This window comes from Streptomyces sp. NPDC048473, assembly GCF_043200155.1.
Classification (GTDB): Bacteria; Actinomycetota; Actinomycetes; order Streptomycetales; family Streptomycetaceae; genus Streptomyces.
Window position 1 is genome coordinate 55154 of the sequence record NZ_JBICXE010000004.1, and the last position, 54804, is coordinate 109957.

Consider the following 54804-nt stretch of genomic DNA (forward strand, 5'->3'; position numbering starts at 1 on the left):
GCTCGCTCCTCCCGGATCAGCGTCCGTACGCGTTCCGGGTCGAGGCAGCCCTCCAGATACCGCCCGGCCACCACCCGGGGCGGGCAGAAGGCCGCCTCCGGCACGGCGCCCGCCATCGTGAACAGTCCGGCGTACGGCACTCTCAGAACACCCGAGTCGATGAGGTCGTCGAGATCGGCGGGGGTGAGGATTTCGGTGGGCGGATCGTCCGGCCGCAGCACAACGGGCCCTTGGCGCCACTGCGTACGGAGGAACCGGTCCGCGTCGGAAACACAGCGTTCGAGCCAGTTCACGGCTCACTCTCCTTGCTCACGCTCCGGCTGCGAGGCCCGCCGGCCGGGTGGCCGGCGGGCCCCGCAGGGCGCTGTCGGGGGTCGGATCCGAAGGGGACTCCCGGGGTCGGATGACCACCGGGATCAGTCGGATGACCGCCGGGGTCGGATGACGTCCGGGGATCAGTCGGATGACTGCCGGGATCAGATGACCACCGGGATCAGTCGGATGACTGCCGGGATCAGATGACGTCCGGGTAGCAGTCCCCGCAGCCCGCCTCGACGGAGTGGCTGGGAGCGGAGTCCGTCGCGGCGAAGGCGCTCGGGGCGAACATCGAGCCGCCGATGACCGCCGCCGCGGCGACGCCGAGCGCGGCCTTGCGGGACAGGGCCAGACCGGCCTTGGGCTGGACATCGGTCGTCTGGGCGGTGTTCTGCGAGAGGTTCATGGGATCTCCTGTGTCATCGGGCCGGCCCTGTGAGGACCGGGGCTGTTCGCCCGGGGCGCTTCCCCTTGGCTGGTTTCCATCCTGGATTCCGCCCGCCGTCGCCGACAGTGACGAGAGCCCGCTCCCGTATGCACGTGACCCCGGGGCGGCCGAGGAATCCGGGTGCGCCCAGGAGGTGCGGACCCGGGCCCGATCGACAGTGGTGACACCGCCGTGTTCAGCCGGTGGTGCCCGCGCCCGGGCGGGCGGCGATGCCGGCGACTCCGTCCCGGGATGTGAACATTCCGCGTCAAGAGTGCAACTGGCGTGTCCGTCTTGACATTTACCCGACAGGCCGATGCTAAGATCATCTTACTTCCAGTGGGCTGATGGCATATGGGGGCATTCCGGGAGGGATGAATTCCTCGGTCCCACTTTCGGAGGGGCCTTCCCTGCGTGGCGCACGTCCTGGCTCAACGAGCCCGGCCTGTGCGGCACATGAGGGAGCGTCAAGCCGTTTCCATAGCCATGGCACTTGAAGTGAGTCTCATGACATTTGCACAGGGCCCGCTCTTCTGGGCACTGGTTGTCGTAGCACTGGTCGCTGTGGGTGCCGTCCTGCGGGCTCGCAAGACCAACATCGGACTGCGCAGACAGAACGCCGGACTCCGTGGGGAGCGCGACGCGCTGCAACGGCAGCGGGACGAACTCCACGTCTCCCACAACGGTCTGCTGCACCGTCAGGCCGCCGAAATGGCCGAGGTCCGCAGGGACGCCGAGGAGGAGACCAAGGCCGTCCTCAAGGCGGCCGTGCGTACCCTCCAGGGGCTTGCGGACGAGCAGCAGGTGGTCGTCGAGAACGCCCAGAAGAAGTACGGCGACGACCCCAACATGCTCGCCGACCTGATGGCCATCGACCACGCCAACAGTCAGTTCGGGCGCCGCGCGCAGGGCATCGCGGTGCTGTGCGGCGGCTGGCTCGGGCGCAGGGAGACGGTCGCCTCCGTCTTCGACGTGGCCCGCAGCGCCCAGGGCCGTATCCGGCAGTTCGACCGGGTCCGGGTCAACGGGCAGGTCAACTTCTCCGTCGTCAGCAAGGCCGTGGAGCCGGTGGCGGTGGTCCTCGCCGAGCTGCTGGCCAACGCCACCAACTACTCCGCTCCCGGCGCTCCGGTGGAGATCAACATCCAGGCCGTCCCGAAGGGCGTCTGCCTCATCGTCGACGACGCGGGCCTCGGCATGGGCCAGGAGGAGAAGGACCGCGCGGCGGCTCTCCTCGCGCCTCAGGCCGCGATCAGCGTTTCCAGTCTGGGCATTCCCCCACAGTTCGGATTCGCCGTCTCCGGCATGCTGGCCGCCCGCTACGGGTTCAAGGTCTCGGTGGACTCCGTATCCCCTTATGGAGGCGTACGCGCGGTGGTTCTCCTGCCCGACGAGCTTCTCACCGGCGATGCACCGGCACCCCCGGCGCCTCGCGCGGCCCCCGCGGCCGCCAGTGGCCAGGACGCATACGTCTCGGCGCTCCCCCGCCGCCAGGCGCCCACGCCGCCCCCGACTCCTCTGTTCCCGCCGGCCGCGCAGCCGGCCCCCGCCCCGCAGCCGACGGGGGCTTTCACCACCGCCGGTGGTCTGCCCAAGCGTCGTCGCAAGAGCCCGGTGTCGGTGGTGCCGTCGACCGAGCCCGGGCCGGTGCGCAGCAACGAGGAGACCGCCTCCCGCCTGGGCGCGTTCCAGCGTGGAACACGGTCCGGGCGTGACACGACGACGATGGAAGGACCCGAGATCCAGTGAACCCCGATCTGTCCTGGGTACTCAACGATGTGCTCCAGGTACCCGGCGCACGGCACGCGATCCTCGTCTCCGCCGACGGCCTGCTGCTGGCCAACTCCAGTGAGATCGGCCGGGACGACGCGGAGACCGTGGCAGCGGCGATGAGTTCCATGCAGTCGCTGAGCCGGGCCGTCGCCCCCTTCATCGGCGCCCAGACCTCCGGCCGCTGGCACCAGACGCTCCTTGAGTACGAGCACGGCTGGATCTTCCTGATCGCCGCCGGTACCGGCGCCTATCTGGCGGCGGCCGCCGCGGCCGACGTGGACATGGAGGCCATGTCCTTCCGTATGCAACAACAGGTCGCCGCACTGGGGAAGGCGATGACCACACCTCCCCGCCAGAACGCCGGAAGCGACGCATGACGGCGCCGGGCGAGGAACAGGCGGTCAGCAGCGGGTTCGTCCGGTCCTATGTCATCACCGGCGGGCGTGGCCTGCCCGATGCGGAGAACCTCTCCCTCGTCACTCTGGTCACCATCGCACCCGACCGGCAGCAGCCCCCGAACCCGAGCCCCGAGGTCCGGGCGATCTGGGAGCTGTGCTCCGGCGGTTATCTGTCGGTGGCCGAGGTCGCGGGCCATCTGGCGCTGCCCGTCGGAGTGGCACGGCTGCTGCTGAACGACTTAGCGGATCAGGGTCATCTGATGCGCCGCAAGGCGCCACCACCGGCTCAGCTAGTTGACAGGAAGATCCTCGAAGAGGTGTTGCATGGACTCCACGTCCGGTTCGGCTGAGAACATCTATGTGCCGGACGCGGTACAGCGTGCGGCGAAGATCCTCGTCGTCGGACACTTCGCCGTGGGCAAGACGACGCTCATCGGCACCCTCTCCGAGATCACTCCGCTGCGCACCGAGGAGAGGATGACGCAGGCCAGTGCCCACATCGACGACCTGCGGGGCGCGCCCGACAAGGTGACGACAACGGTCGCGCTGGACTTCGGCCGTCTGACGCTCAGCGACGAACTGGTGCTGTACCTGTTCGGTACGCCGGGCCAGCAGCGCTTCGTCGAGCTGTGGGAGGACATGGCGAGGGGCTCGCTCGGCGCGCTGCTCCTCGTCGACCCGGCGCGTCTGGCCGACACCTTCCCGGTGATCGACCTCGTCGAGACGTACGGGCTGGAGTACGCGGTCGCGGTCAACAGCTTCGACCCGTACTCCCGGCATGCCGAGGAGGAGCTGCGCGAGGCTCTCGATCTGCTGCCGGACACCCCGGTCGTGTACTGCGACGCCCGGGACGAGAAGTCGTCCGCACAGGCCCTGATCACTCTGGTCCGGCACCTTCTCGCACGGGTGGCCTGACCCGCTCCGTCCACCGTCCGCCGGTACGGGTGGCCCCGATACCCGTTCTCCGTCCGCCGTCCGGGCCCTGTGAGGCCCGCGATCACATCGAGGAATCACACATGGACTCTCAACCGGGAGCCACCCCGTACAGCGCCCCCACCGGGTGCCCGATGCACGGTCAGCGCCAGACGTCGCTCTACGGGCCGGAGTTCGCGTCCGATCCCCAGCGTGTGTACGACGAATTCCGGGCGCACGGGCTCGCCGCTCCGATCGAGCTGGCCCCCGGTGTGGAGGCCACCCTGGTCGTGCAGCACGAGGCCGCGCTCCGGGTCCTGCAGAACCCCTCCTTCTTCGCCCGTGACTCGCGGCGGTGGGCGGCGCTGCGGGAGGGTCGCGTACCGCTCGACAGTCCGGTGCTGCCCATGATGGCGTACCGGCCCAACTGCCTGTTCACGGATGGCACGGAGCATCTGCGCCTGCGCAAGGCGGTCACCGAGAGCCTCGGCCGCCTCAACACCACCCGGCTCAGCCGGGATGTCGAGCGCATCGCCGACTACCTCATCGACCAGTTCATCGAACGCGGCACCGCCGACCTGCTGGGCGACTACGCCAAGCTTCTGCCGCTGCTGCTGTTCAACCAGCTCTTCGGCTGCCCCGGAGACATCGGCGACCGGCTGACCCGCTGGATGTCCGCGATCTTCGACGGCGAGGACGTACTGCGGGCCAACGCCGAGCTGACGGAGTGCCTGATGGAGCTCGTCGCGCTCAAGCGGCGGCAGCCCGGCGAGGACATCACCTCCTGGCTCATCCAGCACCCGGCGGGCCTGCGGGACGAGGAGCTCAAGGACCAGCTCGTCATGCTGATGGGCGCGGGCGTCGAGCCGGAACGCAATCTCATCGCCAACGCACTGCTTCTCCTGCTGTCCAACGACACCGGGGGTCCGCAGCGGCGCGGTACGGGGATGCTGGTCGAGGACGCCCTCGACGACGTGCTGTGGAACAACCCGCCGATCGCCAACTACGCGACGCACTACCCGGTCCAGGACGTCGACCTGGGCGGCGTGACGCTGAAGGCGGACACCCCCGTACTGATCAGTTTCGCCGCCGCGAACAGCGATCCCGCGCTCACCGATGCCCGCCAGACCCTGAGCAAGGGCGCCCATCTGGCCTGGGGCGCGGGCCCACACGTCTGCCCGGCGAAGTCCCCGGCCCAGCTCATCGCCCTCACCGCGATCGAGAAGATCCTCAACACCGTGCCGGACCTCGCCCTCGCCGTGCCGGCCTCGGCGGTGGCATGGCGGCCGGGTCCGTTCCACCGGGCGCTGGTGTCCCTGCCGGTCCGGTTCAGCCCGAGTGCCGCGCGCCATGCGGCGACGGCCGCACAGCCGCCCGTTTCGTCCCGGATCGCCGCCTCCGAGGAGGTTCCCGCCGCGCGCTACGACCACGTGGAGCCGCAGAAGAAGGCGAAGGGCTGGTGGAGTTCCTTCCTGGACGTCTTCCGCGTGTGACGGGCGGCCGGTAGGTGAATTCGGGCGACTTGCACGCATAACTGGACGTCATGCGTGCTCCAGCTAGCGGATGTTCGACATATGACAAGGGGTCACCAAGGCATTTTCCTGTGACACGGGCAACAGAGATCGACGCATGGCACATATATGCGGAGGGGTAGGTTCTGGCCGTAACCATGAGCCCAGGGCAAGGAACTCTGCGTGAGCGCTATATGTGGCACAGACAGGCCCACCACCGTCGACCGCCGTGCACTCATTTCCCTCCTACGGCGCCTCAAATCGCCGGAGGGGCAGGCTGATCCCTACGCCCTCCTGGGCGAGCTGAGATCCATGGGTGATGTCGTACGCGCTCCCTGGGACGCGTACTTCGTCACCGGCTTCGACGCGTGCAGCGAGGTGCTGCGCGGCCGCAACTGGCTGGCGCCGGACTTCGCCTGGCAGGAACGCCAGGCGGACACCGAGCGCTGGGACGCGGTCGCCACGCAGGAGATGACCAAGACGCTCTCGCGCCTCAACGCACCCGAGCACACCTGCCAGCGCCGCAGCCTCGGCAACCTCTTCGACCGCTCGACCATCCAGCGGCTGACCCCGCAGGTAGAGGAAGATGTCACCCGCCTCCTCGACGAGCTGGCCGACAAACTGCGCTGGGGCGACGCCGACTTCGTCAGTACGGTCAGCGAGCAGCTCCCGATCAGCACCATCGGCTCCTGGCTGGGGATCCCGCCCGAGGACTACTCCCACATCCTGGAGATCACCCACAACCAGGTGCACGCCCAGGAGCTGCTGCCCACCAAGAGCCAGCTCGCCGTGTCCGCCGAGGCGACCGTGCGTCTACGCGCGTACTTCACCGACCTGGTGAAGCAGCGCCGCGCGAACCCCGGCAACGATGTCCTGACCGGCTGGATACACACCTGGGACGCGACGGAACCCGACCGCGAGGCGGCGGACGAGATCCTCTACCGTCTCACCATGTTCGTCACCATCGCCTCGCTGGAGACCACCGCGACACTGCTGTCGTCCATGGTGGGGCTGCTGCTGAGGGAGCCCGGCCGGTGGGCATGGCTCGCGGAGCATCCCGGATACATCGACGCCGCCGTCGACGAGGCCCTCCGGTACGACCCGCCCATCCACATCAACACCCGGATCGCTGCCGACGACACGGTCCTGGCGGGCGTGCCGATCGCGAAGGACAGCTTGGTCCACGTCATGTACGGGGCCGCCAACCACGACCCGCGGCACAACGAGAACGCGGATGCCTTCGACATCGAGCGCACCGGCACCCACCTCACCTTCGGGGGCGGTGTGCACTACTGCCTGGGCGCGGCCCTCGCCCGCCTGGAGGCACGCACGGTCCTGACCCAGCTCCTGAAACGTTTCCCCACCCTGCGCGCCGTCACCGGGCCCAGTTACGCGTCCCGTCTGGTCTTCAGGCGTGTGACCTCGATGAGTGTGGCGATATGAAGCTCTCGCTCCCCGACCTCCTGCCCCCGTACCGGCGGCCGAGCACGGTACGCACCGTGCGCGAGGGCCCCGTCCTGCGCGTGGAGCTGAACTGCCCCGACACCGGCAACGCGGTCACCGAGGCGATGCTGGACGATCTGCTGACGGTCCTGGCCGTACCGGACCCCGACGTCCGCGTGCTGGTGCTCAGCGGTGCCGGGGCCGACTTCTGCCTGGGCGGGGACCGGAACGAGTTCGCCGACTGGCTGGACGAGGACCCCACCGGGCGGGGCATCCGGATCGCGGGCGACAAGGCCCGCCGCGTCTGCGAGGCGATCTCCACCAGCCAGGCGGTCACCATTGCCAGGATCCAGGGCAAGGCGATCGGCGCGGGACTGGCGCTGGCCCTCGCCTGCGATCTGCGCGTCGGCGCCGACACGGCGGGATTCCGGCTGCCGGAACTGGCGCTCGGGCTGCCCACCGCCTGGGGCGGCGTGCTGCCCCGACTGATCCATGAGGTCGGCGCCGCCCGCGCGCGCGAGCTCATCCTGACCGGACGCGCCTTCGACGCCGCCGAGGCGTACGAGCTGTCGGTCCTCCAGCGCATCGTGCCCGAGGACGCCCTCGACGGGGCGGTCACCGCGTGGACCAAGCCCATCGTGCGCCGGCCCGAGGCGGCCCTGCGCGTCACGAAGGCCCTGCTCAACTCGTACGCCGCCCCGACGCGGCTGGCCGATCCGTCCGTCCTGGACGCGGAGCTGATGGCCACCGTCGCGGCCGCGACCCGCCGGACCCGCGACGCCGGGGGGTCGGGGGCGGGGGCCGTACCAGTGCGTTAGTCCTCGTCGTCAGCCCTCGGCGTCAGCCCTCGTCAAGGCCGTCGAGGCGGTCGAGGACGTGGCGGGTGTCGGGGCCTCGTGCCCGCCGTCACCCTCGCCGTGGCCTGCCTCCGGCTCGGCGAGCAGCCACGGCCCGTGGAACTCCTCGGCGGACTGATCACGCTCGTCGGCGTCGCCGTCCCCGACCGACGGCCACGCACCCGCGAGCCCCGGGCGGACCGCCCCGTACCGCCGGCACCGGCCACGATCGCCCGCCACCACTCATGACCACAGGAGTGGACCGGGACAGATGGTTGCATCGCTCGCCAGTGACATCGGCCACAGAGCTTTTGACACTCAGGGCACTGGTTAGTAGGTACCACCTGGGCGGCATGGCAATATTTGTCCGTCTTGGTGCAGATATGTGCGCGCGAGGTTCGTCAACATCCGCCCCGCTCGGCGCTCCCGCCCGTCCCTCAAGCCAGCAAGGGATTCTGACGGAGCCCCAGTGCATTCCCGGAGCACGACGGTCGCCGCCAGCATGCCTGCGCGCCCGTTTCAAGCGCCGTCCGGCGCTACGGGCCGGGGTAGTACTTCGGCTTGTTGCCCCACCCCGAAGGCCGTTCCAAGAATGACGACCGCAAGGCGCTTCGAAGCCGGCCGTACGGGGCCGCTCCGCGAATATCGAGCGAGGTCACACACATGAGGAAGCACCGCAGGAAGACGTCCTACCGGCGGATCATCATCGCTGTCGTCGCCGTGGGAGCCGTGGGTGTGCCCTCTGCCGCCATGGCCTGCTTCGACCCCCACGAGAAGCCGGCCGCGGAAGCGTGGCGGACCCACACCGCACACCGCACCGCACATTGGGGCGCGCCGAAGCCCGCTGCACCCGTGAGCGCACCGAAGCCCGCCGCGTCCACGAGCACACCGGCGACCGCCGCTCCGGCGTCCGGTGCCGCCGCCCGCGTACTGACGCTCGTCAACAGCGAGCGTTCCAAGGCCGGCTGCTCGCCACTGACCGTGAACGCGAAGCTGACGAAGACCGCCCAGGCCCACAGCGCCGACATGGCATCCCACCGGAACATGTCCCACACGGGCTCCGACGGATCGGCTCCGGGAGACCGGATCACGCGCGCCGGATACAACTGGAGCGCGTACGGCGAGAACGTCGCCTACGGCTACGCCACCCCCGAGAGCGTCATGGCGGGCTGGATGGACAGCCCCGGCCACAAGCGCAACATCCTCGACTGCTCGTTCAAGGAGATCGGCGTGGGCCTCGCCCAGCCCGGCAGCTACTGGACACAGGACTTCGGAGCGGCCCGGTAAACAACCCGCGCAGTCACAGCGCTGGGGTCGGAGCATCGCCGCCGGAGGGCTGCCGGTGAAAGGGGCGCACTCAGGGACGCTTGGTGCGCCACAGCCACCCGCAGCCGATCACCGTCAGGACGAACACCAGGGCGACGGCCGTCCAGCGCCACGCGTCGGTCGCAGCGCTGTCGTCGGGGACGACGAAGACGAAGTACCAGGCGACGTGAAGGACCACAGGCAGGAGGGCGGCCAGCGTGAGGCCGATCCACTTCTGGGCCGCCGTCCAGTGGCGGGAGCGGCACACCATCACGATGGCGGTTATGTTCATGATGACGCTGAGCCAGGCCCAGAGGGCGATGCCTCCCGCATAGGGCAGGACATCACTGACCAGCAGGAGCAGAATCGGTAGCCATGCCGGGGAGCGGCGCCGACGGGGCTTGTGGGCGAGTGTGCCGGGGGTGTGGCCGAGCTCCTGGAGTGCTGTGGTGGCGATCGTTCGTGGGTCGCCCACCTCGTGGAGGATCTCGCGGATGCTGCCGGGCCGTTCGGCGAGCGCGACCTGAATGTGCTCGCCCAGGTCGGCTATGAGTTCCTGGCGGGCGGCCGGGGGCAGCGCCGCGCTCTCGCGTCCGACGGCAGCGAGGTAGTCCCGGACGAGGGTGTCGTCGGTCTTCATGGGTGTGCCTTTCCAGGATCGTGCCGATGCCCGGTGATCGGCGTGAGGAGGTGGTCGACGGCGTCGCGGAATCCTGGCCAGATCCCGGCGAACTCCGTGAGTGCCGCATGCCCGGCCTCGGTCAGTTCGTAGTACCGCCGTGGCGGACCGGATGCGGACTCCTGCCAGGTGGTGACGACGAGTTCATCCCGCCGCAACCGTGACAGCAGTGGGTAGACCGTGCCCTGACTGGTCGCCAGGGTGCCGGTGTCCTGCAACTCGCTCAGCAGCTCAACCCCGTACTTGGGCCCGTCACGCATCAGAGCCAGGACGCAGTACTCCAGAACTCCTTTGCGGAGCTGGCTCTCGACCTTCTCCGGCGCCTGGCGACTTGCCTTACCGCGTTCCATGCATAGCAATGTACCAGGCGGTTCGACCTACACCGCAACCAGGGCGACTGCATGACCTCCAGGGCTGGGGAGACATACCGCAGCACCCGTGCATCCGGCCGATCCCACGCCCGTCGCCTGCGGGTGATCACCGTGACCGATGCGGGCCACCTCGCCCGGATCCACGACACCGCCCAGCTCGTCCAGTCCGCCGCCTCCCCCCGACCTGGTGGTGGAGCAGGTCCGCCGGCAGCTCGTGGACGTACTGCGCCTGCAGGGATGCCGTTTCGAGTACGGAAGCCTGCTGGGGCAGCCGCCGCGGCTGGAACAGGACGGCGGTGTCGTCGTGGGGCGCAGGCACTGGGACGTCGACCGCGACGGCTGGCCGGAGGGCGAGACCGAGCTCCGCGCCTCGGCGAGCGGTCACTACTCCGGCCGGTTCATGCTCCGGCCCACCCCTGGAACCGTCCCGTCGTTGCAGGCGCGCCTCGTGGCGGTGACCCTCGCCGACCACGCCGGTGCGGCGCTCGACACCGCGGGTCCGGTCCTGGACCGCTGATCCCGGCCACCGGGCCGGTGACCGCGTTTCCAGCGCGCGGGGAGCCGGTGGGCTGGCTAGCGTGAAAAGCCGGACACCCACCGCGCACGAAGGAGTCGAAGTCATGGCTGTACAACCGGAGGGCACTCCGTGCTGGGCCGACGCGATGTTTCCCGACCTCGACAGAGCGAAGAGCTTCTACGGTGATGTGCTGGGCTGGACGTTCGGCGAGTCCTCGTCCGAGTTCGCTGACTACACGCAGGCGTACGCCGACGGCAAGGCGGTCGCCGCAGTGGTGCCCCCGATGCCCGGCCAGGAGGGACCGTCGGCCTGGTGTCTGTACCTCGCCTCTCCGGATGCCGCCGCCACCGCCGCGAAGATCCGTGACAACGGCGGCGAGACGCTGATGGACCCCATGGAGGTGGGCGAGTTCGGCACGATGCTGCTGGCCCGCGACCCCAGCGGGGTCGCCTTCGGCGTCTGGCAGGCGGGGGCCCATGAGGGCTTCGAGGCCCAGGGCGTGCCCGGTGCGTTCTGCTGGGCAGAGGTCTTCACCCGGGAGCCGGAGAAGTCGGACGCCTTCTTCTCCGCCGTCTTCCCGTACAGCATGGTGGAGATGGAGGACGACGCCGTCGACTTCAGGATGTTCAACCTCGGCGACAAGACGGTCATGGGGCGGATGAAGATGGGCGACGAATTCCCGCCCGAGGTACCGCCGTACATGAATGTGTACTTCACCGTCGCGGACTGCGACGCGGCCGTGGCGAAGGCGACCGAGCACGGTGCGATCCTGCGCTTCGGCCCGATGACCATGCCGTTCGGCCGCTTCGCCGCGCTGACGGACCCGCAGGGCGCGGCGTTCTCCGTGATCGACGTCAACACGACCGAGGGCGAGGTGCCCAAGACGTCTCCGGTGTCCTGACCGGTCCGGGGCCGCGCGTCCGTGCCCCTGTCCGCCCCGGTTTCCTCACGCCCCCAGCCGCTCCAGCAGGGCGGGGAGATCGGCGAAGGAGCCGATCACATGGTCCGGGGTGCCGTCGGCCGCCCGGTGTGTCTCGGGGAGGTACTTGCCGGTCCTGACGAGTACGCCGGTGAGCCCGGCGCGCTGGGCCGCCAGGACGTCGGACTCGATGTCGTCGCCGATCATCAGGGCGTGGGACGCGGTGGCGCCGAGGTGTGCCAGGGCCGTGGCGAAGAACGACCCGGCGGGTTTGCCGGTGATCTCCGCCTCGACGCGGGCGGCCCGCTCCAGCCCCAGGAGGAAGGCTCCGGTGTCGAGGTCGAGCCCGGCGGCCGTGCGCCAGTACATGTTCCGGTGCATGGCGACGAGCCGGGCACCTCGCTGCACATGGCGGAAGGCGCGGTTGAGCGCCGCATAGGTGAAGGCGTCCCCGGCCCCGCCGAGGACGACGACGTCCGGTGCCCCGCCATGAGCCGATCCGGATTCCTCCTCGTCCTCGCCCGCGCCCTCGCCCTCGCCCTCGTCGACGAGTGTCACGCCCGTCAGATCGTCCCGGATGTCGCCGGTGTTGATCAGCAGGCAGCGGGCTCCGGGATGGTGCTCCCGCAGGTGGGCGGCGGTGACGGCGGGGGCGGTGAGAATGTCGTCGGCGGAGACGGGGAAGCCCTCACCGGCCAGCTTCCCGGCGATCGAGGCACGGGTTCGGGAGGTGGTGTTGGTGACCAGCGCCAGCGGGAGACCCGCCTCGCGCAGCCGCTCCATGGCCGCCACGGTGCCGGGCAGCGGCTTCCAGGACACCGTGAGCACACCGTCGATATCGATCAGGACCGCTCCGATTCGTTCCATGCAACCGACCCTGCCCGAGTTGCGCGGCCGCCGCACATGGGGTTGTTTCGAAGTAGGGAGGCGGTTGGGATACGTACCCACGTGCTCCCCGCTCTCCCCTGTTTGGGGGTGAACCACCGTGCTGTTCGCCGACCGCGCGGACGCGGGACAGCAGCTGGCCGAGGCGCTCCGTCATCTGGAGCGGGAGAACCCCGTCGTGCTGGGCCTGCCCCGCGGCGGAGTCCCGGTGGCCTTCCAGGTGGCACAGATGCTCGGCGCCCAGCTCGATGTGATCGTGGTCCGCAAACTCGGCGTGCCGCACCACGAGGAAGTGGCGTTCGGCGCCATCGGCGAGGGCGGGGTGCGGGTCATCAACGAGGACGTCGTCAGCCACCTCAGGGTCGGGAAGCAGGACCTCGCGGCGGTCGAGCGGGTCGAGGCGGCGGAGCTCGTACGCCGGGCGCAGACATACCGCGCGGGCAGACCGCGGACACCGCTCGAAGGCCGGACCGTCATCGTCGTGGACGACGGCGTCGCGACCGGCGCCACGGCCGAGGCCGCCTGCCAGGTGGTACGGGCGCAGAACCCGGCCCGTCTGCTGGCGGCCGTACCGGTGGCGCCACCGGACGCGGTCGTCCGGTTGCGGCAGTGCGCGGACGAGGTGGTGTGTCTGTCCACGCCGCGCCTCTTCTACGCCGTCGGCGAGTGGTACCGGGACTTCTCGCAGACCTCCGACGAGGAGGTCGTCTCCCTGCTGACACAGGCCCGGTACACCGGGCATGTGCCGCCCGGCAGCGACTGAGCGGCCGGCAGCCGACGGTCGGCATCAGTCCCCGGAGCCGTCCCCGTCCCCGGGGCTGCGGTCCTTCACGGAGGCGGAGTCGGGGGTCTTCTTCGGACGGGACGGACTCACCTCACGGATCGGCTCGGGCGGCCGCTCCGCCGGACGGCCGACCTCGACGCGGACGGGAGTGCCGCGCACTTGTGCGCGGCACTCACCACCCGGACCGAGTCCGACTCGGTACGCGATGCGACCCCGGCAGGCGCGGCGAAGGACCTCTGCGACTGAGCGGAGCCGCCCCACGGCAGGAGCCGCCCCCCGCTCAGTCCGCGCAGTACGTGTCCCGCTCCGGCCGTGTCCCCGTCGTCAGGAACGTGGTGACCGCACGGTCCCCGCAGGCATTGCCGTTGCCCAGGTAGACGCCGTGTCCGCCGTGGCCGACCGCGACCAGACGGGCCCGGTCGCCCAGGGCCGCGCGCATCTTCAGAGCCCCGGAGTACGGGGTCGCCGGGTCACGGAGGCCCTGGATCATCAGGATGTTGGACGGCCCCTCGTCCGTGATCCTGGTCGGCCGCTCCACAGGCGCGTCCTTCCAGAAGGCGCACGGTGTGACATTCACCGGCATACCGGCGGTCAGCGGGTGCTTCAGCCGGTCCGCGGCGACGGCACGCCCGTACGACGGGACCGTGCCGGACCAGCGCACATCGTTGCAGACCACGCCGATCGTGACCGCCGCGTCCGGGTCCGGCAGCGGCTGGGCCAGTTCGGCGGGCAGGACGGGCTTCGCGGAGGCATCCCGGGCCGCCTGGACGAGCCCGGCGAGCTGGGCGAAGGCGTCATCGCTGTACAGGGCGTTCTGGAGCGCCTGGCGCAGCCGGTTGCCGGTCAGCGGGACGCCCACCGTGGTGGACTCCTTCGGCTCACGGTCCAGTCGCGCCGCCAGTGCCAGGACCAACGGCCGTACGTCCTCGGCCCGTTCCGCCAGCCGCAGCCCCTCCGCCTCCCGGGCCGGGTCCGCGGCCCACCGTGCGAAGTCGGGGAACCGGTCGTCCGCGCCCACCGCCATGTTCGCCAGCCAGCCCTGCGCGACGCGCGACGGGTCGGGGTCGCCGCTGCTGTCCAGCACCCAACGGTCCGTGTGCCGCGGGTACTTCTGGGCGTACACGGCGCCCGCATAGGTTCCGTACGAGGTCCCCCAGGCCGACAGCTTCTCCTCGCCCAGCGCCTGCCGGAAGCGGTCGATATCCCGTACCTCGTTGGCCGTGGTGAAGCTGCGCAGCCACGCTCCCCCGTTGCGGGCGCACGCCTCGGCGACGCGCCGCGACCGCTCCACGTTCTCGGTGATCGAGCCGTCGGCGGCGGGCCAGGACCGCAGATTCACCAGCTCCCGGTCCTCCGGGTCGAGCCCGCAGCTCGCCTTCGTGCTACCGCCGACGCCGCGCGGGTCGAGGCTGACGATGTCGTACTGCCCCGCCGTCTCCCGCTGCAGCCGCTCCCCCTCCTGTGTCACCTGCTGCACCCCGGACGAGCCGGGGCCACCGGCGATCACCAGCAGCGTCCCGCGCCGGGCCGAGGGACGGTCGCTGCGTACCCGGGTCACCGCGAGGCCGAGCCGCGGGCCGTCCGGGTTCCGGTAGTCGAGCGGTACGGGCAGCTCGGCGCACTCCTGCGCGGCGGGGCCGCCGGCCGCGGCACAGGGCCGCCAGTCGAGTGCGGGTACAGCACCTTCGGCGTGGGCCGGCGGGGTCACGGCCCCGGTCAGAGCGGTGGCGGCAGCGGTGACGGACAGGGCGATGAACGTGACAGATCCACGGTAAGTCGTCATGTTGCAAGCCTTGTTGGGCCGAGGCCCCCGGCCCATCCGGGAGGCATGACGGCACGGGGTGGGGTTAGCCCCCGGGCCGGTCCCCGGACTCCCCGCCCGGAATCAGTGGCGGTCCCTGCCGAACAGCAGCTTCCACGGTGCGAGGGCGGACTCGATCTGCACGCTCAGGCCGAGCTTGGATTCGCCCTCGACCCGCTCCTCGAACCGGATCGGCACCTCGACGATCCTCAAATGCTGTTTGACCGTGCGGTAGTTCATCTCCACCTGGAACGAATAGCCGTTGCTGCGGACCGAATACACATCGATCGCCTTCAGCGTCGATGCCCGCCAGGCCTTGAAACCGGCGGTGGCGTCCTTCACCCGCAACCGCAGGATCGCGTTCACATAAAAATTCGCCCATGCGGAGAGCGCCTTGCGGTACCAGGGCCACTCCGTGGCGAGCGAACCGCCCGCCACATAGCGGGAGCCGATCACCACGGCGGCATCCCCGGCGAGCAGTGTCTCGATCATCACCGGGAGTCTCGACGCCGGGTGGGAAAGGTCGGCGTCCATCTGGACCACCACGTCCGCGCCCTCGGCGAGCGCACGCGTCATGCCCGCCACGTAGGCGCGTCCCAGCCCGTCCTTCTCCTTGCGGTGCAGCACACCGACCACCCCGGCGGTGCCGGCCGAGAGCTTGCCCGCGACCTCGCCCGTACCGTCCGGCGAATTGTCGTCCACCACGAGAATGTGCAGGTCGGGCAGGCCCAGATTCATCAGGAGATCCACGAGGACGGGCAGGTTCGTCCGCTCGTTGTAGGTGGGCACGACCACCACGATCTTCGGTGAGGTCTTCTCCACAGCCATTTCCTCATATCCCCTTGAGGTGCTTTTGCGTCGTTCCCCGCGCAGGATCGCGCGAGCCTAGCATCCGCCCCTCAGGCCTCTCGTCACACTTTCCCTCCGGCATCCGTCAGCTCCCGGGCAGGACCTGGTAGACCCGCGCCCGGGCCCTCGGGTCCGCACCGGTGAGCCGCGCCGCATGGACCGTTCGGGTGACGGGCCCGACACGCTCCTTCGGGGCGGCGGCGATAGCCTGGTGCGTGTAGCAGGCAGGAGACATGTGCGCATGGGAGCCCGGAATCACCAAGGTTCCGTCGTCGCGGTGGTCGCGCTCGGCGGTGCACTCGGAGCATCCGCCCGCTACGGGGCCACCCTGATCTGGCCCACCGCCCCGGGCGGCTTCCCCTGGACGACGCTGATCGTGAATGTCATCGGCTGCGCGGTGATCGGCGTGTTCATGGTGGTGATCAGCGACGCATGGGCGGCGCACCGGCTGGTGCGGCCGTTCTTCGGTACGGGGGTGCTGGGCGGGTTCACCACGTTCTCCACCTACGCGGTGGACATCGAGCGCCTGGTGGACGGCGGCCGGGCCCGTACCGGCCTGGCGTATCTGGGACTGACACTGCTTGCGGCCCTCGCGGCAGTGTGGAGTGCGGTGTGGGCAACCCGCCGCGTGCTGGCGTGGAGGCAGTCATGACGGTGCCGGACACGGAACGCGCACTGCGCCTGACGGTCCTCGTCGGCGAGTCCGACGGGTGGCACCACAGGCCGGTGTTCACGGAGATCGTGCACCGGGCGCACAAGGCGGGGCTGTCGGGCGCGAGTGTGTTCCGCGGGATCGAGGGGTTCGGCGCCTCGTCGATGATCCACACCCAGCGGCTGCTCTCGCTGAGCGAGGACCTGCCGGTGGCGGTCGTGATCGTGGACGCGGAGGAGCGGATCCGCGCGTTCCTGCCGCTCATCGAAGAGCTGGTCGCGGACGGCGGTCTGGTCGTCCTGGACAGCTGCGAGGTCGTCCACTACGGCGACGACCGGGAGCGGAGCCGTTGAACTGGCTGCTGGTGATCGTCGGGGCCGCGGTCGGGGCGCCCCTGCGCTATCTGACCGACCGGGCCGTGCAGTCCCGGTACGACGCCGTCTTCCCGTGGGGCACCTTCGCCGTCAACGTGACCGGATCACTGATCCTGGGCCTGCTGACCGGCGCGGTCACGGCCGGCGCCGCTTCCTCCCACCTGCAACTGCTGCTCGGTACGGGACTGTGCGGGGCACTCACCACGTACTCGACTTTCAGTTACGAGACGCTGCGGCTGGCCGAGGACGGGGCGAAGTTCTACGCGGCGGCCAATGTGGTGGCGAGCGTGGTGGCGGCGCTGGGCGCGGTCTTCGTCGGCGTCTGGGTCGCGGAGGCGCTGTGGACGTAGAGGCCCCGGGCGCCCGGGGGGGAAGACGGTCGGCGTCCCCTGCCACCGCAATGCGAGGCGATGGCAGGGGAACGCCGTTGAGGAGGAGCCGCCACCGGCGCCGGGCGATTCAACCCGTTCCACGCCGACAGCGGTCCGTCAGCCGCCGACCCTAGGCACCCGCGCACGCCCCCACCGCGCACCACGCCAACGGTCCGCCCGGCACCACCCCAACGGCGGGCGGGCCGTGGTACGGGTGGGCCACAGGCCTCACCCACCTGGGCGCCTTGATCAGAAAGAGCGTCCGGAGCAGGTGCTCTCCGTACAATCCGCATTCGGCATACGACGTGGCCGGCATGACCCGACAGTGAGAGGTTCCTCCAGTGGCAGGCAGCAGCACCACTCCGTCGCCCCGCCCCGTCACCGTCGTCACCGGCGGCAGTCGCGGGATCGGTGCCGCGACCTGTGTCCGTCTGGCGTCCGAAGGGCATGACCTCGCCCTCGGCTTCGTGAGAAACGCCGAGGCCGCCGAGCGGACCGCGGCGGCGGTGCGGGCCGCAGGGGCGCGCTGTGTCACGGTGCGGGTGGACACCGCCGTGGAGGCCGATGTGGAACGGCTCTTCGACACGGCTGCCGCGCAGCTCGGCCCCGTCACCGGACTGGTCAACAACGCGGGAGTGACGGGCCCTCTCGGCCGTCTCGTCGACACCTCCGCCGAGACGCTGCGCCGGGTCCTGGACGTGAATCTCCTCGGCTATCTGCTGTGCTGCCGCCGGGCCGCGAAGGACATGGCGGCCACCGGGTCCGGCGCGATCGTCAATGTCTCCTCGGCCGCCGCCACCCTCGGCAGCCCCGGGGACTTCGTCCACTACGCCGCCACGAAGGCGGCGACGGACGCACTGACGATCGGGCTGTCCAAGGAACTGGGGCCCGACGGCATCCGGGTCAACGCGGTCGCCCCCGGAATGATCGACACCGACATGCACGCCACCGCGGGCGACCCCGGCCGCGCCGCCGCGGCCGCGGCCGGCATCCCGCTCGGCCGGCCGGGAGCGGCCCCGGAGATCGCGTCCGCCATCGCGTGGCTGCTGTCGGGCGAGGCGTCGTATGTGACCGGGGCGGTACTGCGGGTCGCGGGCGGGCGGTAGCGGGGCGCGGCGGCTCAGGGCCGCGGACCGGGCGCTGGCGGGGCGCGGGCAGTAGCCGGGACGCGCAGGATCACGGGCGCGAACCGGGCGGTAGCGGGGCACGGGCAGCAGCCGGGCGCGGCGGGTCACGGGCCCCAACCGGGCGGTAGCGGGGCACGGGCAGCAGCCGGGCGCGGCGGGTCACGGGCCCCAACCGGGGGCCAGCTCGGCCGCCACCCGCCATCCCACGCCCGCACGCCCCACCCCGCCGCCACCCCGCACCCGCACCCGCACCCGCCATCCCGCGCGCCCAGCGCTGTGCAATTCATGGAGTCTTCGCCCGGCTGTCGCCCTTACGGACCGGTTCCTCCCCCACCCCGCGGCTAGCTTGCAGACGATCACCCGACGTTCGTCCTCCGCGGAGACATCCATGTGCAGCCCCCTCCACCAGCCCGACGGACCCCTTCTGCCCGGCGCGAGCCGTCGTACGTTCCTGCGGGCAACCGCGCTCACCGGTGCCGCCACCGCAGCCACGGGGCTCGCGTCCGCCACCCCCGCCGCCGCTCTCCCCCAGCAGAACACCGGCGCTGTCACGACCGGTTGGCGCCCCGACCCGGAGAACCCCAGATTCACGCTCGTCGTCATGCCGGACACCCAGTACCTCTTCGACGGGGCGAGCATCGACAAGGCGCCGGTCGAGGCGTCGTTGCGTTACGTCCTCGATCACGGGCGCGACGAGAACATCGTGTTCCTGTCCCATCTGGGCGACCTCACCGAGAGCGGCCAGGCAGGCGAATTCGCGGCGATCGGCGAGGCCTTCGGGCTGCTCGACCGGCGGCGGGTCGGCTACAGCGTCGTCGCGGGCAACCACGACATCAAGTCATCGACCGACGACCGGCGCGGCCGCACCCCGTACCTGGACACCTTCGGTCCGCAGCGGATGCGGCGCCTGCCGACGTTCGGCGGGGCGACCCCGGACGGCTACAACACGTACCACCTGTTCCGCGCCGCCGGGCGCGAGTGGCTGGTGCTGGCGCTCGACTGGCGGCCGTCGGCGGCCGGGCTCGCCTGGGCGAAGGACGTCATCGCCCAACACCCGGACACGCCGGTCATCCTCACCACCCACGAGCTGGTGTACGCGAACGCGGACGGCGACGAGGCCGAACTTTCCGACCACGGAAAGCAGCTGTGGGACGAGCTGATAGCCGGACACGACCAGATCTTCCTCACCCTCAACGGCCACTACTGGCCCGCCGGACGCACCACCCGGAAGAACACCGCGGGCAACGACGTCCATCTGCACATCACCAACTACCAGAACCGCTACTACGGCGGCAGCGCGATGATCCGCCTCTACCGCTTCGACCTGGCCAGGAACACCATCGACGTGGAGACGATCTCCCCGTGGATCCTCGGCCGCGCGGGCGAGAGGCTGAACGAACTGGAGCGCGGCGAGATCGAACTGACCGGTCCTCAGGACTGCTTCGCCGTGCCCATCGACTTCGAGAAGCGCTTCGCGGGCTTCGCACCCGTTCCCGTGCGCGGCCCCCGCCCGGCGAAGCAGTTGCTGATACCGGGCACCGTCGCCTACTGGCGCTTCGACTCCCCCTCGCACCAGGACGGTTCCGCCGCCGAAGCAGACCTGCGCGTCCCCGACCTGTCCGGGCACCGCAACGACCTGGTGCGCGAGGCCGTCCCCGGCAGTGCGCCCGACGCACTGCGCTGGTCCGACAGCCATCATCCCGACCAGCCCGGCCACGGCAGCCTCCGCTTCGACGGCTCGAAGCCGCCGCTGCGGGGCGCGTATCTGCGTACGGAGGACAACGCACCGCTCAACACCAAGACGTTCAGGGCCGGTTACACCATCGAGGCATTCCTCCGCCTCCCCGCCGACTGGGACGCCGGGCGCAACGCCTGGGGCGCCGTGCTCGGCCGCCGCGGCACGCTCGGGGCGGCGGGCAAGACCTCCGGCGACCCGGAGGAGCCCGTCGCCACCCTCTCCGTGTCGGACGGCCCCGGGCTCCAGTGGGCGGCGGCGCCGCTGAACCAGCCGGGGGCCGTCACCAACTGGAGCCATGAGCTGCCGCGTGACCGGTGGTGGCATGTGGCGGTCGTCAACGACGGCAGGCACACGACGATGTACGTCGACGGCTGCGTCGTCGCCCGCAACCCCGCCACCCGCACCACCGGTCTCGCCACCCTGGGCCTGCCCTGGCTGCTCGGCGCCTACGAGTACTCAGGCACGCTCGACCAGTTGATGCACGGCTGGCTCGGCGACATCCGGATCGTCGAACGAGCCCTGCCCGTACGGGACTTCATGATCACCTGAGAAGCATTGCCCCCGGGGTCACGCGGCCCGGTTGGTACGGCGCTGCTTGGCGGCGGCGCGTGCCTCCGGCGTGGCCAGGTCCGAGCGGCGCGACTGCCCGGACCTGACGGGGCCGCCGCGTCGGCCCCGGGACGACGAGCCGCCGCTCCTGGGCCGCTCGGTCAGCGGCGCGGTGATGGTGACGGGCACCCCCGAGGGCGTCTGCGCGCCGGTGATCCGGCTCAGCTCGGCCTCGCCGGAACGGACCTGGGCGATCTGCGGGACGATTCCGGCGTCGGCCATCAGACGGGTCATCTCACGGCGCTGGCCCGGCAGCACCAGCGTGACGACGCTGCCGGACTCACCGGCGCGGGCGGTGCGGCCGCCGCGGTGCAGGTAGTCCTTGTGGTCGCTCGGCGGGTCGACGTTGACGACCAGGTCGAGGTTGTCGATGTGGATACCGCGCGCCGCGACGTTCGTGGCGACCAGCACCGTGACGTGCCCGGTCTTGAACCGGGCCAGGGTGCGGGTGCGCTGCGGCTGGGACTTGCCGCCGTGCAGCGCGGCAGCCCGCACCCCGCTGCTGAGGAGGTGGTCGGTGAGCTTGTCCACGGCGTGCTTGGTGTCCAGGAACATGATCACCCGGCCGTCGCGGGCCGCGATCTCGGTCGTGGTGGCGTACTTGTCGGCGCCCTGCACGTACAGCACATGGTGTTCCATCGTCGTCACCGCACCGGCCGCCGGGTCGACCGAGTGGACCACCGGGTCGTGCAGATAGCGGCGGACCAGCAGGTCGACGTTACGGTCCAGAGTCGCCGAGAACAGCATCCGCTGGCCCTCCGACTGCACCTGGTCGAGGAGCTCGGTGACCTGCGGCATGAAGCCCATGTCGGCCATCTGGTCGGCCTCGTCGAGGACGGTGATGGCGACCCGGTCCAGCCGGCAGTCGCCGCGCTCGATGAGGTCCTTGAGCCGGCCGGGCGTGGCGACGACGACCTCGGCCCCGCCGCGCAGTGCACTGGCCTGCCGGCCGATCGACATGCCGCCGACGACGGTGGCCATGCGCAGCTTGAGCGAGCGGGCGTACGGGGTGAGTGCGTCCGTGACCTGCTGGGCGAGCTCCCGGGTGGGGACGAGGACCAGGGCCAGCGGGCGGCGGGCGTCGGCCCGGTTGCCCGCGGTACGGGCCAGCAGGGCCAGGCCGAAGGCGAGCGTCTTGCCGGAGCCGGTCCGGCCGCGGCCCAGCACATCGCGCCCCGCCAGCGAGTTCGGCAGGGTGGCTCCCTGGATCGGGAACGGCGTGGTGACGCCCTCGGCGACGAGCGCCGCCAGCAGGGGCGCGGGCATGTCAAGGTCCGCGAAGGCCTCCGCGGCGGGCAGCGCCGGGGTGATGGTCTTCGGCAGCGCGAACTCGCCCTGCTTGGCGGCGGGCCTGCGGCCGGAACCACTGGAGCGCCGGTCGGGAGCGCCGAAACGGCCGGCTCCCTGTCCGCCCTGGCGGCCCGGGGACTGCGAGCGGAATCCGCCGCCGGAAGCGGAAGATCCGCCGGAGCGGGTGCGGGAGTATCGGTCGTTCGAGCGGGGCGTGCGATCGCGGTTCATACAGAACCCTTCCTCGATATGGCGCGTATCGAGGAATTCACTGAGCGACGAGCGGCGCAGGAATCGCAAGAACGGGCCGTTGACATACGTGTACGGAGCCCGGCTGCGAAGAATGAGCCGTACCGGACGCGGGAAAAACAACGAGCTGGGGCCCGCACCCGAAGGTGCGGGCCCCAGCTGCGCAAGTGCGTCACAGCGCGTCAGCGCCGGAGCAGCGGGATCAGGCGGGGGTGATGTTCTCCGCCTGCGGGCCCTTCTGGCCCTGCGTGACGTCGAAGTTCACCTTCTGGCCCTCCTGCAGCTCGCGGAAACCGCTGGAGGCGATGTTCGAGTAGTGGGCGAAGACGTCAGCGCCGCCGCCATCCTGCTCGATGAAGCCGAAGCCCTTTTCCGCGTTGAACCACTTGACGGTGCCAGTAGCCATGTTTTTATCTCCTTCTGGGGGCAGAGCCCGGGGAATCGCACTGTGCGAATCCCGCGTCGCCGCAATGATTACCCCATCCGGAACAAAGCGCCGGAAAATACAAAAGGGCACTCATCGACACATTAAGTCGAAGAGAGCACTTGGAGTCTTTGGGAACCACAACTGCAACTGCTTCCACAGTAGCACGGTGGAAGCGTCCGGGCGCGGCAAGTAATTACACTCCACTGGATGCGTCATAAACTCTTGTCGCACATTGCGTGGAATTCTGTGCCGGCGGCCATAGATATTCGCCCGTCCCCGGCGCCACGGGAGCCGGGGCGCGCGCCCGGACCCGTCCGCCTCAGGCGCCCGCCGCCTCACCGGATTCCGTCGTGGGCCGGCGCAGCTCCGCGTTGAGCCGCAGGGCCTCTTCGAGCTGGTCCTCCAGGATCACGATGCGGCAGGCCGCCTCGATCGGTGTGCCACCGTCGACGAGTTCACGTGCGCGGGCTGCGATGCGCAGCTGGTAGCGGGAGTAGCGGCGGTGGCCACCCTCGGACCGCAGGGGGGTGATCAGGCGGGCCTCGCCGATCGCCCGGAGGAAAGTGGGCGTGGCGCCGATCATCTCCGCGGCGCGGCCCATGGTGTAGGCGGGGTAGTCGTCGTCATCGAGCCGGTCGGTGGCGTGCGGAGGGGTTCCTGTGGGCATTTGCACCTGCCGCGTATCGCTGACTTCGTTGACCGAAAGAGAAAATCTCATTGTGCGAGCCATCGTGTCTATCATAGCCGCGACAGATTTCCCTGCTCAGGGCGGGGAAATCAGCTGCCCCGAAGCCGTGCAACCGGGTCGGCGCCCCGCCGCCGCACCCCGCCGACGCGCTCCGGATCCAGCACGTCGCAGGGTCGGCTCGGGGCGGATCCGGCACCGCAGCCCCGTGCCCCCCAACGTCCACTGACTGAGCAGTCAGTTGATGACGACCTGACCAGCAGTCATAATGTACGTGTAGCCCTTCACGCATCCCCCGTCGTGAAGGGCTACACCCATATGCGGACCATGCCCCTTTTGCCCGCAACGACTTCACGGGCAAGGGGCTCCCCTCGTGGTCCCCTGCCCGTGTTTTTTTGAGTTAACAGTGACGTAGAGTGTTTGCGCAAGTCCGCTCCCGTGCAGCTTCCCCGAACGCCTCCCACACTGAGGACGCCGCGTCAGGGTTCGTTACAGTACGAGCCCGTTGACCGAAATCGAAGACCGTGCAGCACCGGTCGGACGGGGGCGGATACGTGGGGGGCCGGATGGACAGCGGCGAGGAACGCGCGCCGGAGCTGCGGACGTTGCAGCAGAAGGTCGAGTACATGGTCGAGAAGACGTTCCCCTGCCAGAAGATCTCGGGTCGGGTCTTCGCCGACCTGGTCAAGGAGCGCGGCGGATCCCTCTCGCACAGTTACTTCTCCAACATCCTTGCCGGAAAGGTCACCCAGCCGTCCGAGGACATCCTCAAGGCGCTCGGTCTGGGCTTCGGCGTGGACTGGCGGTTCTTCAAGGAGGAGTCCGAGGTCGTCGACGATGTCGTCGCCGGTCTGCAGTTCCTCGCGAAGCGGCGTACGGGGGAGATCAGCGGAGTGGCCGGGCGCGGCCTCGGCGAGGACGGTCTCCCGCCGGAGCTGCTGCAGTTCGCGCTCGCTCTGCTGGAGGACGCCAGGGGCCGGCAGAACACGGCCGGCGGCGACGGCACCGGCGCCCATGGCGAGCCGGAGAAGTAGGTCTCCATGTCCCTGCGCGAACTACGGAAGGAGTGCGAGGCCGGGCTGGCCGACCTGCCCATACCCGCCCCCTTCTCCATCGGCGCACTGGTGGCGAACATGGAGGCGGCCCGTGACCGCACCATCGTGCTGCACGAGATGCCCGACCGGCTGGCCCGCGTCAACGCCGCCTGCGGTCTGCGGCTGAAGACCGGCGGGACCAGTTTTGTGCTCTACCGGCGCCGCCCGACCGCGTACCAGACCCAGCACGTCATCCTGCACGAGCTGTGCCACGAGTGGTTCGACCACGGCACCTCCCTCGACCCGGAGCAGCTCCGGCGGCTGCTGCCGGTCTTCGACACGTCGCTGATCACCCGGGTCCTCGGCACCGAACCCCCGCCGCAACCGCCCGCGACCGCCGTTCCCCCACCGGTGGCCGCCACGATCGCCGACGCGCTCCGCTCGGGGGACGGCACCGTGCAGGCCCGGGCGCAGTACGACACCCACGACGAACGCATGGCAGAGTTCGGCGCGTCGCTCATTCCCCGCATGGCCAGGGATGTGACGAGCGACGACATGGTGGGACGTCTGGCCAACTCCCTCTCCCGCCCCGTCGCCACCCGCCGCCGCGGCCTGTTCCGCCGCACCTGACACCGGACTTCCCCCCGCCGCCCCCACCCCGAGGATTCCGCCGTGACCCCGCTCGACCTCGCCGGCTATCTCATAGCGGCCCTGATGACGGCCGTCGCCCTCTGGCGCATGCCGGCCGCGCTGTGGGGCGACGAAGAAGACAAGCGTCGCCGGGCCCTGTGGGGCTGCTACGCAGGATTCGCCGCCGCCCTGTGGACCAAGACCCGGGCCGTGCGCATCGCGCTCAACGACAGCGCCGTCACCGACCTCGCCGTCCTGATCAAGCACTACACGGCGACGATCGCGATCCTGGCGATCCTCAGCTACATCGTCGCGATCTACGGCCAGTACCCCGACGCCGGAACCGTCCCGCGCCACGTACGGTTCGCCCGTGCCATCCAACAGGTGGCGGCCAAGGCGTCGATCGCCACGCTGATCCTGCTGACGGTGCTGTTCTTCACCGTCGTCGACCGTTCCGTGCCCTCGGACCGCTTCGTCGCCGACCACGCCGGACAGTGGGGCGCCACGCTGTACATGAGCGTGTTCTACCTCTACCTGGGTGCCGCGTCCGCCGTCTGCGCGTACCAGTGGGCGCTGGCCACCGCCGGTGCCCGGCTCCGTCATCTGCGCGTGGCCCTCGGGATGATGACCCTCGCCATGTTCATCGGGGTCGGATACACCGTCAGCCGGACCCTGTTCCTGTGGGTCAGCGTCGTCGACCGGCCGAGCGCGGCCTTCGCCCTGCAGTTCGACGAGGTCACCGAGGCCGCCCAGCTGGTGCTGTTCGCCTTCTTCGCGGTGGGTGCCTCCATCCCCGCCCTCAGCAAGGGGCGGCGGCGCGCGAAACTGTGGCGGGCCCAGGTGAAACTGCACGGCCTCTGGTACGAGTTGATGACGGCCTTCCCCGAGCAGCCCTTCGACCCCCCGGCCTCGCTGACCCGCGAACTGACCCGCTTCGACACCCCTGCGGACCTGCGCATCGACCGCTGGGCCGCCGATATCGCGGACGCCGTCGAGAAGCTGCGCCACTACGTCCCCGACACCCTGATCCCGGCAGCCAAGGCCGCCGCCGCGGACGGCACCCCGGACCGGGAGAAGGCCGGACCGCTCGCCGACGCGTACTGGATCAAGGCGGCGCTGCGGGCCAGGAACACCGGAGCGCCCGCCTCGGTCGCCGCGACGGTCGAGGCCCAGGACGCCACCGACCAGGACGGCGAGGTGGCCTGGCTGGTACGGGTGGCCGCCGCGTACCGGACGGTCACGGAGGGCCGGGCGGAACAGGTGCTGGACCACGCCATGTCCGCAGCATCCGCCGACGCCACCGGGCCGGCCCGCACACCCTCCGTGGAGGAGACCGCGTGATCCCCACCGACACCACCGGCACCACCGATGCCCCCGCATCGCCGCGCACCGGCGTCGCGCGTACCGTCACCGATGTCTTCCAGCCCCGCAACGTCCTGCTGGTCGGCATGCTCGGCATCGGCCTGGCCGCCGCCGGCCACTGGACCGGTCTGCTCTGGGGGTTCCTCGGCGCGCTGTGTGCCGGGCTCGTTCCCGCCGGGTACATCGAATGGGAGCGCGGGCGCGGCACCTGGGGCGACCGTCATGTCGTCGACCGCACCAAGCGGGCCCCGATCTTCTTCGTCATCCTCGGCTCCATAGGCGCCGGTTCGGTGGTGATGGTCCTCGGCCACGCCCCCACCGGCATCCTCGTGGCGATGCTCGCCCTCTGGGCGATGACCGTGATCCTTCTGGCCGTCAACACGGTCTGGAAGATCTCGGTGGACGCCGCGGTCGCCTCGGCCGTCGTCGCACTGCTCACCGCGGCCCACTCGCCGTGGTGGCTGCTCGCGTACGCGATGACGGCCGCCGTGTGCTGGTCGCGTGTCGCGCTCGGGTACCACTCGGTGGCACAGACGGCCGCCGGGGCGTCGCTGGGGGCCGCGACGGCGGGCGCGTTCCTGTTCGTCTGATCCGGGAGCGGGCGTTGAACCGGTCGCCCACGGGGTACAGGTGCCCCGTGCCGAACTTCGAGATCACCACCGCAAGCGCCGACGACCTCACGATGCTGGCCGAATGGGCCCACGAAGAGGGCTGGAATCCCGGCCTGACCGACCGCCACGCCTTCTTCGCCGCCGACCCGCGCGGCTTCCTGATCGGCCGGCTCGGCGGCGAGCCGGTCTCCTGCGTCTCCGTGGTCCGCTACGGCTCCGGCTTCGGCTTCCTCGGCTTCTACCTCACCCGCCCCGAGCTGCGCGGCCAGGGGTACGGCATCCAGCTCTGGCACGCCGGCATGGCGCGGCTGGACGGGCGCAACGTCGGGCTCGACGGCGTGGTGGACCAGCAGCCCAACTACCGTAAATCCGGCTTCCGTTCCGTCTGGACGAACATGCGTTACGAGGGCCTGCCGACCGCCGCCCCGACCGCCCCGCCCGGCACCGCTCTCGTCGACGCCCGCACTTTCCCCTTCGGTCAACTCGCCTCCTACGACCGCCACTTCTTCCCCGCCGACCGCGACAGCTTCCTCGCGCCGTGGATCGCCGGGTCCGCGCGCACCTCGATCGCCGCCGTCCGCGACGGGGAGCTGCGGGGCCTCGCCGTGATGCGCCCCTGCCGAACGTCGTCCCGCATCGGCCCCGTGTACGCGGAGTCGCCCGAGGTAGCAGGCGCCCTGGTCGGCGCACTCGCGGCCACCGACCCCGGCATCCCGGTCGCGATCGACGTACCCGACATCAACCCGGCGGCCGTGCACCTCGCGGAACAGCTGGGCCTCACCCCGTCGTTCGAGACCGCCCGGATGTACACGGGCCCGACACCGGACGTCGACCACACCGGACTGTTCGGCATCACCAGCCTGGAGCTGGGCTGACGGGTCGTCCCTCCCGGCGGCGGCCCGGATCAGGAGGTGGTGCGGGGGCGGGTGCGCGAGGCCAGTACGGCTACGTCGTCCTCCGCACCCGGTCCGAACCGGTCGAGGACCTCGTCCATCAGATCGTCGAGACTTCCGTTCTCGGGCAGGGTCAGCTCTCCGAGGCGGCCGACCGAGATGTCGATGTCCTCGCCGCGCCGCTCCACCAGACCGTCGGTGTACATGAACAGCACCGTGCCCGGCCCGAACTCCACCGGCATCGTCCGGTACCCGCCGACCCCGGTGCCGAGCGGCGGGCCCACCGGTACCTCGTCGCACACCCTGGTTCCCGCCTTCCCCGGGTCGATGAGCACCGGCGGCAGATGCCCGGCGCTCGCCACCTCGCACGCCCCGCCGTGCCGGTCGACGACGGCCAGCAGACAGGTCGCCGCCCGGTCCAGTCCGGACCGTTCGACCATCCGGTCCAGCTGTTCCAGGATGCGGTGCGGCGGCAGCTCGTCGTCGGTGAACATCCGCAGCAGCGAGCGGTAGTGGCTCATGGCGACCGCCGCCTCCACCCCGTGGCCCATCACATCGCCCATCGCCTTCAGATGCCGTCCGTCCCTCAGCGGGATGACGTCGAACCAGTCGCCGCCGACCATCACGCTCCGGTCGGCCGGCAGATAGCGGGTGGCGATCTCGATGTGCGGGTGCGGCGGGCGCGGCTCGGACAGCAGGGAGCGCTGCAGCTCCAGGGCGATGGTGTGCTCGTGGGCGTACCGGCGGGCGTGGTCGAGATCGACGGCGGCCCGGCCGGCGAGTTCCCGGGCGACCACCACGTCCTCGTCCGTGAAGACCGGTGAGTCCCCCGCCCGGATCAGGCCGAGGACGCCGAGCGGACGGCCGCGTACGGCGACGGGCACGATGACCGCCGAATGCATCCCGAGGGCGCGGTAGGCGGCGACCCGTTCGGGGGTGGGGGCGGAGCGGCTGAGCTGTTCGTCGGAGGTGAGGTTCTCCACGACCGGTTGGTTGGCCGCCAGACAGCGCTGTACGGCCGCGCCCTCCTGGTAGTCGACGTACTGGCCGGTCAGCCCGAACCCCGGCAACTCCTCGCGCAGCCCGGCCACCGCTCTCAGCGCCGCCCTGCGCAGCCGCAGCACACCGGCGGGTGCGGGGCGTACCGGGGCGGCTACGTCGGGCGGGAACACCTCGACCGTGGCGAGGTCCGCCAGCCCCGGCACGACGAGGTCGGCAAGTTCCGCGCAGGTGGTGTCCATGTCGAGCGTGGTACCGATCCTGGCGGCCGCGGTGTCGAGCATGGTCAGATGCCGCCGGGCCTGCTCCAGCTCGCGCCGCCCCCTGTCCGAGGCCATGACCTCCAGCACGATCCCGGCCAGGCCCACGATCCGCCCGCCGGCCTCCAGCCGGTGGTACGCCCCGTGCCAGTACCGCCGGACCGAGCCCGCCGCGGCGGCGGTGACTCCGCTGGACGTGATCCTGCGGGGCTTCCCGTCGGCGAGCACGGCTCGCATCATGTCCTCGCCCGCGTCGACTCCCGGGAGGACCTCGGAGACGGTGCGTCCGAGGTGCGCGGCGGCCGGAATGCCGTTGAGCCGTTCGAGGGCCGGGTTGACGTACAGATAGCGCAGCCCCGTGTCGAGCACGCCCACCCCGGCCATGGTGCCGGCGACCAGGGCCGCCAGGGCCGCGGGGTCGAACGGCACCGCGCCGTCGGCGTACGCATCGGCCTGCACGTCAACCTCCTGGGGGCGGGCACGGACCTCCCGCTGCCCGGCCCTCCATCGTCGGCCGCCCGCCCCCGCCGCGCATCCGCAGCCGGGCCCCGTCATGTCCTCATCCGCCGGACGGGACCGGGTTTCCCCCTTCAGTGCACGTGCGGCCCTCCGGTCGCCTCCGGCTTCCCGCGGGGCACCAGCACCCCGGCGACGACCGCGCACACCCCCGCCGCCGCCGCGCACACCGTGAACGCGTCCGCGAATCCGCTCACCGAGCCCGCCGTCCCCTCGATGCCCGCCGCGGCCACCGTGGACACGACCGCCACCCCGATCGACCCGCCCACCTCGTGGAACGTGTTGACGACCCCCGAGGCCAGCCCCGCCTCCTGGTGCGTGACCATCCCCAGCGCGGTGGCCGTGGCCGTGACGAAGACCGCCCCGAGTCCGAACGCGGCCACCGCAAGACCGGGCAGCAGCCCCCCGTACACGCTGCTGTCCGCTCCGACCCGGGTCAGCGGCAGACAGCCCCCGGCCGCGATCACCATTCCGCCCACCGCCGTCGCCCGGCTGCCGACCGTCCCGACCAGCCGCGACCCGATGTGCGCACCTGCCCCGACCGCCACGGCCACCGGCAGGAACACCAGCCCCGTGCGCATCGGGCCGAACCCGCGCCCGTGCTGCAGAAAGACCGACCCGAGGAAGAAGAACGCGATCAGCAGCGCGGTGGCGAGCAGCATCAGGAACGCCCCCGCGAGCACCGGCCGCCGGGTGAACATCCGCAGGTCCATCAGCGGCTCCCGGGCCACCCGCTCGACCGCCGCGAACCCCGCGTACAGCACCGCCGCGCCCACGACCGGAACCAGCGTCCCGGCCGCGCCCCATCCGGAGTCCCCCGCCGCGACCAGCCCGTAGATCAGCGATCCGGTGCCGGCCGTGACGAGCAGCGCCCCGGCCACATCCAGCCGCCCGGCCGACGGCAGCCCGGGCCGCGCGGGTACGAAGGCGGGCACCGCCGCCAGCAGCGCGACCCCGACCGGCACATTGACGTAGAACACCCACTGCCACCCGGGCCCGCTCGTCAGCGCGCCGCCGGCCAGCACGCCGATCGCCGATCCGGTGCCGCCGATCATGGCCCACACGCCCAGTGCCTTGTTGCGTTCCTTGCCGTGGAACGACGTGGTGACGAGCGACAGCGCCGCGGGCGACAGCAGCGCCGCCCCCACCCCCTGGGCGATACGGCCCCCGATCAGCGTCGTCCCGCTGCCGGCCAGACCGGAGACCAGCGAGGCGGCGGTGAAGACGACCAGCCCGGCGAGCAGGGTGCGCCGCGCCCCCAGCGCGTCCGCGAGCCGCCCGCCGAGCAGCATCAGTCCGGCGAAGCACAGCGTGTACGCGGTGACGACCCAGGTCAGCGCGGTACGGCCGAGGTCCAGGTCGACGGCCATGTCGGGCAGCGCGACGTTCACGACGGTCACGTCGAGCACGAGCATGAACTGCGCGACACAGATGAGCGTGAGCATCACCCACCGGCGTGGATCAGCGGGTGGATGGTCATGAGCACGGTCGGCCGGATGGGCCGAATGGGCCGGATGCAGAGCGTCGTGAGTCATGAACTGAACTGTACGGCTCAGTTCATATGAACTCAACTGTTCAGTTCAGCTCGCTGCTAGCATCTCCCCATGAACGCGAAACCGCCGCCTGCAGGTCCCCGCGCCGAAGCCAAGCGGCAGGCCATCGTCAAGGCCGCCCGCGAGGCCTTCCTGCGTGAGGGTTTCGGCGTCGGCATGGACGCCATCGCCGCCGAGGCAGGCGTGTCGAAAGTGACCGTCTACAACCACTTCGGCAGCAAGGAAGCGCTGTTCACCGCCGTCATCACGGGCGCACTCGACGAGCCCCTCGGCGGCCCGTCCACCACGGCGCTCGCCTCTCTCCCCGACGCCGCCGACCTCCGTACGGCCTTCCTCGACACGGCCCGCGCCTGGGTCTCAGCCGTACGCGGCAACGCCGATGTCATCGCCCTGCGCAATCTCGTCGCCGCCGAACTCCACCGCTTCCCGGAACTCGCGAACGCATGGCAGCATCACGGCCCCGCGGGCCATCACCCGGCCGTGGCCGACGCCCTGCGCAGCCTCGCGGAACGGGGCCGGCTGGACATCCCCGACCTCGAAACGGCGATCATTCAGCTCTACGCGCTACTCGTCTTCCCTCACATGGTCTTCAGCTCGTACGGGACAGCCATCGACGACGCCACCACGGACTGTCTGATCACGAGCGGCGTCGACATGTTCCTGGGCCACTACGCCCCCAAGGGCCCGCGGCTCGCGGGCGGAGGCTTCAGGTGAGCGGGTGCGATGTCCGGCCGGACGCCTCGTCGATCTCGTCGTGCGCCTTTGTCAGCATCTTCATCGCCAGCTCATTGAGTGCTCTGGCTCCCGCGATCTCCTCGCCGACCCTCGGCTGTTCCTTGTCGGAGGGGTGACGGCTCGCATATCCATGGGCCCGCACCTCGTTGCCGTCCGGAAGCCGCACCAGGGCGGCCGCGCGGGTGCGGTGGGTGTCCTCCTCGAATTCCATGTCCACATGCCATCCGACAGTCGTCTTCGTCATGACGATCACCTCCCTACCAGGGTGCGCCCGTTCCCCTGCCCCTGCACCACGGCACCACCCCCACCACCCGCTATAGGCTCCGCGGCATGAGCGTCGAGGTAGAGATCGTCCACGAGGCGACTCCGGAGATCGTGGCCGCCTTCGGCCGGCTGTTGCCCCAACTGTCCTCGACCGCCCGGCCACTGGATCATCAGGCGGTCGACCGGCTGGTGCGGTGCGAGACGAACACGGTGCTCGTCGCCCGTACCGCGGGCGGTGTCGTCGGAACGCTGACGCTGCTCCTGCTTCCCGTGCCGACCGGGCTGCGTGCCCGTATCGAAGATGTCGTCGTCGACACCGAGGCACGCGGGCAGGGAATCGCGGCCCTGCTGACGCAGGAGGCACTGGCACTGGCCCGGGAGGCGGGCGCGCGGACCGTCGACCTCACCTCCCGGCCGGACCGCGCCGCCGCGAACCGGCTGTACGAGCGTCTGGGCTTCCGGGCCAGGGAGTCGACGGTCTACCGATTCCCGGTGGAGGGCCCGGAACGGCGCCCGGTCCAGGCGTAGTCCGGCCGGTCGAGGTCCAGCCTGTCGAGGTCGAGGATCCCTCGCGTCGCCGGAGCGTCCGAGGGGAGCCGGAGTGCCGTCGCGATCGCCTCGGGGAGCGGGGCCAGGCCCAGCAGGCCGGTGGCGATCCGGGTCGTCAGCCTGTGCCAGGTCCGGGCGCGCCCGAGCATCGCGTGGTCGCTGCGGCGGATCGCGACCAGGCAGGCGTGGGCACCGGAGCGGCGGGCACGGGTGGCGAAGGACCGGGATGCCCGGGGGCTCGTGATGCGGTCGCGGGTGCTGTGCAGCAGGACGACGTCACGGCCCGCGAGTTGGGTGACCGGATCGTCGGCCGGACACCACGGGGCGAGGCCCACCACCCCGCGTACCAGTGGATGACCGGCGGCGCGGAGGGCGGCGCGGGCGCCCATCGAGTGGCCGACCAGGACCACCGGGATCTCGCCGGCCTCGCGGCGCAGGGCGTCGAGAGCGCGTACGGCGTCGTGGAAGGGGTCCTCCCGCGGGCCGTTCCAGCCGCGGTGGGTGTAGCGGGCGGCGCGTACGAGAACGCCCGTGGCGCCGTCGCCCGTTGCCGCGGCGATGGCCCGCGCGAACGGGCGCATCCGTACGGCGGGCAGGTTCAGCGGGCCGGGCAGGGGCGGACCCAGGCCCGTCTCCGCGCCGCCGTGCAACAGGAGCACGGCGGCGGACGGGTGGACGGCGGACGGCGGTTCTGTCATACGTGCCTCCTGGTGCGGGGAGCCGGACCCGTAACGAGCATGCTGTACGGAGCGCGGACCGGAAGACTTCCGCAGCACCGACCACGGAGGAACCGACATGGGATCGTCACCACAACTCGGCCGTACCGCACCGGACTTCACATTGCCGGGCGGTGCGCTCACCGGCGAGACGTTCGAGCGCCGCGACTACACCCTCTCCGCCGCACGCGGCCGCGCCGTGGTCCTCGCGTTCTACCCGGGCGACAACACGGCCGTGTGCACCAAGCAGCTCTGCTCGTACTCCTCGGGCATGGAGGCCTTCGGCGAGCTCGACGCGGAGGTCTGGGGAATCAGTCCACAGGGTGTGGACAGCCATGAGTCGTTCGCCCGCGCCCACGGGCTGCGGATGCCGCTGCTCGCGGACGCCGGCCGGGAGATCGTCCGGGCGTACGGAGTCGCGGCGCCCGGGATCGGGGTGCGCCGCGCGGTCTTCCTCATCGGGCCCGACGGCGTACTGCGCTGGAAGCATGTCGCGCTGCTCGGAGTCACGTTCCAGTCGCTGGACACGCTGAGCGAACAACTGTCCGGCATCAAAAACGCGTAAAAGATTGCCGGAACCCGGCAGCATCCGCCGCCGGGTGTGTATGGGATCATCCAGCCAGTTCGACGGAAATGTTCGACGGAAGTGTTCGGGGGAGACATGTTCGGGGGATTTCGGGGACCGGGGAGGGTGATCACGTGACCTTGTTTCTCGGTCTCGGCATTGCGGGAATCGTCCTGCTCGCCCTGTCCCTGATCTTCGACGGCATCCTCGAAGGTCTCTTCGGAGGCGTACTGGACGGCCTCTTCGACGGCCTCCTGTCCCTTCCCGTCATCGCCGGATTCCTCTCGATGCTCGGCTTCGGCGGCGCGATCGTGCTCGGCACCACCGGCGCCGGTACGGTCGCCGCAACCGCCGCCGGAGCGCTGGCCGGCATCGTCGCGGCCTGGCTGACCTGGAAGTTCAGCCAGGCCCTGATGCGGGACCAGACCAGCACCACACCGCGCGGCGACGATCTCGTCGGCACGTCCGGGTCGGTCGTCACGGCCATCCCGTCCGACGGCTACGGCGAGGTCCTGGTGCAACTCGCGGGCCAGCCCGTGAAATTGGCGGCGAAGAGCCCGGTGCCGATCGAACGCGGCGCCGAGATCTGGGTGGAGGCCGCACTGTCGACCACCTCGGTCGCGGTCCGCCCCGTCGAGCGCTGACCACCGCCCGAGCCGATACACCGCCCGGAACACCGCCCGAAAACAAGCTGCCGTCCCCGCAGGGAGGCAGGGGGGACACTCTTATGAGCCCAGTCGTGATCGCAGTCATCGGAGTCGTCGTACTCCTGGTGCTGCTCGCCCTCGTCGTCATCACCCGCTACAAGGTCGCCGGGCCCAGCGAGGCGTTCATCATCACCGGACGCCGCGGCAAGAAGTCGACCGACCCGGTGACCGGCCGCACCAGCATCGACAACAGCGGCCAGAAGGTCGTCGTCGGCGGCGGAGTCTTCGTCGTCCCGTTCGTCCAGCAGAAGTTCACCCTGGACCTGTCCAGCCGGCACATCCCGGTGGCCGTGCGCGGAGCCGTCACCCTGCGCGGTGTGAAGTCCCACCTCGAAGGCGTCGCGATCGTCAAGGTCGGCGGCAGCGAGGAAGCGATCCGGGCCGCGGCCCAGCGATTCCTCCAGCAGCAGGACGGCATCGTCGGCTTCACCCAGGAAGTGCTCTCCGGCGCGCTGCGCGCCATCGTCGGCCGGATGTCGGTCGAGGACATCATCCGCGACCGTGCCGCGTTCGCCGGCCAGGTCGCGGAGGAGGCCGAGGCCAGCCTCTCCGGGCAGGGCCTGATCCTGGACGCCTTCCAGATCCAGGACATCACCACCGAGGGCTCCTACCTCGAAGACCTCGGCCGCCCCGAGGCCGCCCGCGCCAAGCAGGAGGCGGACATCGCCGAGGCGATCGCCAGGCGCGCCTCCGAGCAGGCCCGGCTCAAGGCCGCCGAGGAGATCGCGATCGCCGAGCGGACCTTCTACCTCAAGCAGGCCGAGATCAAGGCCGAGACGGAAGCCGCCGCGGCCAAGGCCAACGCGGCGGGCCCGCTCGCAGAGGCGGCCCGTCAGCAGGAAGTCCTCGCGGAGCAGGAGAAGGTCGCCCAGCGCCAGGCCGCGCTGACCGACCGCGAACTCGACACCAAGGTCCGCAAGCCCGCCGACGCCGCCCGCTACCAGGCCGAGCAGGAGGCCGAGGCCCGCCGGATCGCCCAGGTCAAGGAGGCCGAGGCGGACGCCGAGCGCTCCAGGCTGACCGGTCAGGGCGAGAAGCTGCACCGCTCGGCCCTCGCCGACGCCGTACGCATCGAGGGCGAGGCGGAAGCCGCGGCCATCGCGGCCAAGGGTGCGGCCGAGGCCGAGGCCATGCAGAAGAAGGCGGACGCCTTCGCCCGGTACGGCGACGCGGCCGTGCTCCAGATGCTGGTCGAGGTGCTGCCGCAGGTCGTCGCCAAGGCGTCCGAGCCGCTGAGCGCCATCGACAAGATGACCGTGATCTCGACGGACGGCGCGAGCCGGCTGTCGCGTACGGTCACGGACAACGTCGCCCAGGGCATGGAACTCCTCAGCTCCACCACGGGAGTCGACCTGGCGGCCCTGCTGAAGAACCTCAAGGGCGGCGCGGCTGCCGCCACTTCGGCCGGTCAGCCCGACCGGGGCCCTGACCCGGCCCCCGTCGCATCCGCCAACGGGAAGATCGACATCACCGACTGATCCGGCCCGCAACCCGCCCGTGCCCGGCCGGCACCGCACCGGCCGGGCACGCGCACGTCCGGACCGGTGGAGTCCGGCGTCAGTCCGCCAGATCCACCCGCACCGTCAACAGGTTCGTCCCCAGCGCCCGCACCACGGCGCTGTTGTACCGCGGCAGCCTCTTCAGCCGGGCGCGGGCGTCGTCCTCGGGCAGGGGGTGGGCGGTGCCGGTGTGCCACTGACCCTTGATGCGGACCCGGACCCGGGGGTCGGCCTGGATGTTACGGACGTACTGCGACTTCTCGCCGTACTCCGAGACCAGCCAGAACTCCTGGCCCACACGGCTGCCGCCGACCGGGGTGCGGCGCGGGAGGCCGGAGGTGCGGCCCGTCGTCTCCAGGAGGGTCTGCGACCGCGACTGTCTGGCGAGCGGGTTGACGACATGCCGCTGGAACGACGTGACCGCCCGGAACTTGAGCTCTCGACTGCGCGACATTCCCGCCCCTTCCGCCGGTTGCTGCGGTCGCCCGGAAGGTGACCTCGGCCACGCCCGGCCCGGGCGAGTTTAGTCGTGGGCCCCGCCCCGCGCCCGTACACCGGAGGCGGCGGGAGCCTCCGGATAAGGTAATGCGTAGCTAAAGAGATCACCAAGTGCGTCAATGCACCGCCGTACCTCTCGGGAGGAAGCCATGGGAACCCACCGCACCACGCTGCCCGGAGTCGGTGTGCAGTACGACTACACGACCGAGTCGGGACAGCACATCTCCGTCGTCGTCCACCACGACGGGCGGCGGTTCATCGGCTTCTACGACCAGGACGATCCTGATTCGTGCCGGCTCTCGGTACCCCTGACACCGCAGGAGGCCACCGGCCTGGCGCACCTCATCGACGCCGCGCCGATCGACGCCGTACGGACCGAGGGGATCGATCTCGTCACCGAGCACATACCTCTCGGGACTCGCTCCCCGTACGGCGGGCGGCTGCTCGGGGACACACGGGCGCGGACGCGGACGGGGGCCTCGATCGTGGCCGTGCTGCGGACGCACAGTGCGCATCCGTCGCCCGGGCCGGACTTCCGGCTGGCCATCGGGGACACGCTCGTTGTCGTGGGTACGCGTGAGGGCGTCGACGCGCTCTCCGAGATCATTGCGGAGGGCTGACCGTGCACGACACGACCGCGCTGCTGGTGGAGCTCGGCTCCGTCATTCTGGGCCTCGGAATCATCGGACGGTTCGCCGGGCGAATAGGACTCTCGCCGATCCCTCTGTATCTGCTGGCGGGGCTCGCCTTCGGGGAGGGCGGGCTGCTGCCGCTGGGGGCCAGTGAGGAATTCACCGCTGTCGGCGCCGAGATCGGCGTCATTCTGCTGCTGCTCCTGCTCGGTCTCGAGTACAGCGCCTCGGAGCTGGTGACCAGTCTCAAGACGCAATATCCGTCCGGGGCAGTCGACTTCGTGCTCAATGCGACGCCGGGAGCCGTCGCCGCACTGCTGCTCGGGTGGGGGCCCGTGGGGGCCGTCGCGCTGGCCGGGGTCACCTGGATCTCGTCGTCCGGGGTGATCGCGAAGGTGCTCACCGATCTGGGGCGGCTGGGGAACCGGGAGACGCCCGTCATCCTCGGTGTTCTGGTCATCGAGGACCTGTCGATGGCCGTGTATCTGCCGCTGCTCACCGCGATGCTCGCGGGCGTGGGCTTCGCCGGGGGCAGCGTCGCACTGCTCATCGCGCTCGGCACCGTCGGGTTCGTGCTCTATCTGGCGCTGCGGCACGGGCGGCTGATCAGCCGGGCCGTGTCCTCCGACAATCCGGAGATGCTGCTCCTGGTGGTGCTCGGGCTGACCGTCCTGGTGGCCGGTGTGGCACAGGAGTTGCAGGTCTCCGCGGCCGTCGGGGCGTTCCTGGTCGGGATCGCGCTCTCGGGCGAGGTCGCCGAGGGGGCGCGCAAGCTGCTGACGCCGCTGCGGGATCTGTTCGCCGCCGTGTTCTTCGTGTTCTTCGGACTCTCCACCGATCCGGCCGAGATCCCGCCGGTGCTGCTTCCGGCGGCGCTGCTGGCCGTCGTCACCGTCCTCACCAAGATCGGCACCGGATGGTACGCGGCCCGGCGGGCCGGGATCGGTTCGCGCGGGCGGTGGCGGGCCGGCGGAACGCTCGTCGCACGCGGTGAGTTCTCCATCGTCATCGCCGGTCTGGCCGTGGCGACCGAGCCCCGTATCGGGCCCATCGCCACCGCGTACGTCCTCATCCTCGTCATCGTCGGACCGCTCACCGCCCGCTGGACCCAGCCGGCCGTGGCCAGGATCCAGGCGTGGCGGGGCCAAAACGGCAAGGGCGGGACGGGGGGCGGCGACGTTCCGGCGGCCCGTCCGGCGCCCGCCGCGCGGGAGGAGTTCGTCTCCTCCGCCGACTGAGGCCGGACGTCGTGGTGGGCGGGGAGGTCAGAAGTCGTGGTGGGCGGGGGGGGGCCGGACGTCGCGGTGGGCGGAGAGGTCAGAAGTCGTGGTGGGCGGGGAGGTCGGACGTCCAGCCCAGCGGGTACGCGTCCGAGCCGCCCCCCGGCACGGACGGTTCGCCGCCCGCCACGGTGAACGCGGTCAGCGCGTCGATCAGGGCGGTGCGCTGCTCCGGGGCGAGGCGTTCGACGATGGCGGCGACCTCCCTGCGGCGGGCCGCCGTGACGTCCTCGACCAGCCTGCGGCCCTCGGAGGTCACCCGCAGTACCGTCTCGCGGCGGTTGGCGGGGTTCACCTCCCGCTCCGCGAGACCGGCGGCGATCAGCCGGTCCAGCATGCGCATCGCGGTCGACGGGTTCACCCCGAGCCGTTCGGCGAGCGTCACCAGCTTGGCGTTCTTGTTCGTGGACAGCACGACAAGGAGCCGGAACTGGGGCAGCGTCACCCTGTCCTCCACCGCCGCCAGTGAACGTGCGGATACGGCGACCAGCAGCCTGGAAGCCGTCAGTACGGCGCGCGTCACCTCATCGACATCATCGTCCCCGCACCGGTCCGGCGGTCGGTCCTCACATGTCTGTTCGTCCGCGGCCATGCCTCTTTGTACCGTGCCGGCCGGAGGGACTCGAATCGGTACCGGCTCCGGGCCCGGTCGATGCGCCTGTCCCGTCGTACGGCTCACAGCGGGGTCGCCGCGTGCAGGATCCGCACCAGCGTCACCGCCGCGTTGAGCGACGAGAGCGCCGAGACCGCCGTGCCCGTCGTCGCAACGAGTGCCGCCAGGACGGCATGGGCGGACGACGGGGGCCACAGCCGGGCCGGCGGAACCGGGGCGAGCAGCGCCGCCACCCGGCGCGGTATGGGGCCCGCCGCCGAAGCGGAGCTCGCGAAGGCCGCGAAGCCGACCGAGGCGTCCGGGGCCCGGTGCGAGAAGAGCGCCGCCTTGCCGACCGCGACCGCCACCACCCGCCGGTCGCCGACCGCACGTGCGGCCTCCTCGTCCGCCCAGCGTTCGGTGCTGAACGCCACCGCCGTACGCAACGGCAGCAGGAACGGGTTGGCGCGCGCCGCCAGTTGGACGGCCAGCAGATAGCGGTGGTGCCGGGCGGCCAGATGGGCCCGCTCATGGGCGATCAGGGCCCGGCGCTCACCGGCGTCCAGACACCGGGTCATCGCGGTCGAGACGACGACCCGGCCCGGATTGCCCGGCAGCGCATAGGCGTACGGCTCCGGGTCCGGGAGCACGGCGACGTCGCCCGAGGTGACGGATCGGGCGGCGGACAGGGCACGGCCGGCCCGGATGCGCAGCCGCACATGGCGGTACACCGTCCACCCGCACGCCCCGAGCACCGCCGCCAGCACGCCGATCGCGACGATGCCCGCCTTCACCTCGTACGGCACCGCGTCCCGCACCTGGGGGTCCGACCAGCTGTCCGGCAGCGGATTGCCCGGGAGCTGGGCCGTACCGACCACCATCAGCAGGCCCAGGCACAGCGTGCTGCACAGGGCGAGCAGCGTGCCGACGACGGCGAGCAACCGGGTCGCGCTGCGGGGGTGCAGATGCTGTTCGGCGAGGCGCGCGATCGGCAGCGCGGTCAGCGGCAGCACGAGCGGCAGACAGACGAAGACACCCATCGGACCGCTATCGGCCTTCCGTGTCAGGGGGGTTGTCCGGGTCGTCCGGGGCGGTCGCGCGGGCCAGGAGCGCACGCAGCCGTTCCTCGTCACCGGGGGACAGGGCCGAGATGAAGTGGGCGAGCACGGCATCCCGGTCCCGTTCGCCGTCCAGCACGCGGCGCATCCGCAGGGCCGCGAGACCGGCCTCGTCCGAGGCGGACGTCCAGGTGTAGGAGCGGCCCTCGCGGGACCGGGTCACGGCGTTCTTCGCGTAGAGGCGGGAGAGGATCGTGATGACGGTGGTGTACGCGAGGTCGCCGTCGAGGTGTTCCTGCACCCAGCCGGCCGTCGCGGGGCCGTTCGCCGAGTGCAGTACGGCGAGGACCTGGGCCTCCAGTTCGCCCTGCCCGCGCCTGCGCAGCCGCGGGCTGTCGGGGCGTACGGGATCGGGACGCACAGGGTCGGAACTCACAGGGGCGGGGCTCACAGGGGCGGGCACTTCCTCGTGGGGCGGCTCGTTGTCCGGTTGGCGGCCGGGCCTGGCCGAGTCCATCTGGGTCCGCCCTTCTGCGATACCGCGTCAGCCGCGGCGTCGCAGCATCTTACTTACCGATGTATCCGGGACACAGCGGGCACCCGTCCTGCTAACTTCTACACGTCTGTAGAGTTGGAATTCATTCCGGCAACACAACGCAACGCAACGTATGGAGACGTCATGGCACTGTGGGATCGGATCAAGGAATCCGCTTCGTCGATGCAGTCGCAGCTGGAAGCGAAGAAGAACGACCTGAAGAGCGGCGCTTTCCGTGACGCGAGCATGGCCATGTGCGCCCTGGTCGCGGCGGCCGACGGATCCATCGACCCGTCCGAACGCCAGCGTGTCGCCTCGCTGATCGCCTCCAACGCAGTTCTGCAGAACTTCCCGGCGGACGATCTGCAGCGCCGCTTCAACGACTACGTGAACAAGCTCACCGCCGACTTCGCCTTCGGCAAGGTCAGCGTGCTCCAGGAGATCGGCAAGGCGAAGAAGAAGCCTGCCGAGGCGCGTGCCGTCATCCAGATCGGCATCGTCATCGGCGGCGCCGACGGCGACTTCGACAAGACGGAGCAGGCTGTCGTCCGGGAGGCGTGCTTCGCGCTCGACCTCCCGCCGCACGAGTTCGACCTGTAAGCGCCCTGCTCTACGGACCGGCTCGGCCCGGTCCCACCCCCATACCGCCGGAGCGACTGCGGAGCGGCTGACCACCGGTCCGTGCCCGGCAGGCCGGGGGTGCGCCACTCCCCCCGATGCGCACCTCCGGCCACCCCCTTCCGAGACCCCGCCCCCGCAGCACGCATCAGCATCGCGTCACGGGTGCGGGGTCTCGCGTCAAGTGCGCGTCAGGGCCGTACCGGCTCCCCTCACGTGCGGGCATAACGTGTTGGGTGCAGCACGCATGCACCTGGGCCCGTCGAGGAGGCACACCCATGTCCGACCACAGCGGAACGGACGACCCCGAACCTCTTGAACCCGGCCCGGCCGGACCGCTCTTCGTCCCCGTCCGGCCGGGACCGGCCGGTTGCCCCACCGGATGGACGGCACGGTACTTCCGTACGCCGCTGGGCGACCGCACAGCCGTCGGCTTCACCTCCGTGCACCGGCTCGCCGCCACCCTGGGCGACGGTCAGCCCTGGATCAGGCTCTCCGAACCGGCCCTGCGCTCACTCGGCATGCCACTCGGCGTCACCGCCCTCACGGTCGACCCCCAACTGACCGCGCAGGCCCCCGGACGGGCCCGCACACCGGCGACCGGGGTACGTCGGCGCAGCCCGTATCCGAGGTCCGGGCCCACCGCCGTCACCCGGTGCGGTCGTTGACGACGAGGCAGGCAGGCCACGGCGCCCGCGCACGGGGCATCGGTGCGGGGCCGGTCACAGCTCCTTGGCCGGCCAGTCCAGCAGCCGGGCGCCGATGACCGCCGTCTGCAGCGTGTAGCGGTGCACCGGGTCGGACGGATCGGAACCGGTCAACTGATGTATCCGCTCCAGCCGGTACGTCAGCGCCCGCACGCTCAGCGACAGCCGACGGGACGTCTCGGCGGCCACACAGCCCGCGTCGAAGTAGACGGAGAGCGTCTTCAGGAGGGGTTCGGCGCCGCCGCGCGCCTGCTGGAGCGGGCCCAGCTGGCTGCGCACCAGATCGGCCATCGCCTGCCGGTCCCGGGTCAGCACCGGGTAGACCAGCAGGTCGGCGGCGTACAGCACCGGATCGTCCAGATCCATCCGTTCCGCGAGATCGAGCGCCTCAAGCGCCTCGTCGTACGACTGGACGACGCCACCGGGGCCCGAGTGCGGGCGGCCGACCGCGACCCGGCCGCCGTCCGTCGCCGCGTGCGACTGCTTGGCGAAGTACCGCAGGACATCGGGCTGGTTTCCGGGGGCGATACAGACCAGCCGTCCGTCCTTCGTCGTGATCAGGATCTTCCGGCCGCTGAAGCGCGTGAGCAGCGCCGCCTCGACCGTGCGCAGTACGGGGTCGGTCTCCGTGTACGCCTCCGGGCCCGTCGCCACCGCGACCGCGTGGGCGCGCGAGAGCCGCAGCCCGAACCGGGTGGCCCGCTCGGCGAGCCTGCCCAGGTCGCTGCGCCCGTACAGCAGATCGTCGATGAACTCACGGCGCGCCGCCTCCTCGCGCCGTACGGTGAGCCGCTGGGCCCGCTCGAAGCCCGCGGCGAAGGCGTCGACGGCCTGCTCGACCGTGGCCAGCACGGAGTCGATGGACGCCGCATCGGCAAAGGCGGCTTGCGGCCAGGCGGTGCGGGTCGCGGCGAGATGGAGGCCGATCAGGGCGCGCAGCTGGAATCCGGCCTCGGCGGCCTCCCTGCCCAGGAGCCGGCGGGTGTCCAGCTCGTCCCGGGTCAACCGACGGCCAGTGGCGGCGACATCGGCCAGAATGTGGGCATAGTCCCCCAGATACTCGTCGAAAATCTCCGGCTCCGGCACGCGCACTCCTCAAGTCCTGACGCGACATTGACACTCCCCCAACGCATACGGGCCGGTGCCGGTGCCCGGCATCAAGGACGTACAAAGATTGCCGGACTCCGGCAGTGCGGTCCCCGGCCCCGAGTGACACGATCCGGTCAGCACGAACCGGGGGAACACGGGGGATACGGGGGAAGACCCGGCTGCTGCGGCACCGCTCCGAGCGGTACCGCAGCACCGGGGTCACCACCGGACCGCCCGAAGGGACAGGGGGCGGACCGATGCAGGAGTTCCTGAGCGCGGCGACCGCCTTTCCCGCCGTCCTGTTCGGCGCAGCGCTGGCCGTGGTCGTCTTCTTCTGGCTCCTCGTGCTGGCCGGTGCTGCCGATCACCACTCCTTCGACGGGGACCTCGACACCGGCATGGCCGGGATCGGCGGGGTGCCGGTCACCGTCTCGGTGTCCGTCACAGTCGTCGTCGGCTGGTTCACGAGCCTGGCCGGTACGGTCCTGCTGCGCCGCAGCGGTGTCACCGGCCTCACCCGCGCCGCGCTCGCCTGTGCCGTGTTCGCCGGGGCGCTGCTGATCGCCCGGGCCGTGATGCGGGTGCTGGTGCGCCTGGTGCGCCGGCGATTCCCGGACGAGCCTCCTCCGTCGCGGCAGGACTTCCTCGGCCGGGTCTGCACGATCCGTACCGGTTCCGTCAGCTCCGACTTCGGCCAGGCCGAGGTCGCGGCGGCCGACGGTTCCACCGCGATCGTCCAGGTCAGGCTGCTCGGCCCGACGGACGACGCGCACGGCACGGACGGCACGGTTCTCACCTCGGGCAGTGCGGGGCTGCTGTACGCGTACGACGACGAAGGCGAGTTCTTCTGGGTCTCGCCGTACGACAAGGCGCTGGACCCGGGACCACCGAAGCCGCGCACGGGCCCGCGCCCGGGCACCCGCTCAGGCGCGCGCCGCACTCCGCGTCGCTCCGGCTGACCGTCCCGCCCGTCGCGGCCGCGTCACCGAAACCGCCCGGGCCGTCCGGTCACCCGGCCGTCCGGTGACCCGGGCAGATCCCTCTTACCTCTCCACCTTCCTCACCAGCCGCCAAGGACTGTCATGGATGCCATCACCCTGGGCTTCGGTGTGCTCGTAGCCGTTGTCCTGCTCATCGCCGTCGCCCTGCTCCTCGTCATCAGCCGGCTCTTCCGCAAGGTGGAACAGGGCAAGGCGCTGATCATCTCCAAGACCAAGAAGGTCGATGTCACCTTCACCGGGGCCGTCGTCCTGCCGGTGCTGCACAAGGCCGAGTACATGGACATCTCGGTAAAGACCATCGAGATCCGCCGCACCGGGCGCGAGGGCCTGATCTGCCAGGACAACATCCGCGCCGACATTCACATCAACTTCTTCGTACGCGTCAACAAGACCGTCGAGGACGTCATCAAGGTCGCCCAGTCCATCGGTACGGAGCGGGCCAGCGACAAGGTCGCGATCCAGGACTTCTTCGCCGCGAAGTTCGCCGAGGCGCTCAAGACCGTCGGCAAGCAGCTGGACTTCGTCGATCTGTACACCAAGCGCGAGGAGTTCCGTGACCGGATCATCCGGGTCATCGGTACGGACCTGAACGGCTACCACCTCGACGACGCGGCGATCGACCACCTGGAACAGACGCCGATGTCTCAGCTCGACGGCGCCAACATCCTCGACGCACAGGGCATCCGCAAGATCACCGAGCTGACGGCGATCGAGCACGTACGCACCAACGAGTACCAGCGCACCGAGCAGAAGGAGATCACCCGGCAGAACGTCGACGCCCGGGAGACCATTCTGGAGCTGGAGCGCCGGCAGGCCGAGGCCGAGATCAAGCAGCGCCGCGAGGTCGAGACGCTGCGGGCCCGCGAGGAGGCCGCGACCGCCCGGGTCCAGGAGGAGGAACGGCTCGGCGCCCAGACCGCGTTCATCCGTACCGAGGAGCAGCTGGGCATCCAGCGCGAGAACCAGGCCCGGGAGATCGCCGTCGCGCAGAAGAACCGTGAGCGTGTCATCGCCGTGGAGAACGAGCGCATCGAGAAGGACCGGCTGATCGAGGTCATCGGGCGCGAGCGGCAGACCGAACTCAACCGGATCGCCGCGACGAAGGAGGTCGAGGCCGAGCGCCGTGAGGTCGCCGATGTGATCCGGGAGCGGATCGCCGTGGACCGTACGGTCGCCGAGCAGGAGGAGTCCATCAAGACGCTGCGGGCCGTCGAGGAGTCGGAGCGCACCCGCAAGTCGGTCATCATCGCCGCCGAGGCGGAGGCCCAGGAGAAGCTGGTCAAGGACATCAAGGCCGCGGAGGCGGCGGAGGCGGCGGCCACCCACCTGGCCGCCGAGCAGCTGACACTCGCCGAGGCCCGGCTGAAGACCGCGGACCTGGACGCCCAGGCGAAGCTGCGGCTGGCCGAGGGCATCCAGGCGGAGTCCGCGGCGCCCGGACTCGCGGAGGTCCAGGTACGTGACGCCGAGGCCGACGTCATCGAGAAGACCGGTCTCGCCGAGGCCGAGGCCGCGTCCGCCCGTCTCAAGGCCGAGGCGGAGGGATCCAGGCTCAAGGCGCTCGCCGCAGCGGAGGGTACGCAGGCCCAGGCGACGGCCGACGCGGCGATGATCGGCGAGAAGCTGAAGGCCGAGGCGGCGGGGCTTACCGAGAAGGCGGCCGCCATGGCGGCGCTGGACGACGCCTCGCGCGGCCACGAGGAGTACCGGCTGCGGCTCGCCGCGGAGAAGGAGATCCGGCTGGCAGGGCTCGATGTGCAGCGGCAGGTCGCCGAGGCGCAGGCGACGGTGCTGGCCACGGGTCTGGAGAACGCCGAAATCCACATCGTCGGTGGGGACTCGGTCTTCTTCGACCGGCTCGTCTCGTCCATCTCGATGGGCAAGGGCTTCGACGCCTTCGTCGAGAACTCGGACACGGCGAAGGCGCTCGCGGGGCCGTGGCTGAACGGCACGTCGTCGTTCACGGACGATCTGACGCGGGTGCTGGGGTCGGTGTCGACGGGGGACGTGCAGAACCTGACGGTGTCGGCGCTGCTGATGCGGATGATGCGGGCACCGGGGGCGGGGGTCGCGCCGGGGCAGGTGCAGCAGCTGCTGGCCGCGGCGCGGCAGTTGGGGCTGGCGGATGTGCCGGTGTCCGCGGTGGCGGGAGCGGGCGTCCCCGATGTGCCCGCCTCGCGTAACGGGTCGCCGGTCGCGTAGGGCGAATATCGATCGCCGGATGGGCGGGGCAGATCACGCCCGTCCGGCGATCGAGGACACGGCCCGACAGCGGGACGCACCCGCACCAAACACCTCGTAGGGAGAGCCGCACGTATGGAAGCCGACACCACGACCGCACCGCCCACCGGCGGCCCCGTGGACGCGGGGACGTACGACGTGCTGCGCCGCCGGCTGACCGCCCGGGCCGCCGATCTCGCGAACCGCGCCGAGGCGCTCAACGCCCGGCGCACAGAGGAGTTCGGATCGACCGGGCTACGGCTCACCGGCACCGAGCAGATCCGTACCGAGCAGGCATCCGTACCCCGCGACCTGGTGGCCGTCGGCGGCCGGCTGCTGTTCGGGTTCGAACGGGGCCCGGGGGCAGCGGAACCCGCCGAGGTCGGCGACGTACTCACCCTGTACGGACCCGAGTTGGAGACCACGGACCAGGGCGGCCTGCTCGAAGACGAGGCCTTCGTACGCGAATTCGCCGCCCTGCACCGCTACTACCGCGACGCCCGCCTCCTGCGACTGCGCCGCGTGGACGGCAAACTGCTTGCCGTCTTCCGCACCGGCGAGAGCGCCGACGGCATCCGCGTACTGCGCTGGGCGCTCGCCCCGGACGGTTCGCCCGGCGTGTTCCTCGACGCGCGCGGCGACCGCGACCACGTCTTCCCGCCCTCGCACGACTTCACCTGGACCGTCGCGGGCCGCGGGTCCCACGTCCTCGGCCGGCACCCGCACATCGCCGTGGGCGGGGGCGGTGACGGCACGGACGCCGTCCTCTTCGTCGACACGCTCGGCGGCACCCTCACCGTCAAGACGGTCAACGACACCGACACCCCCGACGGGATCTACGAGGAGCCGGTCACCGAACCCCTCCAGTCCCTCGCCGACGCGGATGTCGAGCATGCCGTGATCGGCCCGCTGATCCTGCTCCGCGTCCGCCCGTACAACGAGGAGTCCTGGCGGTACCTGGTCTTCAACACGCTGCTCGGCACGGTCCTGCGTCTGGACCTCATCGGGCCCGCCTGCCACCGGCTCCCGGAGGACCAGGGGATCATCTTCCCCGGCGGCTACTACCTCACCACCGGCACCGCCAAGACCTTCGACATCGCCGAGCCGCTCACCGACCCGGTCTTCGAGGGCGCGGTCCGCTCCCCGAACGGCGAGGACGTCCTCTACGTCTTCCGCTCCCCCGACGACGGCCGCAGTCTGCTCCTGCCCTACAACCTGATCCGGCAGGAAGTCGCCACTCCCCTCCAGGGCCGCGGCCACGCCCTGCTGGACACCGGCACGCTCGTCCTCCTGCGGGGTAGCGCCACGGGCGACGAACCGGCCCGGGTCCACCCGTTGCAGCGCTGGCGGACCCCGTACGTCTCCGACACCTACGCCGCCTCCCGCCCCGCCGGGACCGGTCCGCTCGCCCGGGTCGGCAACGCCGATCTGGTGCGCGGCATCTCCGACTGTCTGGCGCTCGCGCACAGCGCCGCCGAGACGACACCGACCGCCGCCGTGTACGCGCAGCTGGTCGCGGACTGCACCCGCGCCACCGACCGCTACCACTGGCTGACCGATTCCGAACTGGGCGCGCTTGCTGCCCCGTTGGCGGAGCTGCGGGCCACCGCACAGCAGTTCCTCACCGAGTTCGAAACGGTCCAGGAGCTGACCCGGCAGGCCGCCGACGCGCTCAGCGAGACGGCCGACCGGCTCACCGCTCTCGTCCGCCGCATCCGTGGCGAGGCTCCGCGCTCGGCCGCCGCCTGGGTCGCCCAGCTCACCGAACTCCGCCGCGCGCACGGTCATTTGGCGACGCTCGCCGAGATGCGGTACGCGGACACCGAGCGGATCGCCGAGCTCACCGCCGCCACCGCCGCCGACATCGAATCGGCCGACCGGCGCACTGTCGCGTTCCTCGGCCGGGACGATGCGTTCGCCGGCTACCACGAGGACGTCGCGCGCCTGGCCGCCGAGGCGTCCGCGCTCACCACCGTCGTGGACGCCTCGGCGCTCGGCGACCGGCTGACGGAGATGACGCAGGGCCTCGGCACCGTCACGGATGTCGTGGCCGGGATCAACATCGGTGACGCGACGGTCCGTACGTCGGTCCTGGAGCGGATCGCGGAGGTCCTCGGCGGGGTCAACCGGGCCCGCGCCACTCTCGACGCGCGCCGCCGCGAGCTCCTGGACCACGAGGGCCGCGCCGAGTTCGCCGCCGAGTTCGCACTGCTGGGGCAGGCCGTCACGGGGGCACTGGCCGCGGCGGACACCCCGGACGCCTGTGATGAACAACTGGCCAGGCTGTTGCTCCAGTTGGAGAACCTGGAGTCGCGGTTCGCGGAGTTCGACGACTTTCTCGACGAGCTGGCCGGGCGGCGGACGGAGGTGTACGAGGCGTTCTCGGCCCGTAAGCAGACGTTGCAGGACGCCCGGGCCCGGCGGGCGGAGCGGCTGGCGGATTCGGCGGCCCGGGTCCTGGAAACGGTCTCCCGGCGGCTGGCCACCCTGCCCGACCTGGACGCCGTCCACACGTACTTCGCCTCCGACCCGATGGTCGTCAAGGTGCGCCGCACCGCGGACGAACTGCGGGAACTCGGCGACCCGGTGCGCGCCGAGGAGCTGGACGGGCAGCTGCTGGCCGCCCGCCAGGAGGCCGGGCGGGCCCTGCGCGACCGCAGCGAGCTGTACGCGGACGGCGGCGCCACGATCCGTCTCGGCCGGCACCGGTTCGCCGTGAACACCCAGCCGTTCGACCTGACGCTCGTCCCGCACGGGGACCGGCTCGCGTTCGCCCTCACCGGCACGGACTACCGGGCGCCGGTCACCGACCCGGCCTTCGAGGCGACCCGCCCGTACTGGGACCGGACGCTGCCCTCGGAGTCCCCGCACGTCTACCGCGCCGAGCATCTGGCCGCCCGGCTCCTGGACGAGCAGGGCGCCGACACCCTCGCCACCCTGAACGGGTCCGAACTGACCTCTCTGGTGCGGGAGTCGGCGGCGTCCGCGTACGACGAGGGCTACCAGCGCGGTGTCCACGACGAGGACGCCACCGCCATCCTCACCACCCTGCTGGGGCTGCACGCCGGGGCCGGACTGCTGCGCTGCCCGCCCGCCGTACGAGCGGCGGCGCAGCTCTTCTGGGCGTACGGGACGGACGAGGCCCGGCGCACCTCCTGGACCCGGCGGGCCCTCTCGCTGGCCCGCGCCCGTGAGACGTTCGGCCTCTCCCCGGCCGTCGCCACGCTTCACGAGGAGTGGGCGGAGGTCATCGGGGGCGACGGGGCCCCCGCCGTCGCCGCGTATCTCTTCGAGGAGCTGACGAGCGGCCCGGCCGGATTCGTCACGAGCGCCGCCGCCCGCACGTTTCTGGACAAGTTCCGTCGTACGACGGACTCTTCGGCGTACGACGAGGACCTCGCCGCTCTCCACGACGACCTCCCGGCCCGGCGCCAGCTGGTCGAGGGATGGCTCGCCTCGTACGCCGCCGCGAGCGGTACGGAGATCGACGCGGGCGACCTGGCGGAGGCCGTCGCCGTGGAACTCTGCCCGGAGCCCGTGCTCGCCCGGTACGAGTGCGAGGCGCCGCTCACCGCGACCGTGGACGGCCTGCTCGGCACGCACCCGCGCATCGACCGGGGCCGGCTGACCGTCCGCCTCGATGAACTCCTCGCCCGCACCGACGGGTTCCGCACCACCACCGTCCCCGGATTCCGTGCCTATCAGCGCCATCGCACCGCACTCGTGGCAGCCGAGCGTGCCCGGCTGCGGCTGGACGACCACCGGCCGCGCGTCATGTCGGCGTTCGTCCGCAACCGACTCCTGGACGAGGTGTATCTGCCGCTGATCGGCGACAGTCTCGCCAAGCAGCTCGGCACCGCCGACGCCGGCCGGCGCACCGACTCGCAGGGCCTGCTGCTGCTCGTGTCGCCGCCCGGCTACGGCAAGACGACGCTCATGGAGTACGTCGCCGACCGGCTCGGCCTGGTCCTCGTCAAGATCAGCGGACCGAACCTCGGCCACGACGTGACCTCCCTCGATCCTGCGCAGGCGCGCTCCGCGACCGCCCGCCAGGAGATCGAGAAGATCAACTTCGCCCTGGAGACGGGCAACAACACGCTCCTCTACCTCGACGACATCCAGCACACCTCGCCCGAACTGCTCCAGAAGTTCATTCCGCTCTGCGACGCCACCCGCCGGATCGAAGGCGTACGGGACGGCGAACCGCGCAGTTACGACCTGCGGGGCAAGCGGTTCGCGGTGTGCATGGCGGGCAATCCGTACACCGAGTCGGGGGCGCGGTTCCGTATCCCCGACATGCTCGCCAACCGGGCCGACGTATGGAATCTCGGCGAGGTGCTGAGCGGCCGCGAGGACGTCTTCGCGCTGAGCTTCATCGAGAACGCGCTGACCGCCAACCCGGTGCTGGCCCCGCTCGCCGGGCGTTCCCGCGACGATCTCGCCCTGTTCGTACGGCTCGCCTCCGGGACCAGCCAGGCAGCCCGCGCGGACCGGCTCGACCACCCCTACGCGCCTGCCGAGGTGGACCGGATCGTGTCGGTCCTGCGCCATCTGCTGACCGCCCGGGACACGGTGCTGGCCGTGAACGCCGCGTACATCGCCTCGGCCGCACAGACGGACGCGACGCGCACCGAGCCGCCGTTCCGGCTGCAGGGCTCGTACCGCAACATGAACAAGATCGCCGAGCGGATCGTGCCGGTGATGAACGACGCGGAACTCCTCGCCGTCATCGACGACCACTACGCGGGCGAGGCCCAGACGCTGACCACGGGCGCGGAGTCCAATCTGCTGAAACTCGCCGCGCTGCGCGGCCGTCTCACCGCCGAGCAGTCCGCGCGCTGGTCCGCGATCACTGCCTCCTATGTCCGTACGCAGGCGCTCGGCGGCCCGGACGGCGACCCGGTGACCCGGGCGGTCGCCGCGCTGGGGCTGCTCGCGGACCGGATCGCGGCGGTCGAGTCGGCGATCGTCCGGGTCGCGGACCCGCGCCATCTGCTCGCCGGCCCGCAGGCCCGGCACGCGGCGCCGTCGGCCTCCGTTCCGCAGGAAGATCACTGACCGGGCGGGTACGACGGAGAGGAGCAAGGCATGCTGGGTCTCGTGTCTACACTTCCCCAACAGCCCCAACGCTCCCCGCTCAGCGGACACATGGTCGTCTGCGGTGACGACGCACTGGCCCAGCGGCTCGCCGTGGAGCTGCGCTATGTGTACGGAGAGCGGGTCACCCTCGTACTGCCGCCGGGACGTGACGCGCACCGGCCGGAGCTGCCGCTGACCGGGCGTGGCCGGGCGGCGGCCCTGTTCGGCCGGATGTCGCAGGCGGTGAACCGGAACGGCGGGAACGGCGGGAACGGCGGGAACGGCGGGAACGGGTCCACGGGTGCTCCCGGGGACGGCGACACCAACGCCGGGGTCGAGGCGGTACGCATCCTGGAGGCACCGGAACCGTCCGACGAGGCCTTCGAGGAGGCGGGCATCGAATCGGCCGCCGCACTGGCCCTGGTCTATGACGACGACGAGCGCAACATCCGCGCCGCGCTGACCGCCCGCCGCCTCAACCCCCATGTCCGGCTGGTCATCCGGCTCTACAACCGCAAGCTGGGCCAGTATCTGGAGACCCTGCTCGACCAGGCCGCCGCCGTCGCCGCACCCGGCCTGGACCCGACCGAGCTGGACGCATCGACCACCGTCCTCTCCGACGCCGACACGGCCGCGCCCGCCCTCGCGGCGACCGCCCTCACCGGCTCCAGCAAGGTCATCCAGGCGGAAGGTCTGCTGCTGCGCGCCGCCGAACGCACCCCGCCCGAGGACGGCCGGATCGCCGACCCCGGCCTGTGCACCCTCGCGCTGCTCTCCTCCACCACCCATGACCCGGCGGGCACCGAGGGTTCCGACAGCAGCGGCGACGAAGGCCCCCAACTCCTGCCCGACGAACGGCAGGTGGCCGCAGCGACGGGGCGTCGCACGGTCGTCCTGGAGGCGGTCAGCCAGGCAGGCCCGGCCGGTCCGCCGTCCCGGATGGGCGGCGGCAGGGGCGCACCGCTCAGCCAGTTCTTCTCCCGGCGGCTGCGCTGGTCGGCGCTGGGTGTCGGCCTGGCCGTGCTGGGCCTCGCCGTCGCGTCCACGCTCACCACCGGGGACGACCCGGTGCACGCCACGTATCTGACGCTGCTGGACCTGTTCGCGATGGGCGACCCGGCGATCGGTGACTCCATGGCCCGTCAGGTGATCCAACTCCTGTCGGGTGTAGCCGGGTTGATGCTGCTGCCGCTGCTCGTGGCGGGTGTGCTGGAGGCCTTCGGATCGCTCCGCACGGCCTCGTCCCTGCGCCGCCCGCCACGAGGCCTGTCCGGCCATGTGGTACTGCTCGGCCTCGGCAAGGTCGGTACGCGGGTCCTCGTCCGGCTGCATGAGCTCGGCATTCCCGTGGTGTGCGTGGAGGACGACCCGGACGCGCGCGGAATCCCCGTGGCCCGGCGGCTGCACGTACCGGTGGTCCTCGGTGACGTCACGCAGGAGGGCGTACTGGAGGCGGCGAAGATCCAGCGCTCCCGCGCGCTTCTCGCCCTGACCAGCTCCGACACCACCAACCTGGAAGCCGCGCTGTACGCCCGCTCGGTCAAGCCGGACCTGCGCGTCGCACTGCGCCTGTTCGACGACGAGTTCGCCACCGCCGTCTACCGCACCCTTCGCACCGCCCACCCGCAGGCCCTGACCCGTTCCCGCTCCGTCTCCCATCTGGCCGCCCCGGCCTTCGCGGGCGCCATGATGGGCCGGCAGATCCTGGGCGCGATACCGGTCGAGCGGAAGGTGATGCTGTTCGCGGCGATCGAGGTGGCGGGGTACCCGCAGCTGGAGGGCCGCACGGTGGAGCAGGCGTTCCAAGCGGGCGCCTGGCGGGTCCTGGCCCTGGACGCCACCCCGCCTCAGGATCGCCGCCGGGATCTGACCACGGCCACCCCCGCCTCCCCCAACCGCCCGTCGGGCCTGGTCTGGGACCTGCACCCCGGGTACGTACTGCGCCCCGAGGACCGCGTGGTGATCGCCGCGACCCGCCGGGGCCTGGCCGAACTGCTGCGCAGACGCCGCTCGTTGACGCGCCGCTGAGCCGTCGGACGTACGGCGGACCCGCGAAATCCGGGTGCCGGTGCGCGTCCCGGTACCCGTTCGGCCACCGCCACACGAACGCCGAGCTCCCCTTCACCGACAGCTAGGGCCTGCGCAGACGCCCAGGCATGGCCCAGGCCCTGCGGATCGCGGGACTCCCCCTGGAGGGCCGCCACCACAGCGGCGCGGACGACGCCTGGAACATCGCGGCACTGATCCTGGACGTGGCGGCACGGGGCGCCCGGCCGACGGCGGACCGACCGGAGTCCGGGGCCTACAGCCCGCCGCCCATCACCCCCCGCACCTCGTCCAGCGTCGCCCCGGCGATCTCATTGGCACGCTCGTTGCCGGCCCGGAGCACCGACCGTACGTACCCCATGTCCTGCGCGTACTCCGCCCGCCGGGCCCGGATCGGCGCCATCTTGCTGTTGACGGCGTCGGTGACCGTCCGCTTGAGGACAGCCGCGCCACCGCCACCGATCTCCTCGGCCACGACGCGCGGATCGCGGTCCAGACAGAGAGCCGCCAGCAGCACGAGCGACGACACCCCGGGCCGGGTCTCCGGTTCGTACGTGATGTGCCGCTCGGCATCCGTCTTCGCGCCCTTGATCAGCCGGGCCGTCTCGTCCGCGTCGGCGCCCAGCGCGATGGAGTTGGCGCGGCTCTTGCTCATCTTGGTGCCGTCGGTGCCGAGAAGGAGCGGCGCGGCGGAGAGCAGCGCGTCCGGCTCGGGGAACACCTCTCCGTACCGCTCGTTGAACCGCCGCGCGACGGTCCGCGTCACTTCGAGATGCGGCAGCTGGTCCCGCCCGACCGGCACCAGATTGCCCTTGCAGAACAGGATGTCGGCAGCCTGGTGCACCGGATACGTGTACATGAGCCCGCTGACGGCCGACTGCCGGGAGTGCGCGATCTCGTCCTTGACCGTGGGATTGCGGCCCAGCTCGGCGACGGAGACCAGGCTGAGGAAGGGCAGCATCAGCTGGTTGAGCGCGGGCACGGCGCTGTGGTTGAAGACCGTCGAGCGCTCCGGGTCGATCCCGATGGCCAGGTAGTCCAGCAACAGCCCCTCCGTGATCTCGGTGAGCCGCTCGGCCACGTCCCGGTCGGTCAGCACCTGGTAGTCGGCGACGAGGACGAAGACGTCCACCCCGAGCTCCTGGAGCCGCACCCGGTTGTGGAGCGTGCCGAAGTAGTGCCCGAGATGGAGCGCCCCGGTGGGCCGGTCACCGGTCAGGACGCGGAACCGCTCGGGCGTCCTCCGGACCTGCTCCTCCAGCTCGGCGGCACGCAGCCCGGCCGGGTCGGTGAGGGTGTCGGTGTCGGT

56 protein-coding genes and 2 pseudogenes (2 of these 58 only partly in view) are annotated in these 54804 nt (G+C 71.0%); 36 read left to right on the forward strand and 22 right to left on the reverse strand.

The genetic code is table 11. From position 1 onward, the window contains the following. Both ACGFU7_RS08695 and ACGFU7_RS08700 read right to left on the reverse strand, forming a co-directional pair. On the reverse strand, positions 1-293 hold the 5' portion of the coding sequence (locus ACGFU7_RS08695; protein ID WP_393693690.1) for a JmjC domain-containing protein. It extends 577 nt beyond the left edge of the window; only the first 293 of its 870 coding nucleotides appear in the window; it begins with the start codon at positions 291-293; its stop codon lies beyond the left edge, outside the window. A gap of 221 nt (positions 294-514) precedes the next feature. After that, positions 515-721, reverse strand: a complete 207-nt coding sequence (locus tag ACGFU7_RS08700; RefSeq protein ID WP_393693692.1) for a hypothetical protein — start codon at positions 719-721, stop codon at positions 515-517. A 528-nt stretch (positions 722-1249) separates the two neighbouring features. Here ACGFU7_RS08700 and ACGFU7_RS08705 point away from each other — a divergent pair. The 9 genes from ACGFU7_RS08705 (at position 1250) to ACGFU7_RS08745 (ending at position 8902) form a co-directional block, all read left to right on the forward strand. After that, the gene (locus tag ACGFU7_RS08705) at positions 1250-2491 is read left to right on the forward strand and encodes an ATP-binding protein (protein ID WP_393693694.1); all 1242 of its coding nucleotides are present in this window, start codon (positions 1250-1252) and stop codon (positions 2489-2491) included. Then, positions 2488-2892, forward strand: a complete 405-nt coding sequence (locus ACGFU7_RS08710; RefSeq protein ID WP_393693695.1) for a roadblock/LC7 domain-containing protein — start codon at positions 2488-2490, stop codon at positions 2890-2892. Before ACGFU7_RS08705 ends, ACGFU7_RS08710 begins: the two co-directional genes overlap by 4 nt. After that, the gene (locus tag ACGFU7_RS08715) at positions 2889-3263 is read left to right on the forward strand and encodes a DUF742 domain-containing protein (RefSeq protein WP_393693697.1); all 375 of its coding nucleotides are present in this window, start codon (positions 2889-2891) and stop codon (positions 3261-3263) included. Before ACGFU7_RS08710 ends, ACGFU7_RS08715 begins: the two co-directional genes overlap by 4 nt. Further along, entirely contained in the window at positions 3238-3828 is a 591-nt protein-coding gene (locus ACGFU7_RS08720; RefSeq protein WP_393693698.1) for an ATP/GTP-binding protein, read from the forward strand. The genes ACGFU7_RS08715 and ACGFU7_RS08720 overlap by 26 nt, the downstream gene beginning before the upstream one ends. A 101-nt stretch (positions 3829-3929) precedes the next feature. Then, a complete protein-coding gene (locus ACGFU7_RS08725; protein ID WP_393693700.1) occupies positions 3930-5318 on the forward strand; it encodes a cytochrome P450 in 1389 nt (462 codons plus the stop codon). A gap of 330 nt (positions 5319-5648) precedes the next feature. Continuing rightward, positions 5649-6779: a cytochrome P450 gene (locus tag ACGFU7_RS08730; RefSeq protein WP_393694254.1), complete on the forward strand. Its 1131-nt coding sequence runs from the start codon at positions 5649-5651 to the stop codon at positions 6777-6779. After that, positions 6776-7597 (forward strand): enoyl-CoA hydratase/isomerase family protein, encoded by an 822-nt coding sequence (locus tag ACGFU7_RS08735; RefSeq protein WP_393693702.1) that lies wholly within the window; start codon positions 6776-6778, stop codon positions 7595-7597. The genes ACGFU7_RS08730 and ACGFU7_RS08735 overlap by 4 nt, the downstream gene beginning before the upstream one ends. 78 nt (positions 7598-7675) lie before the next feature. Next, a complete protein-coding gene (locus ACGFU7_RS08740; protein ID WP_393693704.1) occupies positions 7676-7864 on the forward strand; it encodes a hypothetical protein in 189 nt (62 codons plus the stop codon). 414 nt (positions 7865-8278) lie between these two features. Beyond that, positions 8279-8902: a CAP domain-containing protein gene (locus ACGFU7_RS08745; protein WP_393693706.1), complete on the forward strand. Its 624-nt coding sequence runs from the start codon at positions 8279-8281 to the stop codon at positions 8900-8902. 70 nt (positions 8903-8972) lie between these two features. Here ACGFU7_RS08745 and ACGFU7_RS08750 read toward each other — a convergent pair whose 3' ends face one another. Next, on the reverse strand, positions 8973-9560 hold the full coding sequence (locus ACGFU7_RS08750; RefSeq protein ID WP_393693708.1) for an HAAS signaling domain-containing protein: 588 nt from the start codon (positions 9558-9560) through the stop codon (positions 8973-8975). Next, the gene (locus ACGFU7_RS08755; protein WP_393693710.1) at positions 9557-9949 is read right to left on the reverse strand and encodes a PadR family transcriptional regulator; all 393 of its coding nucleotides are present in this window, start codon (positions 9947-9949) and stop codon (positions 9557-9559) included. The genes ACGFU7_RS08750 and ACGFU7_RS08755 overlap by 4 nt, the downstream gene beginning before the upstream one ends. Positions 9950-10157: 208 nt before the next feature. Here ACGFU7_RS08755 and ACGFU7_RS08760 point away from each other — a divergent pair, with 208 nt between their 5' ends. Further along, entirely contained in the window at positions 10158-10487 is a 330-nt protein-coding gene (locus ACGFU7_RS08760; RefSeq protein WP_393693712.1) for a hypothetical protein, read from the forward strand. Between the two features lie 103 nt (positions 10488-10590). After that, entirely contained in the window at positions 10591-11388 is a 798-nt protein-coding gene (locus ACGFU7_RS08765) for a VOC family protein (protein ID WP_393693714.1), read from the forward strand. Between the two features lie 45 nt (positions 11389-11433). Here ACGFU7_RS08765 and ACGFU7_RS08770 read toward each other — a convergent pair whose 3' ends face one another. After that, positions 11434-12273 carry an HAD-IIA family hydrolase gene (locus tag ACGFU7_RS08770; RefSeq protein ID WP_393693716.1) on the reverse strand — a complete coding sequence of 280 codons (840 nt, stop codon included), beginning with the start codon at positions 12271-12273 and terminating at the stop codon, positions 11434-11436. A gap of 118 nt (positions 12274-12391) precedes the next feature. Between ACGFU7_RS08770 and ACGFU7_RS08775 the strand changes: the two are divergent. Further along, positions 12392-13018: pseudogene (locus ACGFU7_RS08775) on the forward strand (phosphoribosyltransferase); the annotation flags it as partial. Positions 13019-13078: 60 nt separating this feature from the next. On the opposite strand, the gene ACGFU7_RS08780 reads toward ACGFU7_RS08775, so the two are convergent. From ACGFU7_RS08780 to ACGFU7_RS08795, 4 genes are all read right to left on the reverse strand, one after another. After that, entirely contained in the window at positions 13079-13234 is a 156-nt protein-coding gene (locus ACGFU7_RS08780; protein WP_393693718.1) for a hypothetical protein, read from the reverse strand. Positions 13235-13355: 121 nt separating this feature from the next. Next, positions 13356-14858: an alpha/beta hydrolase gene (locus ACGFU7_RS08785; RefSeq protein WP_393693720.1), complete on the reverse strand. Its 1503-nt coding sequence runs from the start codon at positions 14856-14858 to the stop codon at positions 13356-13358. A 102-nt stretch (positions 14859-14960) separates the two neighbouring features. Next, positions 14961-15704, reverse strand: a complete 744-nt coding sequence (locus ACGFU7_RS08790; protein ID WP_393693722.1) for a polyprenol monophosphomannose synthase — start codon at positions 15702-15704, stop codon at positions 14961-14963. A 106-nt stretch (positions 15705-15810) separates the two neighbouring features. Further along, complete coding sequence (locus ACGFU7_RS08795) at positions 15811-15960, reverse strand: hypothetical protein (RefSeq protein WP_393693724.1); 150 nt, start codon at positions 15958-15960, stop codon at positions 15811-15813. A gap of 6 nt (positions 15961-15966) precedes the next feature. On the opposite strand from ACGFU7_RS08795, the gene crcB (ACGFU7_RS08800) reads away from it, so the two are divergent. The 5 genes from crcB (ACGFU7_RS08800) to ACGFU7_RS08820 all read left to right on the forward strand — a co-directional run bounded on the left by crcB (ACGFU7_RS08800) (position 15967) and on the right by ACGFU7_RS08820 (position 20536). Then, the gene (gene crcB / locus ACGFU7_RS08800) at positions 15967-16377 is read left to right on the forward strand and encodes a fluoride efflux transporter CrcB (protein WP_393693726.1); all 411 of its coding nucleotides are present in this window, start codon (positions 15967-15969) and stop codon (positions 16375-16377) included. Continuing rightward, on the forward strand, positions 16374-16730 hold the full coding sequence (locus tag ACGFU7_RS08805; protein WP_393693728.1) for a DUF190 domain-containing protein: 357 nt from the start codon (positions 16374-16376) through the stop codon (positions 16728-16730). Before crcB (ACGFU7_RS08800) ends, ACGFU7_RS08805 begins: the two co-directional genes overlap by 4 nt. Beyond that, positions 16727-17101, forward strand: a complete 375-nt coding sequence (gene crcB, locus ACGFU7_RS08810; RefSeq protein ID WP_393693730.1) for a fluoride efflux transporter CrcB — start codon at positions 16727-16729, stop codon at positions 17099-17101. Before ACGFU7_RS08805 ends, crcB (ACGFU7_RS08810) begins: the two co-directional genes overlap by 4 nt. A gap of 362 nt (positions 17102-17463) precedes the next feature. Beyond that, on the forward strand, positions 17464-18228 hold the full coding sequence (locus ACGFU7_RS08815; RefSeq protein ID WP_393693732.1) for an SDR family oxidoreductase: 765 nt from the start codon (positions 17464-17466) through the stop codon (positions 18226-18228). A gap of 409 nt (positions 18229-18637) precedes the next feature. Beyond that, positions 18638-20536: a LamG-like jellyroll fold domain-containing protein gene (locus ACGFU7_RS08820; protein WP_393693733.1), complete on the forward strand. Its 1899-nt coding sequence runs from the start codon at positions 18638-18640 to the stop codon at positions 20534-20536. An 18-nt stretch (positions 20537-20554) separates the two neighbouring features. Here the strand turns inward: ACGFU7_RS08820 and ACGFU7_RS08825 are convergent, their stop codons facing one another. The 3 genes from ACGFU7_RS08825 to ACGFU7_RS08835 all read right to left on the reverse strand — a co-directional run bounded on the left by ACGFU7_RS08825 (position 20555) and on the right by ACGFU7_RS08835 (position 23229). Then, positions 20555-22117 (reverse strand): DEAD/DEAH box helicase, encoded by a 1563-nt coding sequence (locus ACGFU7_RS08825; protein ID WP_393693735.1) that lies wholly within the window; start codon positions 22115-22117, stop codon positions 20555-20557. 220 nt (positions 22118-22337) lie between these two features. Continuing rightward, positions 22338-22541: a cold-shock protein gene (locus tag ACGFU7_RS08830; RefSeq protein ID WP_073727988.1), complete on the reverse strand. Its 204-nt coding sequence runs from the start codon at positions 22539-22541 to the stop codon at positions 22338-22340. Positions 22542-22881: 340 nt separating this feature from the next. Beyond that, on the reverse strand, positions 22882-23229 hold the full coding sequence (locus ACGFU7_RS08835) for a MerR family transcriptional regulator (RefSeq protein WP_393693737.1): 348 nt from the start codon (positions 23227-23229) through the stop codon (positions 22882-22884). A gap of 584 nt (positions 23230-23813) precedes the next feature. On the opposite strand from ACGFU7_RS08835, the gene ACGFU7_RS08840 reads away from it, so the two are divergent. The 5 genes from ACGFU7_RS08840 to ACGFU7_RS08860 are packed head-to-tail and all read left to right on the forward strand — an operon-like array spanning position 23814 to position 27759. Next, the gene (locus tag ACGFU7_RS08840) at positions 23814-24281 is read left to right on the forward strand and encodes a hypothetical protein (protein ID WP_393693739.1); all 468 of its coding nucleotides are present in this window, start codon (positions 23814-23816) and stop codon (positions 24279-24281) included. Between the two features lie 6 nt (positions 24282-24287). Then, complete coding sequence (locus ACGFU7_RS08845) at positions 24288-24911, forward strand: toxin (RefSeq protein WP_393693741.1); 624 nt, start codon at positions 24288-24290, stop codon at positions 24909-24911. 42 nt (positions 24912-24953) lie between these two features. Further along, entirely contained in the window at positions 24954-26252 is a 1299-nt protein-coding gene (locus ACGFU7_RS08850) for an MAB_1171c family putative transporter (RefSeq protein WP_393693742.1), read from the forward strand. Further along, the gene (locus ACGFU7_RS08855) at positions 26249-26863 is read left to right on the forward strand and encodes a hypothetical protein (RefSeq protein WP_393693744.1); all 615 of its coding nucleotides are present in this window, start codon (positions 26249-26251) and stop codon (positions 26861-26863) included. Before ACGFU7_RS08850 ends, ACGFU7_RS08855 begins: the two co-directional genes overlap by 4 nt. A gap of 47 nt (positions 26864-26910) precedes the next feature. Beyond that, a complete protein-coding gene (locus tag ACGFU7_RS08860) occupies positions 26911-27759 on the forward strand; it encodes a GNAT family N-acetyltransferase (RefSeq protein ID WP_393693746.1) in 849 nt (282 codons plus the stop codon). Between the two features lie 29 nt (positions 27760-27788). Here ACGFU7_RS08860 and ACGFU7_RS08865 read toward each other — a convergent pair whose 3' ends face one another. Both ACGFU7_RS08865 and ACGFU7_RS08870 read right to left on the reverse strand, forming a co-directional pair. Then, on the reverse strand, positions 27789-29495 hold the full coding sequence (locus ACGFU7_RS08865) for a SpoIIE family protein phosphatase (protein WP_393693748.1): 1707 nt from the start codon (positions 29493-29495) through the stop codon (positions 27789-27791). 131 nt (positions 29496-29626) lie between these two features. After that, a complete protein-coding gene (locus ACGFU7_RS08870) occupies positions 29627-31087 on the reverse strand; it encodes an MFS transporter (RefSeq protein WP_393693750.1) in 1461 nt (486 codons plus the stop codon). Positions 31088-31156: 69 nt separating this feature from the next. Here ACGFU7_RS08870 and ACGFU7_RS08875 point away from each other — a divergent pair, with 69 nt between their 5' ends. Further along, a complete protein-coding gene (locus tag ACGFU7_RS08875) occupies positions 31157-31819 on the forward strand; it encodes a TetR/AcrR family transcriptional regulator (RefSeq protein WP_393693752.1) in 663 nt (220 codons plus the stop codon). On the opposite strand, the gene ACGFU7_RS08880 is transcribed toward ACGFU7_RS08875, so the two are convergent. Then, entirely contained in the window at positions 31812-32084 is a 273-nt protein-coding gene (locus ACGFU7_RS08880) for a DUF1876 domain-containing protein (protein WP_393693754.1), read from the reverse strand. The two genes, ACGFU7_RS08875 and ACGFU7_RS08880, sit on opposite strands and share 8 nt — an antisense overlap. Positions 32085-32170: 86 nt before the next feature. On the opposite strand from ACGFU7_RS08880, the gene ACGFU7_RS08885 reads away from it, so the two are divergent. Continuing rightward, positions 32171-32632: a GNAT family N-acetyltransferase gene (locus tag ACGFU7_RS08885; protein WP_393693756.1), complete on the forward strand. Its 462-nt coding sequence runs from the start codon at positions 32171-32173 to the stop codon at positions 32630-32632. Here the strand turns inward: ACGFU7_RS08885 and ACGFU7_RS08890 are convergent. Further along, complete coding sequence (locus ACGFU7_RS08890; RefSeq protein ID WP_393693758.1) at positions 32584-33351, reverse strand: alpha/beta hydrolase; 768 nt, start codon at positions 33349-33351, stop codon at positions 32584-32586. The two genes, ACGFU7_RS08885 and ACGFU7_RS08890, sit on opposite strands and share 49 nt — an antisense overlap. A gap of 97 nt (positions 33352-33448) precedes the next feature. Here ACGFU7_RS08890 and ACGFU7_RS08895 point away from each other — a divergent pair, with 97 nt between their 5' ends. The 3 genes from ACGFU7_RS08895 to ACGFU7_RS08905 all read left to right on the forward strand — a co-directional run bounded on the left by ACGFU7_RS08895 (position 33449) and on the right by ACGFU7_RS08905 (position 36119). Next, the gene (locus ACGFU7_RS08895; RefSeq protein WP_393693760.1) at positions 33449-33934 is read left to right on the forward strand and encodes a peroxiredoxin; all 486 of its coding nucleotides are present in this window, start codon (positions 33449-33451) and stop codon (positions 33932-33934) included. A gap of 134 nt (positions 33935-34068) precedes the next feature. Then, positions 34069-34578 carry a hypothetical protein gene (locus ACGFU7_RS08900; protein ID WP_393693762.1) on the forward strand — a complete coding sequence of 170 codons (510 nt, stop codon included), beginning with the start codon at positions 34069-34071 and terminating at the stop codon, positions 34576-34578. 83 nt (positions 34579-34661) lie between these two features. Continuing rightward, positions 34662-36119, forward strand: coding sequence for a flotillin family protein (locus tag ACGFU7_RS08905; RefSeq protein WP_393693764.1), 1458 nt, complete (start codon positions 34662-34664; stop codon positions 36117-36119). A gap of 79 nt (positions 36120-36198) precedes the next feature. Here the strand turns inward: ACGFU7_RS08905 and ACGFU7_RS08910 are convergent, their stop codons facing one another. Beyond that, entirely contained in the window at positions 36199-36594 is a 396-nt protein-coding gene (locus ACGFU7_RS08910; protein WP_189276765.1) for a nitroreductase/quinone reductase family protein, read from the reverse strand. A gap of 193 nt (positions 36595-36787) precedes the next feature. Here ACGFU7_RS08910 and ACGFU7_RS08915 point away from each other — a divergent pair, with 193 nt between their 5' ends. Together ACGFU7_RS08915 and ACGFU7_RS08920 are read left to right on the forward strand one after the other, a co-directional pair. Then, positions 36788-37258 (forward strand): cation:proton antiporter regulatory subunit, encoded by a 471-nt coding sequence (locus ACGFU7_RS08915; protein ID WP_073789085.1) that lies wholly within the window; start codon positions 36788-36790, stop codon positions 37256-37258. A gap of 2 nt (positions 37259-37260) precedes the next feature. After that, on the forward strand, positions 37261-38508 hold the full coding sequence (locus ACGFU7_RS08920; RefSeq protein ID WP_393693767.1) for a cation:proton antiporter: 1248 nt from the start codon (positions 37261-37263) through the stop codon (positions 38506-38508). Between the two features lie 79 nt (positions 38509-38587). Here the strand turns inward: ACGFU7_RS08920 and ACGFU7_RS08925 are convergent, their stop codons facing one another. The 3 genes from ACGFU7_RS08925 to ACGFU7_RS08935 form a co-directional block, all read right to left on the reverse strand. Next, the gene (locus ACGFU7_RS08925) at positions 38588-39142 is read right to left on the reverse strand and encodes a MarR family winged helix-turn-helix transcriptional regulator (protein WP_393693769.1); all 555 of its coding nucleotides are present in this window, start codon (positions 39140-39142) and stop codon (positions 38588-38590) included. A gap of 83 nt (positions 39143-39225) precedes the next feature. Further along, positions 39226-40182, reverse strand: coding sequence for a M56 family metallopeptidase (locus ACGFU7_RS08930; protein WP_393693771.1), 957 nt, complete (start codon positions 40180-40182; stop codon positions 39226-39228). Positions 40183-40189: 7 nt separating this feature from the next. Beyond that, a complete protein-coding gene (locus ACGFU7_RS08935; RefSeq protein WP_393693772.1) occupies positions 40190-40636 on the reverse strand; it encodes a BlaI/MecI/CopY family transcriptional regulator in 447 nt (148 codons plus the stop codon). Between the two features lie 243 nt (positions 40637-40879). Here ACGFU7_RS08935 and ACGFU7_RS08940 point away from each other — a divergent pair, with 243 nt between their 5' ends. Beyond that, positions 40880-41335, forward strand: coding sequence for a tellurite resistance TerB family protein (locus ACGFU7_RS08940; RefSeq protein ID WP_393693773.1), 456 nt, complete (start codon positions 40880-40882; stop codon positions 41333-41335). Between the two features lie 296 nt (positions 41336-41631). Continuing rightward, complete coding sequence (locus tag ACGFU7_RS08945) at positions 41632-42021, forward strand: SAV_915 family protein (RefSeq protein ID WP_393693774.1); 390 nt, start codon at positions 41632-41634, stop codon at positions 42019-42021. A gap of 54 nt (positions 42022-42075) precedes the next feature. On the opposite strand, the gene ACGFU7_RS08950 is transcribed toward ACGFU7_RS08945, so the two are convergent. Continuing rightward, positions 42076-43146 (reverse strand): PucR family transcriptional regulator, encoded by a 1071-nt coding sequence (locus tag ACGFU7_RS08950; RefSeq protein WP_393693775.1) that lies wholly within the window; start codon positions 43144-43146, stop codon positions 42076-42078. A gap of 260 nt (positions 43147-43406) precedes the next feature. On the opposite strand from ACGFU7_RS08950, the gene ACGFU7_RS08955 reads away from it, so the two are divergent. The 5 genes and pseudogenes from ACGFU7_RS08955 to ACGFU7_RS08975 form a co-directional block, all read left to right on the forward strand. Next, positions 43407-44108: a hypothetical protein gene (locus ACGFU7_RS08955; protein WP_393693777.1), complete on the forward strand. Its 702-nt coding sequence runs from the start codon at positions 43407-43409 to the stop codon at positions 44106-44108. A 123-nt stretch (positions 44109-44231) separates the two neighbouring features. Next, complete coding sequence (locus ACGFU7_RS08960) at positions 44232-46352, forward strand: flotillin family protein (protein WP_393693778.1); 2121 nt, start codon at positions 44232-44234, stop codon at positions 46350-46352. Positions 46353-46466: 114 nt separating this feature from the next. Next, positions 46467-51428 (forward strand): DNA repair ATPase, encoded by a 4962-nt coding sequence (locus tag ACGFU7_RS08965; protein ID WP_393693780.1) that lies wholly within the window; start codon positions 46467-46469, stop codon positions 51426-51428. Positions 51429-51458: 30 nt separating this feature from the next. Next, positions 51459-53477 (forward strand): NAD-binding protein, encoded by a 2019-nt coding sequence (locus ACGFU7_RS08970; protein WP_393693782.1) that lies wholly within the window; start codon positions 51459-51461, stop codon positions 53475-53477. 50 nt (positions 53478-53527) lie between these two features. Then, positions 53528-53725, forward strand: a pseudogene (locus ACGFU7_RS08975) (DNA polymerase III); the annotation flags it as partial. A gap of 26 nt (positions 53726-53751) precedes the next feature. Here the strand turns inward: ACGFU7_RS08975 and trpS are convergent. Continuing rightward, a protein-coding gene (gene trpS, locus ACGFU7_RS08980) for a tryptophan--tRNA ligase (protein WP_393693784.1) crosses the window boundary here: on the reverse strand, positions 53752-54804 show its 3' portion. 39 nt of this gene lie beyond the right edge of the window; the window shows 1053 of its 1092 coding nt (coding positions 40-1092); the start codon falls outside the window, past its right edge — the gene reads right to left on this strand; it ends in the stop codon at positions 53752-53754.

What these genes read in the sequence shown, in the direction of transcription:
- ACGFU7_RS08700 (WP_393693692.1), bottom strand. Translation starts at nt 721, where the DNA reads ATGAACCTCTCGCAGAACACCGCCCAGACGACCGATGTCCAGCCCAAG.
- ACGFU7_RS08705 (WP_393693694.1), top strand. Translation starts at nt 1,250, where the DNA reads ATGACATTTGCACAGGGCCCGCTCTTCTGGGCACTGGTTGTCGTAGCA.
- ACGFU7_RS08715 (WP_393693697.1), top strand. Translation starts at nt 2,889, where the DNA reads ATGACGGCGCCGGGCGAGGAACAGGCGGTCAGCAGCGGGTTCGTCCGG.
- ACGFU7_RS08720 (WP_393693698.1), top strand. Translation starts at nt 3,238, where the DNA reads ATGGACTCCACGTCCGGTTCGGCTGAGAACATCTATGTGCCGGACGCG.
- ACGFU7_RS08725 (WP_393693700.1), top strand. Translation starts at nt 3,930, where the DNA reads ATGGACTCTCAACCGGGAGCCACCCCGTACAGCGCCCCCACCGGGTGC.
- ACGFU7_RS08730 (WP_393694254.1), top strand. Translation starts at nt 5,649, where the DNA reads ATGGGTGATGTCGTACGCGCTCCCTGGGACGCGTACTTCGTCACCGGC.
- ACGFU7_RS08735 (WP_393693702.1), top strand. Translation starts at nt 6,776, where the DNA reads ATGAAGCTCTCGCTCCCCGACCTCCTGCCCCCGTACCGGCGGCCGAGC.
- ACGFU7_RS08745 (WP_393693706.1), top strand. Translation starts at nt 8,279, where the DNA reads ATGAGGAAGCACCGCAGGAAGACGTCCTACCGGCGGATCATCATCGCT.
- ACGFU7_RS08750 (WP_393693708.1), bottom strand. Translation starts at nt 9,560, where the DNA reads ATGAAGACCGACGACACCCTCGTCCGGGACTACCTCGCTGCCGTCGGA.
- ACGFU7_RS08755 (WP_393693710.1), bottom strand. Translation starts at nt 9,949, where the DNA reads ATGGAACGCGGTAAGGCAAGTCGCCAGGCGCCGGAGAAGGTCGAGAGC.
- ACGFU7_RS08765 (WP_393693714.1), top strand. Translation starts at nt 10,591, where the DNA reads ATGGCTGTACAACCGGAGGGCACTCCGTGCTGGGCCGACGCGATGTTT.
- ACGFU7_RS08770 (WP_393693716.1), bottom strand. Translation starts at nt 12,273, where the DNA reads ATGGAACGAATCGGAGCGGTCCTGATCGATATCGACGGTGTGCTCACG.
- ACGFU7_RS08785 (WP_393693720.1), bottom strand. Translation starts at nt 14,858, where the DNA reads ATGACGACTTACCGTGGATCTGTCACGTTCATCGCCCTGTCCGTCACC.
- ACGFU7_RS08790 (WP_393693722.1), bottom strand. Translation starts at nt 15,704, where the DNA reads ATGGCTGTGGAGAAGACCTCACCGAAGATCGTGGTGGTCGTGCCCACC.
- ACGFU7_RS08795 (WP_393693724.1), bottom strand. Translation starts at nt 15,960, where the DNA reads ATGTCTCCTGCCTGCTACACGCACCAGGCTATCGCCGCCGCCCCGAAG.
- crcB (WP_393693726.1), top strand. Translation starts at nt 15,967, where the DNA reads ATGGGAGCCCGGAATCACCAAGGTTCCGTCGTCGCGGTGGTCGCGCTC.
- ACGFU7_RS08805 (WP_393693728.1), top strand. Translation starts at nt 16,374, where the DNA reads ATGACGGTGCCGGACACGGAACGCGCACTGCGCCTGACGGTCCTCGTC.
- ACGFU7_RS08820 (WP_393693733.1), top strand. Translation starts at nt 18,638, where the DNA reads ATGTGCAGCCCCCTCCACCAGCCCGACGGACCCCTTCTGCCCGGCGCG.
- ACGFU7_RS08825 (WP_393693735.1), bottom strand. Translation starts at nt 22,117, where the DNA reads ATGAACCGCGATCGCACGCCCCGCTCGAACGACCGATACTCCCGCACC.
- ACGFU7_RS08830 (WP_073727988.1), bottom strand. Translation starts at nt 22,541, where the DNA reads ATGGCTACTGGCACCGTCAAGTGGTTCAACGCGGAAAAGGGCTTCGGC.
- ACGFU7_RS08835 (WP_393693737.1), bottom strand. Translation starts at nt 23,229, where the DNA reads ATGCCCACAGGAACCCCTCCGCACGCCACCGACCGGCTCGATGACGAC.
- ACGFU7_RS08840 (WP_393693739.1), top strand. Translation starts at nt 23,814, where the DNA reads ATGGACAGCGGCGAGGAACGCGCGCCGGAGCTGCGGACGTTGCAGCAG.
- ACGFU7_RS08845 (WP_393693741.1), top strand. Translation starts at nt 24,288, where the DNA reads ATGTCCCTGCGCGAACTACGGAAGGAGTGCGAGGCCGGGCTGGCCGAC.
- ACGFU7_RS08870 (WP_393693750.1), bottom strand. Translation starts at nt 31,087, where the DNA reads ATGACTCACGACGCTCTGCATCCGGCCCATTCGGCCCATCCGGCCGAC.
- ACGFU7_RS08875 (WP_393693752.1), top strand. Translation starts at nt 31,157, where the DNA reads ATGAACGCGAAACCGCCGCCTGCAGGTCCCCGCGCCGAAGCCAAGCGG.
- ACGFU7_RS08880 (WP_393693754.1), bottom strand. Translation starts at nt 32,084, where the DNA reads ATGACGAAGACGACTGTCGGATGGCATGTGGACATGGAATTCGAGGAG.
- ACGFU7_RS08885 (WP_393693756.1), top strand. Translation starts at nt 32,171, where the DNA reads ATGAGCGTCGAGGTAGAGATCGTCCACGAGGCGACTCCGGAGATCGTG.
- ACGFU7_RS08890 (WP_393693758.1), bottom strand. Translation starts at nt 33,351, where the DNA reads ATGACAGAACCGCCGTCCGCCGTCCACCCGTCCGCCGCCGTGCTCCTG.
- ACGFU7_RS08895 (WP_393693760.1), top strand. Translation starts at nt 33,449, where the DNA reads ATGGGATCGTCACCACAACTCGGCCGTACCGCACCGGACTTCACATTG.
- ACGFU7_RS08905 (WP_393693764.1), top strand. Translation starts at nt 34,662, where the DNA reads ATGAGCCCAGTCGTGATCGCAGTCATCGGAGTCGTCGTACTCCTGGTG.
- ACGFU7_RS08910 (WP_189276765.1), bottom strand. Translation starts at nt 36,594, where the DNA reads ATGTCGCGCAGTCGAGAGCTCAAGTTCCGGGCGGTCACGTCGTTCCAG.
- ACGFU7_RS08915 (WP_073789085.1), top strand. Translation starts at nt 36,788, where the DNA reads ATGGGAACCCACCGCACCACGCTGCCCGGAGTCGGTGTGCAGTACGAC.
- ACGFU7_RS08925 (WP_393693769.1), bottom strand. Translation starts at nt 39,142, where the DNA reads ATGGCCGCGGACGAACAGACATGTGAGGACCGACCGCCGGACCGGTGC.
- ACGFU7_RS08930 (WP_393693771.1), bottom strand. Translation starts at nt 40,182, where the DNA reads ATGGGTGTCTTCGTCTGTCTGCCGCTCGTGCTGCCGCTGACCGCGCTG.
- ACGFU7_RS08940 (WP_393693773.1), top strand. Translation starts at nt 40,880, where the DNA reads ATGGCACTGTGGGATCGGATCAAGGAATCCGCTTCGTCGATGCAGTCG.
- ACGFU7_RS08945 (WP_393693774.1), top strand. Translation starts at nt 41,632, where the DNA reads ATGTCCGACCACAGCGGAACGGACGACCCCGAACCTCTTGAACCCGGC.
- ACGFU7_RS08955 (WP_393693777.1), top strand. Translation starts at nt 43,407, where the DNA reads ATGCAGGAGTTCCTGAGCGCGGCGACCGCCTTTCCCGCCGTCCTGTTC.
- ACGFU7_RS08960 (WP_393693778.1), top strand. Translation starts at nt 44,232, where the DNA reads ATGGATGCCATCACCCTGGGCTTCGGTGTGCTCGTAGCCGTTGTCCTG.
- ACGFU7_RS08965 (WP_393693780.1), top strand. Translation starts at nt 46,467, where the DNA reads ATGGAAGCCGACACCACGACCGCACCGCCCACCGGCGGCCCCGTGGAC.
- ACGFU7_RS08970 (WP_393693782.1), top strand. Translation starts at nt 51,459, where the DNA reads ATGCTGGGTCTCGTGTCTACACTTCCCCAACAGCCCCAACGCTCCCCG.